This is a genomic window from Bacillus sp. FSL W8-0645, assembly GCF_038007905.1.
GTDB lineage: Bacteria > Bacillota > Bacilli > Bacillales > Bacillaceae > Bacillus > Bacillus pumilus.
The window spans coordinates 576714-634200 of the sequence record NZ_JBBOYC010000001.1 but is presented as its reverse complement, the minus strand read 5'-3'; the positions used below and the strand labels follow the sequence as shown (position 1 = coordinate 634200).

57 protein-coding genes, 4 tRNA genes, 3 rRNA genes and 1 pseudogene (1 of these 65 running past the window's edge) are annotated in these 57487 nt (G+C 42.0%); 21 read left to right on the top strand and 44 right to left on the bottom strand.

Annotated elements, in window-relative coordinates:
• Positions 1–52 precede the first annotated feature (52 nt).
• A complete protein-coding gene (locus tag NST39_RS03145) occupies positions 53–715 on the top strand; it encodes a hypothetical protein (RefSeq protein ID WP_341026993.1) in 663 nt (220 codons plus the stop codon).
• 204 nt (positions 716–919) lie between these two features.
• Here NST39_RS03145 and guaA read toward each other — a convergent pair whose 3' ends face one another.
• From guaA to NST39_RS03120, 5 genes are all read right to left on the bottom strand, one after another.
• Entirely contained in the window at positions 920–2461 is a 1542-nt protein-coding gene (gene guaA, locus NST39_RS03140; RefSeq protein ID WP_044141460.1) for a glutamine-hydrolyzing GMP synthase, read from the bottom strand.
• Positions 2462–2646: 185 nt separating this feature from the next.
• The gene (locus NST39_RS03135; protein ID WP_341026988.1) at positions 2647–4848 is read right to left on the bottom strand and encodes a transglutaminase TgpA family protein; all 2202 of its coding nucleotides are present in this window, start codon (positions 4846–4848) and stop codon (positions 2647–2649) included.
• 9 nt (positions 4849–4857) lie between these two features.
• Positions 4858–5943, bottom strand: coding sequence for a DUF58 domain-containing protein (locus tag NST39_RS03130; RefSeq protein ID WP_341026986.1), 1086 nt, complete (start codon positions 5941–5943; stop codon positions 4858–4860).
• Between the two features lie 101 nt (positions 5944–6044).
• The gene (locus NST39_RS03125) at positions 6045–7007 is read right to left on the bottom strand and encodes an AAA family ATPase (protein WP_003214081.1); all 963 of its coding nucleotides are present in this window, start codon (positions 7005–7007) and stop codon (positions 6045–6047) included.
• Between the two features lie 103 nt (positions 7008–7110).
• Positions 7111–8010 (bottom strand): cation diffusion facilitator family transporter, encoded by a 900-nt coding sequence (locus NST39_RS03120; protein ID WP_044141457.1) that lies wholly within the window; start codon positions 8008–8010, stop codon positions 7111–7113.
• A gap of 482 nt (positions 8011–8492) precedes the next feature.
• Here NST39_RS03120 and gabP point away from each other — a divergent pair, with 482 nt between their 5' ends.
• From gabP to NST39_RS03105, 3 genes are all read left to right on the top strand, one after another.
• A complete protein-coding gene (gene gabP / locus NST39_RS03115) occupies positions 8493–9881 on the top strand; it encodes a GABA permease (protein WP_044141456.1) in 1389 nt (462 codons plus the stop codon).
• 97 nt (positions 9882–9978) lie between these two features.
• Entirely contained in the window at positions 9979–11508 is a 1530-nt protein-coding gene (locus NST39_RS03110) for a multicopper oxidase family protein (protein WP_044141455.1), read from the top strand.
• A gap of 288 nt (positions 11509–11796) precedes the next feature.
• Positions 11797–12171, top strand: coding sequence for a carboxymuconolactone decarboxylase family protein (locus NST39_RS03105; protein ID WP_003214068.1), 375 nt, complete (start codon positions 11797–11799; stop codon positions 12169–12171).
• Positions 12172–12388: 217 nt separating this feature from the next.
• Here the strand turns inward: NST39_RS03105 and NST39_RS03100 are convergent, their stop codons facing one another.
• Entirely contained in the window at positions 12389–13438 is a 1050-nt protein-coding gene (locus tag NST39_RS03100) for a hypothetical protein (protein WP_341026977.1), read from the bottom strand.
• 73 nt (positions 13439–13511) lie between these two features.
• Entirely contained in the window at positions 13512–13880 is a 369-nt protein-coding gene (locus NST39_RS03095; protein WP_044141453.1) for a septal ring lytic transglycosylase RlpA family protein, read from the bottom strand.
• Positions 13881–14089: 209 nt separating this feature from the next.
• Between NST39_RS03095 and NST39_RS03090 the strand changes: the two genes are divergently transcribed.
• A complete protein-coding gene (locus NST39_RS03090) occupies positions 14090–14764 on the top strand; it encodes a hypothetical protein (RefSeq protein ID WP_341026974.1) in 675 nt (224 codons plus the stop codon).
• Between the two features lie 319 nt (positions 14765–15083).
• Positions 15084–15551: a hypothetical protein gene (locus tag NST39_RS03085; RefSeq protein ID WP_341026970.1), complete on the top strand. Its 468-nt coding sequence runs from the start codon at positions 15084–15086 to the stop codon at positions 15549–15551.
• Between the two features lie 60 nt (positions 15552–15611).
• On the opposite strand, the gene NST39_RS03080 is transcribed toward NST39_RS03085, so the two are convergent.
• The 4 genes from NST39_RS03080 to NST39_RS03065 all read right to left on the bottom strand — a co-directional run bounded on the left by NST39_RS03080 (position 15612) and on the right by NST39_RS03065 (position 20082).
• Positions 15612–16049: a hypothetical protein gene (locus NST39_RS03080; RefSeq protein WP_341026967.1), complete on the bottom strand. Its 438-nt coding sequence runs from the start codon at positions 16047–16049 to the stop codon at positions 15612–15614.
• Positions 16050–16214: 165 nt separating this feature from the next.
• The gene (locus NST39_RS03075) at positions 16215–16553 is read right to left on the bottom strand and encodes a hypothetical protein (RefSeq protein WP_341026964.1); all 339 of its coding nucleotides are present in this window, start codon (positions 16551–16553) and stop codon (positions 16215–16217) included.
• Between the two features lie 139 nt (positions 16554–16692).
• The gene (locus NST39_RS03070; RefSeq protein WP_341026961.1) at positions 16693–17979 is read right to left on the bottom strand and encodes a restriction endonuclease; all 1287 of its coding nucleotides are present in this window, start codon (positions 17977–17979) and stop codon (positions 16693–16695) included.
• Positions 17980–18054: 75 nt separating this feature from the next.
• Positions 18055–20082 carry a Z1 domain-containing protein gene (locus NST39_RS03065; protein ID WP_341026958.1) on the bottom strand — a complete coding sequence of 676 codons (2028 nt, stop codon included), beginning with the start codon at positions 20080–20082 and terminating at the stop codon, positions 18055–18057.
• 725 nt (positions 20083–20807) lie between these two features.
• Between NST39_RS03065 and NST39_RS03060 the strand changes: the two genes are divergently transcribed.
• Complete coding sequence (locus tag NST39_RS03060) at positions 20808–21041, top strand: tyrosine-type recombinase/integrase (protein ID WP_341029930.1); 234 nt, start codon at positions 20808–20810, stop codon at positions 21039–21041.
• A gap of 48 nt (positions 21042–21089) precedes the next feature.
• Here NST39_RS03060 and groL read toward each other — a convergent pair whose 3' ends face one another.
• Together groL and groES are read right to left on the bottom strand one after the other, a co-directional pair.
• Positions 21090–22724, bottom strand: a complete 1635-nt coding sequence (gene groL / locus NST39_RS03055; protein ID WP_341026956.1) for a chaperonin GroEL — start codon at positions 22722–22724, stop codon at positions 21090–21092.
• A 55-nt stretch (positions 22725–22779) separates the two neighbouring features.
• The gene (gene groES, locus NST39_RS03050; RefSeq protein ID WP_003214120.1) at positions 22780–23064 is read right to left on the bottom strand and encodes a co-chaperone GroES; all 285 of its coding nucleotides are present in this window, start codon (positions 23062–23064) and stop codon (positions 22780–22782) included.
• Between the two features lie 230 nt (positions 23065–23294).
• Between groES and NST39_RS03045 the strand changes: the two genes are divergently transcribed.
• Genes NST39_RS03045 through NST39_RS03035 form a run of 3 tightly spaced genes read left to right on the top strand, consistent with a single transcriptional unit; the run spans position 23295 to position 24903 of the window.
• Positions 23295–24029 carry a CPBP family intramembrane glutamic endopeptidase gene (locus tag NST39_RS03045; protein WP_341026954.1) on the top strand — a complete coding sequence of 245 codons (735 nt, stop codon included), beginning with the start codon at positions 23295–23297 and terminating at the stop codon, positions 24027–24029.
• A complete protein-coding gene (locus NST39_RS03040) occupies positions 24026–24220 on the top strand; it encodes a YdiK family protein (RefSeq protein WP_003213897.1) in 195 nt (64 codons plus the stop codon). Before NST39_RS03045 ends, NST39_RS03040 begins: the two co-directional genes overlap by 4 nt.
• Positions 24221–24276: 56 nt before the next feature.
• Positions 24277–24903, top strand: a complete 627-nt coding sequence (locus NST39_RS03035; protein WP_341026952.1) for an NUDIX hydrolase — start codon at positions 24277–24279, stop codon at positions 24901–24903.
• A gap of 38 nt (positions 24904–24941) precedes the next feature.
• Here NST39_RS03035 and tatC read toward each other — a convergent pair whose 3' ends face one another.
• The 4 genes from tatC to moaC are packed head-to-tail and all read right to left on the bottom strand — an operon-like array spanning position 24942 to position 27080.
• Complete coding sequence (tatC, locus tag NST39_RS03030) at positions 24942–25706, bottom strand: twin-arginine translocase subunit TatC (protein ID WP_341026950.1); 765 nt, start codon at positions 25704–25706, stop codon at positions 24942–24944.
• Positions 25707–25712: 6 nt separating this feature from the next.
• A complete protein-coding gene (locus NST39_RS03025) occupies positions 25713–25892 on the bottom strand; it encodes a twin-arginine translocase TatA/TatE family subunit (protein ID WP_012009077.1) in 180 nt (59 codons plus the stop codon).
• Between the two features lie 27 nt (positions 25893–25919).
• Positions 25920–26573, bottom strand: coding sequence for a redox-sensing transcriptional repressor Rex (locus NST39_RS03020; RefSeq protein WP_012009076.1), 654 nt, complete (start codon positions 26571–26573; stop codon positions 25920–25922).
• Between the two features lie 15 nt (positions 26574–26588).
• A complete protein-coding gene (gene moaC, locus NST39_RS03015) occupies positions 26589–27080 on the bottom strand; it encodes a cyclic pyranopterin monophosphate synthase MoaC (RefSeq protein ID WP_003214058.1) in 492 nt (163 codons plus the stop codon).
• A gap of 139 nt (positions 27081–27219) precedes the next feature.
• Between moaC and NST39_RS03010 the strand changes: the two genes are divergently transcribed.
• Positions 27220–29142 carry an ABC-F family ATP-binding cassette domain-containing protein gene (locus tag NST39_RS03010; RefSeq protein WP_106032862.1) on the top strand — a complete coding sequence of 641 codons (1923 nt, stop codon included), beginning with the start codon at positions 27220–27222 and terminating at the stop codon, positions 29140–29142.
• Between the two features lie 271 nt (positions 29143–29413).
• Here the strand turns inward: NST39_RS03010 and tsaD are convergent, their stop codons facing one another.
• The 12 genes from tsaD to NST39_RS02950 all read right to left on the bottom strand — a co-directional run bounded on the left by tsaD (position 29414) and on the right by NST39_RS02950 (position 38707).
• On the bottom strand, positions 29414–30442 hold the full coding sequence (gene tsaD, locus NST39_RS03005; protein ID WP_341026941.1) for a tRNA (adenosine(37)-N6)-threonylcarbamoyltransferase complex transferase subunit TsaD: 1029 nt from the start codon (positions 30440–30442) through the stop codon (positions 29414–29416).
• Positions 30435–30863 carry a ribosomal protein S18-alanine N-acetyltransferase gene (gene rimI, locus NST39_RS03000; RefSeq protein ID WP_003214231.1) on the bottom strand — a complete coding sequence of 143 codons (429 nt, stop codon included), beginning with the start codon at positions 30861–30863 and terminating at the stop codon, positions 30435–30437. The genes tsaD and rimI overlap by 8 nt, the downstream gene beginning before the upstream one ends.
• A gap of 25 nt (positions 30864–30888) precedes the next feature.
• Positions 30889–31578: a tRNA (adenosine(37)-N6)-threonylcarbamoyltransferase complex dimerization subunit type 1 TsaB gene (gene tsaB / locus NST39_RS02995; protein ID WP_341026938.1), complete on the bottom strand. Its 690-nt coding sequence runs from the start codon at positions 31576–31578 to the stop codon at positions 30889–30891.
• On the bottom strand, positions 31559–32035 hold the full coding sequence (gene tsaE / locus NST39_RS02990) for a tRNA (adenosine(37)-N6)-threonylcarbamoyltransferase complex ATPase subunit type 1 TsaE (protein WP_081277219.1): 477 nt from the start codon (positions 32033–32035) through the stop codon (positions 31559–31561). The genes tsaB and tsaE overlap by 20 nt, the downstream gene beginning before the upstream one ends.
• Positions 32036–32048: 13 nt before the next feature.
• The gene (thiL, locus tag NST39_RS02985; RefSeq protein ID WP_341026935.1) at positions 32049–33029 is read right to left on the bottom strand and encodes a thiamine-phosphate kinase; all 981 of its coding nucleotides are present in this window, start codon (positions 33027–33029) and stop codon (positions 32049–32051) included.
• Between the two features lie 276 nt (positions 33030–33305).
• A tRNA-Asp gene (locus NST39_RS02980) sits at positions 33306–33382 on the bottom strand.
• 48 nt (positions 33383–33430) lie between these two features.
• Positions 33431–33507 (bottom strand) — tRNA-Met (locus NST39_RS02975).
• Positions 33508–33525: 18 nt separating this feature from the next.
• Positions 33526–33641: ribosomal RNA gene (gene rrf, locus NST39_RS02970) — 5S ribosomal RNA — on the bottom strand.
• Between the two features lie 61 nt (positions 33642–33702).
• Positions 33703–36633: ribosomal RNA gene (locus tag NST39_RS02965) — 23S ribosomal RNA — on the bottom strand.
• A 182-nt stretch (positions 36634–36815) separates the two neighbouring features.
• A 16S ribosomal RNA gene (locus NST39_RS02960) occupies positions 36816–38364 on the bottom strand.
• The 16S, 23S and 5S rRNA genes sit together here with 4 tRNA genes alongside, the layout of an rRNA operon.
• Positions 38365–38545: 181 nt before the next feature.
• A tRNA-Gly gene (locus NST39_RS02955) sits at positions 38546–38619 on the bottom strand.
• Between the two features lie 11 nt (positions 38620–38630).
• A tRNA-Arg gene (locus tag NST39_RS02950) sits at positions 38631–38707 on the bottom strand.
• A gap of 369 nt (positions 38708–39076) precedes the next feature.
• Between NST39_RS02950 and gltP the strand changes: the two genes are divergently transcribed.
• Positions 39077–40327 (top strand): glutamate-aspartate/proton symporter GltP, encoded by a 1251-nt coding sequence (gltP, locus tag NST39_RS02945; protein ID WP_034620243.1) that lies wholly within the window; start codon positions 39077–39079, stop codon positions 40325–40327.
• A 36-nt stretch (positions 40328–40363) separates the two neighbouring features.
• On the opposite strand, the gene NST39_RS02940 is transcribed toward gltP, so the two are convergent.
• Entirely contained in the window at positions 40364–41383 is a 1020-nt protein-coding gene (locus NST39_RS02940) for a S66 family peptidase (RefSeq protein ID WP_341026934.1), read from the bottom strand.
• A 73-nt stretch (positions 41384–41456) separates the two neighbouring features.
• On the bottom strand, positions 41457–42332 hold the full coding sequence (locus NST39_RS02935) for a DMT family transporter (RefSeq protein ID WP_126742013.1): 876 nt from the start codon (positions 42330–42332) through the stop codon (positions 41457–41459).
• Between the two features lie 295 nt (positions 42333–42627).
• On the opposite strand from NST39_RS02935, the gene NST39_RS02930 reads away from it, so the two are divergent.
• Positions 42628–43353 (top strand): AzlC family ABC transporter permease, encoded by a 726-nt coding sequence (locus NST39_RS02930; protein WP_341026931.1) that lies wholly within the window; start codon positions 42628–42630, stop codon positions 43351–43353.
• Positions 43350–43670, top strand: coding sequence for an AzlD domain-containing protein (locus NST39_RS02925; RefSeq protein WP_111913392.1), 321 nt, complete (start codon positions 43350–43352; stop codon positions 43668–43670). The genes NST39_RS02930 and NST39_RS02925 overlap by 4 nt, the downstream gene beginning before the upstream one ends.
• A gap of 36 nt (positions 43671–43706) precedes the next feature.
• Here the strand turns inward: NST39_RS02925 and NST39_RS02920 are convergent, their stop codons facing one another.
• The 3 genes from NST39_RS02920 to NST39_RS02910 all read right to left on the bottom strand — a co-directional run bounded on the left by NST39_RS02920 (position 43707) and on the right by NST39_RS02910 (position 45855).
• On the bottom strand, positions 43707–44369 hold the full coding sequence (locus NST39_RS02920; RefSeq protein ID WP_341026930.1) for an O-methyltransferase: 663 nt from the start codon (positions 44367–44369) through the stop codon (positions 43707–43709).
• Positions 44370–44526: 157 nt separating this feature from the next.
• Entirely contained in the window at positions 44527–44712 is a 186-nt protein-coding gene (locus NST39_RS02915) for a CsbD family protein (RefSeq protein WP_065097483.1), read from the bottom strand.
• A 153-nt stretch (positions 44713–44865) separates the two neighbouring features.
• Positions 44866–45855, bottom strand: coding sequence for an aldo/keto reductase family protein (locus tag NST39_RS02910; protein WP_283924175.1), 990 nt, complete (start codon positions 45853–45855; stop codon positions 44866–44868).
• Between the two features lie 200 nt (positions 45856–46055).
• Here NST39_RS02910 and NST39_RS02905 point away from each other — a divergent pair, with 200 nt between their 5' ends.
• Both NST39_RS02905 and NST39_RS02900 read left to right on the top strand, forming a co-directional pair.
• On the top strand, positions 46056–46949 hold the full coding sequence (locus NST39_RS02905; protein WP_341026928.1) for a LysR substrate-binding domain-containing protein: 894 nt from the start codon (positions 46056–46058) through the stop codon (positions 46947–46949).
• Positions 46950–47071: 122 nt separating this feature from the next.
• On the top strand, positions 47072–47623 hold the full coding sequence (locus NST39_RS02900; protein ID WP_341026923.1) for a GNAT family N-acetyltransferase: 552 nt from the start codon (positions 47072–47074) through the stop codon (positions 47621–47623).
• 4 nt (positions 47624–47627) lie between these two features.
• On the opposite strand, the gene NST39_RS02895 is transcribed toward NST39_RS02900, so the two are convergent.
• Positions 47628–48215 carry a LysE family transporter gene (locus NST39_RS02895; RefSeq protein ID WP_282062219.1) on the bottom strand — a complete coding sequence of 196 codons (588 nt, stop codon included), beginning with the start codon at positions 48213–48215 and terminating at the stop codon, positions 47628–47630.
• 111 nt (positions 48216–48326) lie between these two features.
• On the opposite strand from NST39_RS02895, the gene NST39_RS02890 reads away from it, so the two are divergent.
• Positions 48327–48890 (top strand): helix-turn-helix domain-containing protein, encoded by a 564-nt coding sequence (locus NST39_RS02890; RefSeq protein ID WP_341026920.1) that lies wholly within the window; start codon positions 48327–48329, stop codon positions 48888–48890.
• A 33-nt stretch (positions 48891–48923) separates the two neighbouring features.
• On the opposite strand, the gene NST39_RS02885 is transcribed toward NST39_RS02890, so the two are convergent.
• The 5 genes from NST39_RS02885 to NST39_RS02865 all read right to left on the bottom strand — a co-directional run bounded on the left by NST39_RS02885 (position 48924) and on the right by NST39_RS02865 (position 52367).
• A complete protein-coding gene (locus NST39_RS02885) occupies positions 48924–49217 on the bottom strand; it encodes a hypothetical protein (protein ID WP_341026917.1) in 294 nt (97 codons plus the stop codon).
• Positions 49218–49565: 348 nt separating this feature from the next.
• Positions 49566–50618, bottom strand: a complete 1053-nt coding sequence (locus tag NST39_RS02880; RefSeq protein WP_341026915.1) for an LLM class flavin-dependent oxidoreductase — start codon at positions 50616–50618, stop codon at positions 49566–49568.
• 17 nt (positions 50619–50635) lie between these two features.
• Positions 50636–51259, bottom strand: a complete 624-nt coding sequence (locus NST39_RS02875) for a nitroreductase family protein (protein ID WP_003214133.1) — start codon at positions 51257–51259, stop codon at positions 50636–50638.
• Entirely contained in the window at positions 51243–51716 is a 474-nt protein-coding gene (locus NST39_RS02870) for a MarR family winged helix-turn-helix transcriptional regulator (protein ID WP_065097488.1), read from the bottom strand. Before NST39_RS02870 ends, NST39_RS02875 begins: the two co-directional genes overlap by 17 nt.
• A 108-nt stretch (positions 51717–51824) precedes the next feature.
• Complete coding sequence (locus tag NST39_RS02865; protein ID WP_260406875.1) at positions 51825–52367, bottom strand: dihydrofolate reductase family protein; 543 nt, start codon at positions 52365–52367, stop codon at positions 51825–51827.
• Between the two features lie 193 nt (positions 52368–52560).
• Here NST39_RS02865 and NST39_RS02860 point away from each other — a divergent pair, with 193 nt between their 5' ends.
• Positions 52561–52956 carry a VOC family protein gene (locus tag NST39_RS02860; RefSeq protein ID WP_126741622.1) on the top strand — a complete coding sequence of 132 codons (396 nt, stop codon included), beginning with the start codon at positions 52561–52563 and terminating at the stop codon, positions 52954–52956.
• On the top strand, positions 52953–53492 hold the full coding sequence (locus tag NST39_RS02855) for a GNAT family N-acetyltransferase (protein WP_113768737.1): 540 nt from the start codon (positions 52953–52955) through the stop codon (positions 53490–53492). Before NST39_RS02860 ends, NST39_RS02855 begins: the two co-directional genes overlap by 4 nt.
• On the opposite strand, the pseudogene NST39_RS02850 reads toward NST39_RS02855, so the two are convergent.
• Positions 53489–53692, bottom strand: a pseudogene (locus tag NST39_RS02850) (YesK family protein); the annotation flags it as partial. The gene NST39_RS02855 and the pseudogene NST39_RS02850 sit on opposite strands and share 4 nt — an antisense overlap.
• A 120-nt stretch (positions 53693–53812) precedes the next feature.
• On the opposite strand from NST39_RS02850, the gene NST39_RS02845 reads away from it, so the two are divergent.
• Positions 53813–54286 (top strand): GNAT family N-acetyltransferase, encoded by a 474-nt coding sequence (locus NST39_RS02845; protein ID WP_341026912.1) that lies wholly within the window; start codon positions 53813–53815, stop codon positions 54284–54286.
• On the opposite strand, the gene NST39_RS02840 is transcribed toward NST39_RS02845, so the two are convergent.
• From NST39_RS02840 to NST39_RS02830, 3 genes are all read right to left on the bottom strand, one after another.
• The gene (locus NST39_RS02840; protein ID WP_341026910.1) at positions 54281–55066 is read right to left on the bottom strand and encodes a GNAT family N-acetyltransferase; all 786 of its coding nucleotides are present in this window, start codon (positions 55064–55066) and stop codon (positions 54281–54283) included. The genes NST39_RS02845 and NST39_RS02840 overlap by 6 nt on opposite strands.
• A 176-nt stretch (positions 55067–55242) precedes the next feature.
• Entirely contained in the window at positions 55243–56442 is a 1200-nt protein-coding gene (locus NST39_RS02835; RefSeq protein ID WP_282062233.1) for an MFS transporter, read from the bottom strand.
• Positions 56443–56473: 31 nt separating this feature from the next.
• Positions 56474–57079, bottom strand: a complete 606-nt coding sequence (locus tag NST39_RS02830) for a TetR/AcrR family transcriptional regulator (RefSeq protein ID WP_106033097.1) — start codon at positions 57077–57079, stop codon at positions 56474–56476.
• Positions 57080–57284: 205 nt separating this feature from the next.
• On the opposite strand from NST39_RS02830, the gene NST39_RS02825 reads away from it, so the two are divergent.
• Positions 57285–57487: the start of a MarR family winged helix-turn-helix transcriptional regulator gene (locus NST39_RS02825; protein ID WP_065097490.1), read on the top strand. Its footprint extends 250 nt past the window's final position; the window shows 203 of its 453 coding nt (coding positions 1–203); the start codon lies at positions 57285–57287; its stop codon lies beyond the right edge, outside the window.

Below are 57487 nucleotides of genomic sequence, written 5' to 3'. Positions count from 1 at the left end.
TTCAATTCCAATGAATATGTTTTATAGATAACATCAAAAGGAGTGAATATTTTTGTACTACTATAATCCTTATAATTATGGACCTGTCTGTTGGCCAAAACAACATTGTTGTATATATCGCCATGAATTTTCTCAAGACATAAAAATAGCTAGATGTACAGGCTCTGTACCTTGTTTTCTTACAACCCCACCTAAAGGATACGTTTATGAAGGAGAGATGCACTGTGTTAAAAGCTGTGGGCACTGCCGAAGGCCAGAATATGCTCAGTTAGCTGATTACAGCACTAATCAACAACAACCCACTAATTTAGTTAATAATTCAATCCCCAAAGATTCCATTAGGGTTCAATCAATAACATTGTCAAATGGTTATTGTATGAAAATAATTTCTATTAATGTTGGTAGCACTACAGAAAAAATTTTAAAATCTGATGATTCTCATCCAATTTCTGTTATAGGTAATACTAAATTTCTCACATATATACACCCTATAAACTCACCTTTTAATTTTGAAAATTTGTTCAATAAGTCTTTTAGCGGATTGGGCAGTGGGAGATGTAGTTGTTGGAAATGGAGTGGGTTAAAATGCAAAACAACTAGGTATGATGACGATTGTTGTGATGCTCAAGCATACCTGAATCGTTGTGATGATCACTGTGATCAAACCTGCAGTGGCTGGGATGCAATTTGGTGGGATACTTCAGATATTTGCTAATAAACTTAGGTTTTTGATACGATCTTAACAAGTAAATCAAAGCAAAACAAAAAAGCCAAATCCTAATATAAAAGGAATTGGCTTTTCTCACCCCTTGGTGGGGTTTTTGGTGGGGAACCATATCATTTTATAGTGTTTTTCGTCATTACTAAACAACTTAAACCCTTATAAATCAACGCTAACACACCAAATCAATTATATAATTCATTCCCACTCAATCGTAGCAGGCGGCTTACTCGTAATATCATACACCACGCGGTTCACATGCTTCACTTCATTCACGATACGAGTTGAGATCTTCTCAAGCACGTCCCAAGGGATTCTTGCCCAGTCACTCGTCATCCCATCAATCGAAGTAACAGCACGGATACCGATTGTGTAGTCGTATGTTCTTGCGTCACCCATAACACCTACACTGCGGATGTCTGGGAGAACCGTGAAGTATTGCCAGATGTCGCGCTCAAGGCCGAAGTTGGCAATTTCTTCGCGTAGAATCGCATCCGATTCACGGACGATTTCTAGTTTTTCTTCAGAAATTTCACCTAGTACACGGATACCTAGTCCTGGACCTGGGAAAGGCTGTCTCCAGACGATGTCGTCAGGAATGCCTAGCTCTGAACCTAGGGCACGGACTTCATCCTTGAATAGCGTATTCAAAGGCTCAATCAATTCGAACTGCATGTCTTCTGGAAGACCGCCTACGTTGTGGTGAGATTTGATTGTTTGTGCCGTTGCTGTTCCGCTCTCAATGATATCTGTGTAAAGTGTTCCTTGTGCTAAGTAGTCGATTCCTTTTAGCTTGTCCGATTCATCATCGAATACATAAATGAATTCGTTACCGATGATTTTACGTTTTTGCTCAGGATCAGACACACCTTTTAGCTTGTTTAAGAAACGATCTTTCGCATCTACTTTAATGACGTTCATGTTGAATCCTTCGCTAAATGTCTTCATAACCCCTTCTGCTTCGCCTTTGCGAAGAAGACCGTGGTCAACGAAAATACATGTTAGCTGATCACCGATCGCTTTGTGGATTAACACCGCCACAACAGATGAATCAACACCGCCGCTTAGTGCGCACAATACTTGTTTGTCGCCTACTGTTTGACGGATTTTCTGCATTTCGATTTCAATGAAGTTCTCCATTGACCATTTGCCTTCACAATCACACACACCAAAAACAAAATTTTTCAATAGGTCGTTGCCGTACTCAGAGTGACGAACCTCTGGGTGGAATTGAACGCCATAGAAATTCTTCTCAGCAAAGCTCATCGCTGAGTTTGGACAATGTGCACTTGTTGCATCCACTGTAAAGCCTTCTGGCACTTCGACAACAAGGTCACCATGGCTCATCCAAACGACTTGCTCATTTGGAAGGTCTTTGAATAAAGCAGGTGTTCCATTAATGTGGATATCCGCTTTCCCATATTCACGCTGGCTTGCTGCTTCTACTTTCCCGCCTAAATAGTGAGTCATGAGCTGCATGCCGTAGCAAATGCCTAGAACCGGGATGCCTAGATCAAAAATCTTTTCGTCACAGCGGAAAGATCCTTCATCGTATACACTGTTTGGTCCACCAGAAAGGATGATTCCTTTAGGCGCTATTTCTTTAATTTCTTCAGCAGTTAAAGTGTGCGGATGAAGCTCACTGTACACACCAAATTCACGAATACGACGTGTGATCAGCTGGTTGTACTGACTGCCGAAATCGAGAACCAAAATCATTTCATTTACTAAATTTGTCATGGTGTCACCTCTATGTCCAATTTAATTTTATAAACGCACAGAAAAAATGAGAGGAGAAAACCTGCTCTCAGTGTGAAATCACGCTTTTGAAGCGCCCAGACTCACATCCGAACGCTTCAATTTCATGTATTTTAGAAGGTTTTAATATTCACCTATTCTAACAACAGGAAGGTACGCGGTCAAGACTATCTCCTGTTTATTAAATTTTCCCATAACTTTGCCGATTGCCGCCAAAGCACCCTCGCATCCTCTCGTCGATAGAGTGCCCGCTCATAGAGCTGCGTCAGATCTGACATGCGATGATCTCCTTCGTTGTCATCGATCAAAGAAGCAAATTCTCTTAGCGTCATGCCAGGTTTTTTCTCAATTCCTCTGCGCTTCAGCTGCTTTAATAGAGCAGCATACGCATAGAAGAATGCTTCCTCCTCTGGCAGACGTTTCACCTTTCTCACAATAAAGAATGGTAGCCATCTTGCTCTGAATCGATAAAGCAGCCAGCTCATCAATCCTAGGAGGACCATAGCTCCTATCGCGAAACCCAAGATTGAACCAACATGCACCATATTAGGCTTCGCTTGCGCTGTTTGTTTCTTTGGTTCTGCCGGCTGCTCTGTCTCCTGCTGTGGCTGTTCTGCCTGCTGATCTTCGCATGCATCAGAGCTAGACTGATCTTCTTTCTTTTGATCATCATCTGTCTGATCGCTAGAAACAGCTTCATTCGTAAATGTCTCTGGGTTCGTAAATCCTTTTGTCGGTTCGAAGGTCACCCAGCCTCTGTTTGGAAAATACACCTCTACCCATGAATGCGCATTGTTATTGGTTACTTCATACACATTGTTTCCATCCATCTGTGTTTCATATAATTGACCTGACGTGTACCCTTTCACCCATCTCGCCGGAATCCCGATCGAACGGAGCATCACAATCATAGAGGATGAAAAATTATCGCAGTAGCCGATCATCGTATCAAACAAAAATTGATCCACATAATCTTCATTACGACTAGGCACAGCGACATTTTGCGTTTCATATGAAAACTTCGCTGACCCTAAGTAGTCCTCAATCGCTTTAGCCTTATCGTACATATTATCCTTCGTTTCCGTTAAGCTGTTTGCCAATGTTTTCACTCGCTCTGGCAATGAGGAAGGAAGCTGCAAGTATTCACGGCCGACCTCCTGATTGACCTGCTTCTTTGTCGGCACTTTGATTCTCTGCAAATCCTCAAGGATAAATGTAGGAGACAAGAAGGTGACTTGGTAGTTCCCTAAATTTTTCGGCGCATTTTGAATGGATGGGACAATTTTCTCCGTTTTACCCATCATTTGCAGTGGAATGTTTTCCATTGGCATCAGCATGATCGTCCCAATCGGATAGACGGCATGATTAAAACGATAATTCGATTCCATATCGATTCTCGTTTCGTGCATCTCTGTTTTTACACGCTCAGTAAACCAACGATTCGGTATACTGTCCTCTTTTAGCCGAGTAGACTTCGCATCATTTGAAGCGTCCTCCCAGCCCTTTCCGGTGTAGATACTTTTTGTTTCGACACGAAAGTAGGAAGGCTCCTTTCCGCTCCATTTAAAGACCGGTGTGCGGTCCTCACTAAACGGTCCGCCAAGCGTCGAATCATCTGTACTATATCCCACCTTATTCTGTCCGGCAGAGCCATCTTGATTCGTCACCGCCTTAAAAAACGGGACAGGATCAGGCCATTTCGGATCAGACTTTGGTAAAGAAGCGCCGAGTGTCGCTGACAGAAGAACGAGCGCCAGCATGGGTAAAAACCACTTTAGGCGCGCCTTCTGCGACACCCGAATACCTTCAGCCGAACGCAGTCGGTCGAAATACAGCAACCCAAGCAAACAAAAACCAAACACCATAATGCGAACGATCGCAAAGGTTGCATCATATGGCGTAAACGTATCCAGAATGGTGACATACACAATCGTCATGAGTAAAAAGAAAAAGATACGCTGCTGATAGACCACCCAATAATGAAGCAAGTAGACAAGCAGCCATAGCAAAATATAAAACAACAATGTGCGGAAGGAGGGGTACATGTCACTCCACATGCCTGTGCTCATGAAGGTGATATTATCTTTGATATCAGCAAATAATGCAGCCGGATAGCTTGGCTCTGTTTGATAAAAGATCAAATATAAGGCGAGCAAAATCAAGCCAGTACAAATAGGAAACGTCACATACCACTTCAAACGAAAGAATGTAAACAAACATGTAAGCCCTATAAAAATGATGAAATAAGACGTATGACTCGTCTCTGTAAAATCTTGAAGCGGTCGAAGCCACTCCCAAAGCAGCAGAAATGCTACAGCATAATAGATGAACAACTCAAAACGGCTTTGCCGCTGATGCGTATGCAGCATAAATGTTTGTCACCTCACAGTTCTTTCGTGTAGCCGGTCTTCAAATAAAACGGTCGTGCGTATTCCAGATGCCTTGAGCCGGTCTACAAGCTGTTTTTCTTTTGTCGTGAATCGATCCAAGGCTCTCTTCACTAAAAGAACAGTGATGTTCTTTCTGTTTCGATTTCCAAAGAGATTCGCAGCAAGCTCTTCCTGCAGATGACCCGTAATGACATATTTTCCAGAGTATTGGTACTCACTCGCTGCGAACGCTTTATATTCGAGTACGCGAGAAGGATGATGCTGCACCCTTGTTAAAAAGTAAAGCATGTCCTGCAAATGAGATTCTCCTTGATCCACTCGAAAGACACGCTGATCACCAAGTGGGACAAGGCCTGCCGGAACCCCTTTTTTCACTGCCGATTGTAGAACAGACGCTGCAATAGACACGACGGTCTCAAATACCGCTTCGTCGGTAAAATCAGCAAACACGACAAGATCCTTTGTTTGATTCTGTTCAAATTCCTTCGTCATCAGCTGACCCCTTCTAGCCGTCGTCTTCCAGTCCACCCAGGCAAAACGGTCGCCTTGCTGATATTCCCTTACGCCTGTTGTCACATGGGTCGGTTCATTTAACCACGAGTGAACCGCTTTGCCTCCATTTTCATTCAATGACTCAGCAGACTCCACCTGAAGATCGAGCATTTTCGGATAAACAAGCAGCTTTTTTTCTAACGGAATGATGACTTCTTTCTCCACAAAACCAAACATATCACCCGTTTTGATTCGAACTGCTGACAAATGATGTTCCCCGCGCATGACATCATTCAATTGATAGGAAAAACGCCACGTTTTCCGAAACCAAGGAAACAGCATTTGCTTCATCTCAATTTGTTCCTTTAAATGAAAGGTGTCTGGTGGATCATCCTCAATCAAGACGTAAACGTATGGAAATGGATTTGTCCGCTTAATTTCAAGGTCAACGGACAGTACGTCTCCCGCCTTCAAGCGGGTTTGCTGTAAAGTCCTTTTCGCTGTCACTTTCAGCGGAACGAGCGCAAACAGCAAAGCATACAAAGTATATGGTAAAAATGCATAAAAAAGGAACCAGCTCACAAACCCTCCCTGAAACATGGCATAACAAAAGACTGCCGCAGTGAGGATGATGAGCATCATCACCCGTAACCATAATGAAAAAGCGAAACGATGACCTAATTTCATTGAGTCATCGACTTTTGAACTGGCACGCCAATTTGCTCAAGCATTTGTCGCAGCAGTGTCTCCGCCTTCTTCCCTTCATACGTCGCTTCTGAAGTCAAAATCATTCGATGCGGCAATGTATAAGACGCCAAATACTGTACATCATCAGGAATCACATAATCGCGCCGATTCAACAGTGCATACGCCTGAGCCGCTTTCATGAGGGCGATCGATCCCCTTGGACTCACACCTAGATAAACAGATGGATGCTGCCGCGTCGCTTGTGCAATTTCCACAATATATTCTTTAATGGATGCATCCACATGAATGGTCTGAACCGCTTGCTGCAACGCATGGATATGATCCTTGGTCATGACTGCTTGGAGCGTATCAATCGGGGACTGCTTTTCCTGCAAGTTGAGCACCTCCAGCTCCTCCAGCATGGTCGGATACCCCATTTGCAGCTTGAATAAAAACCGGTCCATTTGTGCTTCTGGCAGTGGATAGGTCCCTTCATATTCCACAGGATTCTGCGTAGCCATGACGAAAAAAGGATCAGCAAGCAGCATTGTTTCTCCGTCCACTGTAACACTGCCTTCCTCCATCGCTTCGAGCAATGCAGACTGTGTTTTGGGAGAGGTTCGGTTGATCTCATCAGCCAAAATAATCTGCCCCATAATGGGTCCTTGCCTAAATTCAAATTCATTTGTCTTTTTATTATAAATCGACACACCTGTCACATCTGAAGGCAAAAGGTCAGGAGTAAATTGGATTCTCTTAAACTCACAGCCAATGGATTTTGCCAAAGCACGAACCATCATCGTCTTCCCAACGCCAGGCACATCCTCTAGTAGCACATGCCCCTTCGCCAAAATCGCAACAAGGCTTAATATCGCAATGTCTTTTTTCCCAACCATGACTTTATTGATGTTATCTACGATTTTTTGTAAATCTGAATGCATCGGTTCATCAAATGCCATCCTGATCCTCCTATCACGTTTCCGTTAAATTTCATATAGTCTAACTTTACCATACAACGCGCATTTGCATAAAACATCAACACGTAGAAAAAAAGAAGCCTTCTCACGATGGAAAAGACTTCTTCTCTTCTTTTGGCTCACCTGCTGGCTCCATATGAACATGAGAGTGTAAAATATCATGTTCCTTCTTCATTCTACGTTCGATCTCATCTGCAATATCATGGCTTTCTGCAATGTTCAAGTGCGGCTCGACCTCCACTACTACATCCACATGGACCGTACTTCCGAGATACCGTGCCTTAATATCTTTCAAATCGCCCACCCCAGGTGTTGCTTCAATGGTCTCTTTATATTTGGACATATCTTTTATATGAAAACCGTCCGTTAACGAATGAGAAGCATCTCTGAAAATCTCCCACGCCGTTTTACAAATAATGAGGCCAATCACAAACGCTGCAAGCGTATCAATCCATGCCAGTTGAAATTGAGAGGCGATAATCCCTACAAATGTTCCGATACTCACATACGCATCTGATTTATTATCAGCAGCTGCTGCATGAAGAGCTTGGCTATTGATCCGTTTGGACAGATTGCGGTTGTAAATATACACACCATACATCACCACAGCACTTCCTGCTGCCGTCCAAGCTGCGATCATATCAGGCGTTTGATGCTCAGATGAGAAGAGCGACTGGCCTGCACTCAGCAGAACCTGAAGTCCAACAAGCATCATAATAAAGGACGCCACAAGAGACGCAATATTCTCTGCTCTAAAATGACCGTATGGATGATCTTCATCAGGCGGCTTTTGAGAAATACGCAACCCAATCAACACTGCAAGGGATGCAATAATATCCGTCGTATTATTCAAACCATCTGCCGAAAGAGCCTCTGAATGAAACGTATACCCAATCAGAAGTTTCACCGCAGATAAGATCACATAGGCAATGATGCTGACCCAAGCACCTGTTTCACCTTGTCTTAATTCGTTATAGCGCTCCATGTCGAACCGCGCCTCCTCACACATCACTTTTCTATTATTTATCTTACAAAGCAAAGCCCGTGTGGGTCTACAGCAACATGATTCGCTTGTGTCAGCAAAATAGGATACATAGAAATGTGTTGACCTAAGTAAACTTATTTTTATAAGGTCAATCGACCTCAAGACCTACTCCCATCAACCTTTTTCCAATTCACTCTGTGATGATCGTATGGGCAATATCACTCTTACTAGTAAATTATCAGAATAATTTTATTTTGAGACACAACTTCTCCCCATCCGATCTTATGCTATTTTTAAGAATGAACAGCGGAAAAAGAGGGAACATAATCTCTCAAATCCTTTATACTTTTTAACATCATGTTAAGAGGTTTGAAATGTCAGTTTGATAACCTGTCCAATGCTGAATGACAATTCAGTATGATAAAATTTAAAATATTCTAAAAACAAATTCTCTATGAAGAGAAATGTTTGGAGGTAAAGACATGTCCAACATGACAAACGGTCTTCAAAAAAATCTTAAAACAAGACATATTTCAATGATCTCCATTGCTGGGGTTATTGGCGCAGGGCTATTTGTTGGTAGCGGCGCTGTCATTCATTCTGCAGGACCTGGATCCATTCTTTCCTATTCTTTTGCCGGACTTCTCGTGATCTTTATTATGAGAATGCTTGGAGAAATGGCATGCGCCTATCCGACAAGCGGTTCCTTCTCACAGTATGCGAGCGATGCCATCGGTCCATGGGCCGGTTTTACAATTGGCTGGCTTTATTGGTTCTTCTGGGTGATTGTCATCGCCATCGAAGCCATTGCTGGTGCTGCCATTATTCAGTATTGGTATGGAGATGCACCTGTTTGGCTCACAAGTCTTATCCTCACTATCCTCTTAACATTAACAAATATCTTTTCTGTTAAATCTTTTGGCGAATTTGAATATTGGTTTTCATTAATTAAAGTCGTCAGCATTATTCTATTTCTACTCATTGGTTTTGCATTTATCTTTGGTTTTGGCGGTCATCATACTGTAGGTCTTGCCAATTTAACGGGGAACGGCGGTTTCCTTCCAAATGGATTCAGCTCTGTTTTACTCGGAATTGTCGTCGTCATCTTTTCCTTCATGGGAACCGAGATTGTGGCAATAGCTGCCGGAGAATCAGCAGACCCGGTCAAGTCTGTGACCACAGCTACCCGTTCTGTTGTATGGCGTATTATCATATTCTACGTCGGATCCATCGCTGTCGTTGTGACCTTGCTTCCATGGAATTCAGCGAATATTTTAACAAGCCCGTTCGTTGCGGTATTAGAATACATCGGCGTTCCATCAGCTGCTCAAGTGATGAACGTCATTGTTTTAACAGCCGTTCTTTCTTGCTTAAACTCCGGATTGTACACAACGTCCAGAATGCTTTATTCATTGGCGGAAAGAGGCGAAGCACCGAAACGCTTTATGAAAATCAGCAAGCGTGGTGTTCCTATAGCGGCTACAGTCGCAGGGACCTTCTTTTCCTATATTGCCGTCATGATGAACTACTTTTATCCTGAAACCATCTTTTTGTTCTTAGTCAATGCATCTGGTGCCATTGCCCTTCTTGTCTACTTGGTCATTGCTGTTTCACAATTAAGAATGCGCCGTAAAATCGAAAAAGAAAATCCAGAACAGCTCAAAATCAAAATGTGGCTGTTCCCATACCTCACGTATTTTACCATTTTGGTCATTTGCGCCATCTTGGTATCAATGCTGTTTATTGAATCAATGAGACCGCAGCTCATTTTGACGAGTATCATTACCTTCGGTGTGCTTGCCGCTTATTTCATCTTTAAACCGAATAAAAAAGTGCCTGCAAATGCAGCGCTTGAAAATAAACATCCGTAAAGTTCCCGCTGAAAAGCGGGTTTTTTATTTTATTCACCCATTTTGATGTCCGCACTTATACTGTATCAAATTGGATTTTAAGTGAGGATTAGACAACATGAACCTAGAAAAATTTGTTGACGAGCTGCCAATTCCAGAATTTGCGGAGCCCGTCAAAAAGAACCCAAAACAAACGTATTATGAAATCGCTATGGAGGAGGTATTTCTAAAAGTTCATAGAGACCTGCCCCCAACCAAGCTATGGACCTATAATGGCAGTTTGCCTGGTCCAACCATTCATGCGAATCGAAATGAAAAAGTCAAAGTGAAATGGATGAACAAATTGCCACTTAAGCATTTTCTACCGGTCGATCACACCATTCACGAAGGCCATCATGATGAACCAGAAGTCAAAACCGTCGTTCATTTACATGGCGGCGTCACACCAGCAAGCAGTGACGGCTATCCAGAGGCTTGGTTTTCACGAGACTTTGAAGCAACCGGCCCCTTCTTTGAACGAGAGGTATACGAATACCCAAATCATCAGCAAGCCTGCACATTGTGGTATCACGATCATGCGATGGCATTGACACGATTAAATGTGTATGCCGGCTTAGCTGGATTTTATTTGATCTCAGATGCGTTTGAAAAATCACTAGAATTACCGAAGGATGAGTATGATATTCCGTTAATGATCATGGACCGTACATTTCAGGAGGATGGTGCGCTGTTTTATCCAAGCAGACCAAACAACACGCCAGAAGACAGTGACATACCAGATCCGTCCATCGTGCCCTTCTTTTGTGGAGAAACCATTTTGGTCAATGGAAAAGTATGGCCGTATTTAGAAGTAGAACCACGAAAATACCGTTTTCGTATTTTAAATGCGTCCAATACAAGAACTTACGAGCTGCATCTAGACAACGATGCGACGATTTTGCAAATTGGATCTGATGGCGGCTTTTTACCAAGACCTGTTCACCATCAATCCTTTAGCATTGCTCCTGCTGAACGCTTTGATGTCATCATCGATTTTTCAGCTTACGAAAACAAAACGATCATCCTTAAAAATAAAGCCGGCTGCGGACAGGAAGTGAATCCTGAAACAGATGCGAACATCATGCAATTTAAAGTCACACGTCCGCTAAAAGGGAGAGCACCTAAAACTTTACGGCCGATTTTCAAACCGCTTCCACCGCTTCGTCCTAGTCGAGCTGATAAAGAGCGTACGCTCACACTTAGCGGCACACAGGATAAATACGGCCGCCCCATTTTATTGCTAGATAACCAATTTTGGAATGACCCTGTCACGGAAAATCCTCGTCTTGGTAGTGTGGAGGTTTGGTCTATCGTCAATCCAACAAGGGGTACACATCCTATTCATTTACACCTTGTTCAATTCAGAGTGATAGACAGAAGACCATTTGATACAGAGGTCTATCAATCGACAGGGGACATTGTGTATACAGGACCAAACGAAGCACCTCCTTTACATGAACAAGGCTACAAGGACACCATTCAAGCGCATGCCGGTGAAGTCATTCGGATCATCGCTCGCTTTGTTCCATACAGCGGCAGGTATGTGTGGCATTGTCATATATTAGAGCACGAGGATTATGACATGATGCGGCCGATGGATATTATTTAGTAACATGAAACCGATCTCCCGTCACATGCGTAAACACATGTATTAAGTACATCATTGGGAAGGGCTAACAGACAGCGATATATTAGCCCTTTCCTTCCTTTTCAATAAATCATTCTAAATTAAAACAATGCATGACTTGAAATGGCATTTATTTGTACATTCAACACTTAAAAAATTGACGCAGCAAACCGATAATACTACTATATACCCATTGCATCTATCAAAAGGCACATAAGCCACAATGAACGAACAAATGGAAAATTGCGATAAAAAACGGAGGAGTTCAATTTGAATGAAGAAAAAGAGACTTGCCAGATCACACAAGAAACAACGGCAGGTAACATAGAGAAGCTTTCAATTCAGAAAAACGAGAGCATTCGGTCAAATATTGAACAGCTAACAATTGAACTCGGTGAACAAAAAGAATTCAACCACTTCATTTTAGATGAAAAACAAAAGGCCATCAGTACATTATCTGCCCTTATTACAAAAGGCGATTGTGATGAAGAATTAAAGACTCATTTTGAACAAGCATTACATATCGGACTTTCTGTCATAGAGATCATGGAGATTATTAAGCACTGTACAAAAGTTGCTGGATTCCCTCACTCCATTAATGCCCTGTTTATCTTTCAAAACTTATTAGACAATAACACCAAATAAATCAGTGAAAACGAGAAGTCATCTGTCCTCTCGTTTTTTTATGTCCATTCATATTACTCTCTTTCCTTTCCTCTGTCACTTAAGCAAAATATGAAAATACCGCACGTTTCCCACCTTAAAAACTGATTTCCCTTACATAAATTCCTTAATTTGTGCAACATGTCAAACGGCAAAATAAAAAAACGTCCAGTTATATAAAAATAACTGAACGTATCCTTTATCGATTGACAGTGAAATTGTTAACAATCCCGCCATCCTTCTCCCAAATGGCTTCCACTGTTTTCTTCTTGATATTGTATTCAAATATCGTTCTTACCTTTGCTTTTCGTCCGGTGTCATCCTTTAATTCCTTTGCGTTTTTAGCAACACCTAAGAAATAGATAGAAGACCCATCCGTAGAAAATTGCGGCTGTGCGGCACTTAAAATATGCACATCCTCACTGTTCTTAACGAGTGTCGCCTGTTTTCCTGTTTCTACATCAAGCATTTTAATAGAGGCTACTTCTTTTTCGTTTCGCACCTTCACTTCTGTATAAATCAATGTCTTATGATCTGGTGAAAATGAAATATCATTGATCGTTTGCGAGATGCGTGCAATTCGCTTCCCCTTCACGCCTGTTTGAAGGGTGATCTTCATGGTCGTTGGTTCAGGGTCTCTTCCCTTTTCATTCGCTTCGTCGGTTTTCTTGTAATCTTCTTTTAAGGAATAATGCTGGATTGCCAGAAGGTTTGACGCCGGATCATATGCAAAAGAACTTACCGTGTCATCCTTGCTTTCTTCTGGATACAACACCTTCACTTTGTGTGTATTTACATCAAACATAGCGACATAAAATTGTTCCCCAGAATCCTTATTATACCTAAGATATAACTGTTTCCCGTCTCCAGACAGCCTCATACTGTCGATGGAATCTTCACTCGTAAATAGCGTTTTTTCTTCATCCGTTTTTACATTCAGTTCTCTAATACTCACTTTTTGCGTGTCTTCATCCGTATACGTGTAATATAAAAGCTGTTTCGTAGAATCATAAGCAATCGAAGGATAGGCTGTCAGTTTCTCCGTATGAAGCGCCCGGTCATGCAAGTAATACGTATTGTTTAACTGTTGATCTGTAAATGAAACGAGTAATTCGTCTTTTGCATCCTGATTTGTTTTCACTTTTACCGCATGCTTCGGCTCTTGCCCCGGCTTCATCATAAAGAAAATGATGGCCGCAATCACTGCGACTCCGATGACCGTGATGATCCACCATGTTGATTTTTTCATTGCCTTTCAGACCCTCTCTACAAGAAAAGAAGCCAGAAAATGAACTTTTCCCGCTTCTTTGCATGCCTATGTATTAATAAGTGTAATGTCCTTTTACGACACCTTTACTTGTTTTAAACCCTAGTGCTTTGAATGCTTTTGGGCTGACGTCTAATACAGCGTTTGGCATTCTACCTACATCATATTTATATACTGTAATCACTTTATGTGGTTTCGCTTTTGTTGTCACTCTTAGTTTTGTACCTTTTTTTGGTACGTCAAATCCCATTTTAGTTGCTGCATCCCAATGACCGAGTTTTTTTCCATCTGCGCCTTTTTTACCGACACCATTATACCAAGTAATATTGCCGCTTACTTTTTTTGCACTTGCTCCATGTGAGAAACTAAACGCCAAAAATAAACTAGCTACTGTTACGATTGTCGCGATAAGCTTTTTATTCATTAAAAAATCCTCCGTATTTGGTTTCTGCACTTATTATACATGAAGATGCCCCCAGTTATTTTACAGTCACATTACAATTCGAATACAAATTGACCACTATATGACCGATTTTGTTCATAAAAAATACCAAAATCAGCCAGAACAATGTAAGCAACTCCTCTCTTTCATTTTATATAATAAAAATGAATCAAATATAAGGAGGTATTTTTATGAAAAAGTCGTTCATCGTTTTAAGTGTGAGTTTAGCGTTGGTTTTGATGCTTTCAAGTCTACCTGCCTCAGCAGCTAGTCCTCGTCACGGTGCGATTGTGACACAAACGGATGAGGCCAAATGGTCAGGTATCTCGGCTGATATTGTGCTGCCGAAAACAGCTACCATTAAAAATGGCTATGCGGACTGGTACCTCGGTCTCGGCTCTGCCGTTATAGAGAGCGGTATTTCAAAAACGTCTTCTGGCTATAAGGTCTTTCTTGGCAGTGGCTCACAAGGCGGCAGTCAATACTGGAACAGTGAATATGATAAGAGCATTAAGGATGGTGCACGTGTCAACTTAAAGCTCATCAACAATGGTGATGGCACAGTGTCACTATATGTCAATGGGACATTGCGCTATAAACAGCCTGTTTACAAACCTAGCCGTCTGAAAAACCTCGATGTCGTCAAAATGGTACACGGTGTTCAGGATAATGGAGCAAACAGCTACACACAAGCAAGCTTCTCAAATGTACAGCTTCGTGCAGATACATCAGGAAGCGTCTATAAAAAATGGGATGGGTCCATCAAATCATCGCTTTTACGTAAAAATTTAGAATCAGGTGCTGCAGCTCCTAAATTCACCGTCATTTCTTCTGTTCCATTAAGTACAAGCCTTTCAGCACAATAAGAAAAAAGCGCCCTTTTTGGGTGCTTCAGATTGTTGACAAAGGGCTAAAATGATCTTTATTTTAGCCCTTTGTCTTCTTTTCAGCGTGATAGAAAACCTTTGAAGTCTAGGAAGGACGAGTACTGGAGCGGAGCGAATTTGACATTCGTGAGCACCGGAGCGCAGACCTGACAACGAATGCGAAGGTTTGTCTACACGCTGAAGCGCCCTTTTTGGGTGCTTTTTATTGTTCACAGCTTATCAACACTTCTCTTTTAATCAAAACAAGGATTCGTGGTAACATAAACATACATACTTCGAAGAAAAAAGGAGAACGAACGTGAAAAAAATTCTACTTGTTTTCATGAGCCTAGTTGCAAGTCTCTTCATGTTAGCAGCTTGCTCAAATACAACAAACGAACAAAAAACAGAAACGAAGGCACTTCCAACGATCAATGAACGCATTCAAAAAGAAACGAAAGAAGTCATGGAACAGTCTAAACTCATAAAAGACACAGCGATTACCGTTGATCAAAAGAAAAAAGTCATTTCATTAAACGTGATCGCTTCCTCTGACACCAATAGTGATTACGCTGAAGTCATCGGTTTAAACTTTGCCAAGACACTGGCCATTGGAGCTTCAACTGAAAAAGAAAACAACCTGCACAAACCGGAAAATGACAGCCTTGGTGCTCTCTATTCCTTTTACGACCTAAACATCACCGTAAAACAAGAAAACGGCAAAGTGCTGGCAAAGGGAAAGAAAAAAACAAATGAAACAAAAATCACCTGGGAAAGAGCCCAGTAAATGGACAAGGACATTCTTTATGGATTTTCTTGCGACTAAAAAATCTTGTAGAGGTCCGCTCTACAAGATTTTTTCAATGTTCATCTCAGTCAAATCATCTCTCATAGCATCGACCAGTGTTTGGATATCCGAGTGAGCCCTTGATGCTAATCGTACCAGCAAATGATCGATATACTCATACAAATGACGATCTCTCAAAATATACTCCCCATAAAACGGAATGACAAAGAAATAGAGCAAATCAGCGAATTCAAGTGTAACGTCATCTTCATCCTCATCGTCTAACGCCTCTCCAACACATTGAATCAACCAATCCAAATCTTCTTTCTTCTCAATCGGAACATACATCACCTGATGAATATAGTCCGTATCCTTCGTTTGCAAAATCCGCTCCGCTACTTCTTTTGATAGAGCACCAATATCTTTAGAAGAAATATTAAGAACCGCTAATTCATTCTCTGATGCTTCTTGATTCATTTGCAACACGTTTTGGTCCATCTCGACTCACTCCCCGTTCTCAGATACTTTTATTATAAAGAATTCATCTGATTTTTTATGGGAATAGTGGATATTTTTATGTAATTTTAAAGAAAATGTGACAGTAATCCATGGTATCTCATATCTCGCAAGACAAAAAGCACTCTGATCAAAAGAGTGTTTTTTTCATTCTCCCTCTAAGTTTTCTTTCATCTCCTCAGCCATTTCCACTTCATCCTCTGTCTCGAGCTGTTCAATAATGCGAGCATAATCCCTCTCGTGGCGATTCTGGCTTAGCTTAAAAGCAGCTTGAACTTCGTCAATGATAATCTTAAAGCCTACAATGCCTTTCATTTGCTTCTCTAACAGTTCCTCAGACAATGTATCCCATAAAACCAGCTGTTCTCTGTGGCTTTCGTACAACGCGGTTAATATGCTGGAGCTTCGCGGTACAATCCAGCGGGCAGCTCCCGTCATCCTCGCCATCGGCGGGAAGCAACTGGTTGCGATGAGATTCCCACTCATGTCCGCGGGCTTTTCCTTTCCACCATACCCAATGTCACGGACTAGGCAGAACATCTTCTGGTTTATATGTTCTCATTCAACTCTTGGTCCCATTTTTCAGCTATTTCTAGGTAGCGGGTAGCTAAGTGCCATATTTCAGCTATAAATAAAGAATTTCCTCAGGTCTCCTTGCTAGTATTTTATCCTCATACACTTTATCAATATCTTTCAAAAAATCTATTACACTGGAAAAACCCATTAGATATACCATTTTTAAGACTTCCTGAGCTAGCCGCAAGCCGTGTACTAATACAATGGGATAACTATCATCAATAACTTCTCGTTGAACAGTTTCAGAGAAATAACTTGTTGTTATATATACCCCTACCCAACCTCTTTTTAGCCGTGCGACAGTACGAGCAATGTGATTTCCACCCGTAGGTACATCAAGTTTTTCACATTTAGCCTGTCCTAATACCACAAGTTTTGTTTTGGAAAAACCCGACCCTATGTCAAGCCTTCCAACAAAATCAGATCCTCCATCTGATGAGGAAGGAGTGATCCACCCTTCCATATACGAGTCGTTTTCAGAGCCTAGTATCTTTTCGGCGATTAGAGACGCAAGCCCTTCAAATCGTGCTTTTCTACCCTCATAAAACTTATATATATCATTTAACGCCTTTGCTTCACGAGAACCAGTCACAGGCTTCTGATTGTCAGGTTTTGTTGTTAAGAGCTTAGAAACACGTCTCCTATACTTTTCAAAAGAAGGTAACCCCCCTCTAATCCAGTTTTGCCATGATTTCGGTGCATAACGAAGAGTATCCTCCAATGATAAAAATGGATCCCTTCGTGAATTTATCCAATCCCACTTAAATTCTTCCCCTTCATTTTTCATACTAAAGACCACAAAATCAAAAACATAGTTCGTAAAATATTCATCTTTTTTTACATCATATTGTGTTATTCTTTCAGCACGCTCAACTGCCCCGAAACCCTGGAACATCACATTTCCTTTTATCCTTCCCTTATAGATAACTCTCTTAAAAAAAATAATAGGAGTAGCATGTAATCTTATAGATGTATCCAGAGAGTTCTGTACATCAAATGCAGTTAATAGATACTTATTCCCTTTCGATAATTCAGGGCTTTGCCCTGTAAGTTTATTATCGCCATAATACCTTATGTGCCCATTATCCGGATCAAAAAAATCTTGCCATGGTGTATCAAAGGAGCCAATTTTATGAGGACTACTGGATATTAATATTACTGGCGTTCGCGGTCCATCTATGGCGTTTACATCTGCAACTTTATTAATGCCCGATTCCAAAAGTGGCTTTTTAGCACCAGATTTATAAGTAAAATAAAAAAAGTTTGGGAGTCCATCTATATAATTTGGAGATTCGTTGTAAGGTCTCCTATATGCAAAAACTTGATTTATTCTCATATCTAAAAAATCATCCTTTATGCGATTTAATTGAAAAATACACTCTTAAACTTGTTAAGAGTGTATTTTTTAACATTAAATATTGTTTAAGTTAAATAGAATACTATTCTCTTCTTCTGGGAACCTAAATAAAGGAATCCAAAAATCCTCCCCATCCCAGTCTTCTTTAATACCTCTATTTCTTACAAAAATAGCTAATGGTCTATTACTATCTACTTCACTTACTATACGCTGCATGCGTGGGGAGAGTACAGATCCAATTTCTTTACTCCCTCTACTTTTAGAAAGGCCGATGTTGGTATCAATATTGTATACCATGTTGATTGAATTAGAACGATTGGCCTTGTACCAGCTTAAATACTGTACAATTACTTTAGTACGCCATCCGCCGGTAACTAATACAGGTATTTTATTAAAAATATCAATTACGGTATCAAGTTCAATTTCTACTGGTTCAAAAGGTTGCGTAATATTCAATACTTTCTCATTTACATAGCTAGTTACCTCTTCAATTACTCCCTTATGAAATTCAGGGACCTTAGGAAACTTTAACTGTCCAGGCTTATAAGCACCGACGGAAGTTGGGATAACATTTGGCCTTGAGGGACTAATATTATCTCTGTTTAAATATAATGTACTTTCTATTTTATGATTTTTGATTATATCTCGTTGGACTGCATCGTGCTCGCATATTTCTTCAAATAAATCCGCTATATCCTCAGGAATAAACACTCTTGTTACAGTTAAATCTTTAGAACGGTAACCACACATTCTCGCATGCTGCATTAACGTATCGACCTGTGGTCTTGCAACAACCCTTCCGTAATAAGTAACTAGGAGACGAGGAATTGTTAAACCACGTCCTAGCTTGTTTCCTCCAATAATGAAATTGTACTTTTTATTTAATTTGATATTACTTTGAGAGTCAGGTGCTGCGTTAAGTACTATAACATCATGACTATTTATATTATCACTTAAAATCTTTAACACGTCCGGAAATACAGGTATGCCTCGATGAGTATCTTTTAAATCAGCATAAGCTGCTAAAAGATACTGCATGATAAAAGCTCTTTTCTCTGATTCCTCTGGCCTTTTTAATGCTTTATATAAATCCGCAACAAATTTTTTTGTTAATTTCCTTATCCTGGTGTGAATCATTTGATATGGACTAATATGGCAGAGAAAAGTAAATTTCTGTTCACGTCTAGGTTCAGTATTTTCAAGTAACCGGATGGATGCTCCAATTACAAAGTTAGATAAGGCACTCATTAACCCATCAGGAATGTTAGTAATATCTTCATCATCTGACTGCATACTAGCAAGCTCTTTTATTTCCTCTTTTTCTACATCCCTAATATGTTCCTCAGCATTTTCCTGAAAGAAGGTATGAATTCCTGTATAGCCTCTGCCCGCCTCAACTACCTCTATAAATTCTGGGTAGAACCCTGCATCCTCTTTGTTTTGAAGAATTATTGCTTGAGGGGTTGCTGTTACTTGTAAATAAAGCTGCGTTGAAACCATATTACGTAAGTCTAAAAGCTGCTGATTAATCGTACTTGGATCTTCATCCTCAATACGCTGATTAGTATTTAGACCTATCGCGTCTGCCTCATCGTCCGCAATTAGAGCTGAGGTATCAGTTAAATCTTGCTCCACTAAAAATGCAATTAACTTTTCAAGATCCGCGGGGTCCTTTTTACATATTAATACAATGCCATCGGTGTCCAATACAGTTTTTAAGTATTCTGGATCCTCTTCGCTTATTTCATCTATTTTTCTTACTAACATGCCTGATAATGCTAAGTCTGATCTATCAAAAGTTTGATCTTGTAGAGAGTTGTTTCTATCAGTTAATACGACAATTAGCTTATAGCCATTATCAACGGCTAAAGCAACTGTCATATTTATAATATTAGTTTTTCCACTTTGTATTAAACCATAAAGCAATCCTAAAATCTTGTCACCACTATTAATTTTGGGATATTTACCCAATATATTCACAGATGTTTGTAATACATTTGATGCTGCTGTTTTTCCAATCTCTTCACTTAACTCTGAAAGAAAATTGGATACACGCTCACCATCTTTAATTATTTCTCTCATTTTTATTTCCTCCTCTTTTAAATCAGCCATCGAACTTAAAAATAAAGCCTTACTCCTCTGCATCTTCCTTAAATCTTTTTTTAAGGTTTTGAATTTCTTGATTTAAGGTAGCTAAATTTGTTTTACCTAGTTCATCTGTATATTCGTAATTGTTTTTGTTAGCCAAGTTATCAATAAGCCTTATTTTTTACACAATCCGTTACTCGTTTCTCAGCTAATCTTTTAAAGTTGTCAGCTTTTGAGTTTATTAATTAAACCTCTTTTATACTTTTTAACCATAATAATACATATAATTTCACTAAATGTAAATGTTCAAACTAGGAGTGAAAAATAAATCCTGAGAAACTAATGTATCCTCCAATGTAATCTATCTTTGTCTAATTCTCTGAAACGTTATCTTCACAATCACGTAAAGATAAGCAAAGAACACGGTTATATACTCGATCATGAAACAATATCAATTATTTATGAAAAAGCATCTGTACTTCTTTGTTATTGATGCAGATAGATATTTTAATTTTCATTCAAAATATCTAGAATGGTACTAAGATTTTATAAGCTGTTAATGAATTTCGAATTCAACAAAATGAAATTAAAATGCTAATGAAACATGAATGGCATGATCACAATTTTGTTTTTGCTAGAGTAAAGGGGCCTTACTGGGGATATCCTCACTTTATTAAAACTATTGAAAATGGTTTAATAAAGTTCTAAAAAAGTCAGGGATACAGAAGAAACTAACTCCTCATTCTTTAAGGCACACCCATACTTCTCTTCTTGCTGAAGCTGGTGTGGATCTCCAAAGGATAATGGATAGACTTGGACATACAGAAGATCAAACAACAACTAAAATATACCTGCACATCAAAAGACAGAAAAAAAGAAGCTTCTCAAAAGTTCGGAGAACTAATGAAAAGCCTCTAATTTTTCTATGTGGCATCAAAATGGCACCAAAATGAGTGTGACTTACGGTTAAACCCTTGATTAATAAGGGTCTATATCCGTTGTTACATCATTCCACCCATTCCGCCCATGCCGCCCATATCCGGCATTCCGCCGCCTGAGCCGCCTTCTTCTGGTTTCTCAGCAACGACTGCTTCAGTTGTTAGAAGCATTGCTGCAACAGAAGCTGCGTTTTGAAGTGCAGAGCGAGTTACTTTTGTTGGGTCAACGATTCCTTTTTCGATCATGTTTACCCATTCGTTTGTTGCTGCGTTGAAGCCTACGCCAATTTCTTCGTTTTTCAAGCGCTCAACGATGACTGATCCTTCAAGACCTGCGTTGTGAGCGATTTGACGGATTGGCTCTTCAAGAGAACGTAGAACGATGTTCACACCAGTTTGAACGTCACCATCTGCTTCAATTGAAGCGACTTTTTTGTATACATTCACAAGTGCTGTACCACCACCGGATACGATACCTTCTTCAACTGCTGCACGAGTTGAGTTCAAGGCATCCTCGATGCGTAGTTTACGCTCTTTTAGTTCTGTTTCAGTTGCAGCACCAACTTTGATGACAGCGACGCCACCAGCTAGTTTTGCAAGACGTTCTTGTAATTTTTCTTTATCGAATTCAGAAGTTGTTTCTTCAACTTGCGCACGGATTTGGTTCACGCGTGCTGCGATTTGAGCAGAATCTCCTGAGCCTTCTACGATGGTTGTGTTTTCTTTTGTCACAACGACTTTAGACGCGCGGCCAAGCTGACCGATTTCAGTTGATTTCAGGTCAAGTCCTAGATCTTCTGTGATTAACTCTCCGCCAGTTAGAACAGAGATGTCTTCAAGCATTGCTTTACGACGATCACCGAATCCAGGTGCTTTTACTGCCACTGCGTTGAATGTTCCACGAAGTTTGTTCACAACAAGTGTTGCAAGTGCTTCGCCTTCTACATCTTCAGCAATGAGCAATAATGGTTTTCCTTGTTGTACAACTTGCTCAAGTACAGGAAGGATTTCTTGAATGTTTGTGATTTTTTTATCAGTGATTAAGATGTAAGGATTTTCAAGAACCGCTTCCATCTTATCAGAATCCGTCACCATGTATGGTGAAGCATATCCGCGGTCAAACTGCATTCCTTCAACCACTTCAAGCTCAGTTGTGAACCCTTTAGATTCTTCGATTGTGATCACGCCGTCGTTACCTACACGCTCCATTGCTTCAGCGATTAGGCTTCCCACTTCTTCATCTGCTGCAGAAATAGACGCAACTTGAGCAATTGATTCTTTGCCTTCGATTGGTTTAGAAATCTCGTGCAAGCCTTCAAGTGCTACTTTCACTGCTTCTTCGATCCCTTTACGAACGCCAACAGGGTTTGCACCAGCTGTTACGTTTTTAAGACCTTCACGGATCATCGCTTGAGCTAGAACTGTTGCAGTCGTTGTACCGTCACCAGCTACGTCGTTTGTTTTGCTTGCAACTTCAGCCACAAGTTTTGCACCCATGTTTTCAAATGCATCTTCTAATTCGATTTCTTTTGCGATCGTCACACCATCATTTGTGATAAGTGGAGAACCGAATTTTTTCTCAAGAACCACGTTACGTCCTTTAGGTCCTAAAGTCACTTTTACAGCATCTGCAAGTGCATCTACACCACGTAACATCGCGCGACGTGCTTCTTCACTGAACTTAATATCTTTTGCCATAATAACGAAACCTCCTCAGTCTTTTTAAAAATGTATCTCAATGTTTTTTATGTGATTAACCAATAACAGCTAAAATGTCGCTCTCACGAAGGATTAAATATTCTTTGCCTTCATATTTCACTTCAGTGCCTGCATATTTTGAGAAGATAATGCGGTCGCCTGTGTTTACTTCTAACGCAACGCGCTCACCACTTTCAAGTACACGACCTGAACCTGCTGCAACAATTTTACCTTCTTGCGGTTTTTCTTTTGCAGAATCCGGTAACACAATACCGCTAGCGGTTTTTTCCTCAGATTCAACGAGTTCAATGATTACGCGATCGCCTAATGGCTTTAACATAAGAAACAACCTCCTCAATTTTTATATGTAGTCTTTTTTTAGCACTCATCACCAGTGAGTGCTAACACATTTATTATAATAAAGAATGTCTTCTGCAATTTCAAGTAAAAACCTTTAAAAATTTTTACGCTTTCATGATCTTTTTTCAACTGAGATTCTTTCCTTTTCATCGAAAAAGAAGACTTGTGTTACAATAAATCTAGTTCTTTTAGTAAAGGGGTTTTCGTTACTTGAAAAAACAATATTGGTACATCATCTTAACGTATATATTGGTACAGGTTTCTGCGATTCCGTATGTGTTGATCATGAAATGGTTAGGTTACATTCAGACACCGATGACACAAGCAGAGCTCTCTAAATTGTCAGGAACATGGACAATCATTAGCTTCTGTGTCGGATTAATCATTATTCTGCTCATTCTTCGGACTGTGCCAAAAGCTTCACTTCGAAATGAAGCACCAGCTCCAGTCGGCGCGGCAATCGCTTGGATCATTGGCGGTTTCTTTCTTTCCCTCTTAGCACAATCAATTGCGGGGGCGATTGAACAATATGCATTTGGCATTGGCCGAGAATCCGAAAATACTCAAAACATTTTATCCATTATGGATGCAGTTCCATGGCTTGTGATCGTCATCGCCCTGATTGGACCGATATTAGAGGAAATCATTTTTCGAAAAATCATCTTTGGTGTGGTTTATGAAAAAACGAATTTTTTCATTGGAGCACTTGTCAGTTCAGTGGTTTTCGCTGCTGTACACAATGATTTTCCCCATATCTTGCTCTATACCGCAATGGGCTTTACCTTTGCCTTTTTATATGCGAAAACAAAACGAATCATTGTTCCAATCGGTGCTCATATGCTGATGAACTCACTCGTCATTCTTGTGCAGATTGAGCCAGTAAGAAAAATGATTGAAGAACAATCTCAAACAATGCAAATGATTATTGGAGGCTTTTTCTCATGAGAAACCCTGTTGTATGGGGCATCATTTATTTTGCCGTAGGTGTGGCTTTCACCTATATGGCCATTCAAAATCCAGGTGACATGTGGTCATTTTACAGCATTTTGCTGATGGTGTTTGCGGCCTATAATATTAATATCGCGCTTAAAATGTTTGCCTTCTCTGTCAAACTCAAAAAACAGCAGCAAAAATAAATCAAAAACCATTTTCCGCACTTGGAAAATGGTTTTTTTATGGAGGACAAGTTTTCATGGAACAAGAAAAACTGAACATCTTAAATGAGCAGCATGAAACAATTGGAGTTACAACCCGTTCAAATGTCCACGCCCAAGGCCTTTGGCATGAAACCTTTCATTTCTGGCTTCTCAAAAAGGAACATGACACCATGTATCTTTATTTTCAGCTAAGAAGTCCCGCAAAAAAGGATTTTCCTTCTCTTTTTGATATCACCGCAGCAGGTCACCTTCTTGCAAATGAACAGCCTTCTGACGGTGTGAGAGAGGTAGAAGAAGAGCTTGGTCTTACTGTCCCTTTTGAAGATCTAGCCTTTGCAGGTGTTATACAGGATGAAATCCATCTACCCAATTTGACTGATCGTGAATTTTGCCATGTCTATCTTTACGTCCATCCAGAAGAGCAGATGAACATTCAATTACAAAAAGAAGAAGTCGCTGGACTTTACAGAGCAAAACTAATGGATGCACAGCAGCTTTTCACAAGAAAATGTGACAACATGCAGCTGGAGGGCTTTGAAGTTGATGAAGCCGGAGAACGACGTGAAGAAAGCAGAGTAGTCTGTATACAAGATTTTGTTCCGCATGAGCCTGCCTATTATCAGCATCTATTTCAAGCAATCAATCAATTCCTGTCAAAATAGAAAAAACATCGTGACCCTTATTTGGATCACGATGTTTTTTATGAGACATCATCATTTTCTTTCTCCTCTGTCTCTGTTTGCTGCATTTTGCGATAGGTCACTCTTGAAATGACAATACTCACTTCATACAAAACGAGCATTGGCAAGGTAACCATGAGGTGAGAAACGATCTCTGGCGGTGTAATCAGTGCGGCAATGACAAGGAGGACAAAATAGGCATACTTCCGTATTTTTGATAAAAACATCGGTGTGATGATGCCAAGTCTTGTGAGAAACATCAACACAACGGGCATCTGAAACAAAAAGCCAAATGGAAGTGTTAACTGCATCAGAAATGTAAAATACTCATGAATCCCAATCACTTGCTCTACATTTAAATCATTCGACATCCGTATCATAAAATCGACGACAAACGGAAACAAAATAAAATAAGAGAAAGCCACACCACTCAAAAATAAAAGCAGTGCAATCGGAATGTAAGCAAGTGTCACCTTTCTCTCTTTTTCATATAAGCCCGGGCTCACAAACGCCCAAAGCTGATATAAAATCACGGGACACGTCAAAACCAAAGCAATGACAAATGCGAACTGCATAAACACGTACAGCGGATCTGTGAGCTTAAATGCATTCAGTGTCAGTGTGGCGGCTTCATCGGTATTTTGTAAATACACAATGACCGGCTTAGCGAGAAAAAAACCTGCCACCATAAAGGCGACAAAAAACATCGCAATGATCACTAAACGTTTTCGCAGTTCCACAATATGCTCCATAAGCGGCATATCTTTGACATTCATGAAGCTCATCCTATTCTACTGATCTTCTTTTTTCTTATTTTCTTCCTGATCATCAGCTAAACCTTTTGTGGCATTTTTGAATTCACGTAATGTATCTCCTGCTGCTCTTCCTAATTGAGGAAGCTTTTTCGGCCCAAAAATAATGAGCGCAACAATCGCAATCAGAACCAAACTTCCAGGACCAATCGGACCCATTTGCTCCACCCCCTTTACCCCTTTTCGTCAATCCTCCTGCGTAATAGAGTAATGCTTTAAGAAATACACAAGAGACTGAAGTTCAACCGCCAAATCTATATGATGAATTCGAATGTGTTCCGGCACATTCAATCGGGCCGGCGTAAAATTAAGGATCCCTTTGATGCCAAGGGCAATCAAACGATCTGTAATGGGTTGAGCTGCTACGGCAGGTACTGTCAAAATAGCAACAGGTATATCCCCTACCTCTTGAACATGCTCTTCAAGCTTATCCAAATCATAGACAGGCACGCCGCCTATCTCACTTCCTATTTTACTCTCATTGACGTCAAAAGCCATCGAAATTTTTGTATTATTGTTTTTGATGAAATTATAGTGTAAAAATGCAGTCCCTAAATTCCCGACACCGATGAGCATGACATTGGTCATTTCATCTTGGTCAAGTGTCTTTCTGAAGAAGGTCAAAAGGTAATCGACATTATAGCCATACCCCTTCTTCCCAAGTGCACCAAAGTATGAAAAATCTCGGCGAATGGTAGCAGAATCCACTTTGACTGCATCACTAAGCTCTGCTGATGACACCCTTTGTTTTCCTGATGCATGCAGATTTTTTAAAAAACGGTAATATAGCGGCAAACGTTTGGCTGTCGCTTGTGGAATTTTTGACTGATCTATATTCATATAAGGTCCTCCAACTTAAATATCAGATGCTCTGTGAAAATCACCGTTTTTCCCGCCTGTCTTTTCAATTAAATAGGTAGGACCGATGATCATGCCTTTATCAATCGCTTTGCACATGTCGTAAACGGTCAGTGCACATACTGAAGCAGAAGTGAGCGCTTCCATCTCAACACCCGTACTTCCTTTTGTTTTCACCTGTACTTGTATGTTCAGAATGTGCGCATTTCCGTCTTCCTCCCAATCAAAGGAGATATCCACGCCTTTTAGTGCAAGCGGATGACACATTGGAATGATGGTAGATGTTTGCTTTGCTGCCATGATGCCAGCAACCTGTGCAACAGACAGCACATCCCCTTTTCCAATTTCACGTTGCTCTATTTTATGAAACACTTCTTTTATCATACGAACACTTGAAGCAGCAACAGCGGTTCTCACAGTAGACGATTTGTCACTAATGTCGACCATCTTTGCTCTTCCCTGTTCGTTAAAGTGGCTAAATTGGCTCATCTTTTCAACGCTCCCTCACTCAAATGATACACTATTTTTTCCTATCTGTCTTTCATTTGAATATGGCGATTGTATGTAACATTTGCCGGTTTACTGCTGATAAGCTACACTTAACATATTATAGCAGAGGTGAAGTTACATGATGATTCTACAAGTGAATCAGCTATCCAAATCGTTTGGTGCTGATACCGTTTTAACGAATATAAAATTGGAAGTCAAAGCAAGGGATCGGATTGCCATTGTAGGTCGTAACGGCGCAGGCAAATCCACCCTTTTGAAAATCATTGCCGGTCAATTGTCTTACGAGCAAGGTGAGATCATCAAACCAAAAGACCTATCGATCGGCTATTTAGCACAGCATACCGATGTGACGTCTACACGTACGTTAAAAGACGAATTATTATCGGTTTTTGATCATTTGAAAAAGATGGAACAAGAGATGAGAACCATCGAGGAGAAAATGGCTTCCTCTACAGGTTCTGAGCTAGATTCCCTCATGAAAACCTATGACAGGCTACAGCAGGAATTTAAAGATCAAGGCGGCTATCAATACGAAGCAGACGTCCGCTCCATTCTTCATGGGCTCGGCTTTAGTCACTTTGAAGATGGGACAACCGTTCAATCCTTAAGCGGCGGCCAGAAAACCCGTCTAGCGCTTGGAAAGCTCTTATTAATGAAACCAGAACTCTTAATTCTGGACGAGCCGACCAACCATTTAGATATTGATACCTTATCATGGCTGGAGCAGTATTTGCAAAATTATACAGGCGCCATTCTGATCGTGTCCCATGACCGCTACTTCTTAGACAAAGTGGTGAACCATGTATATGAAGTCTCAAGAACTGCTATGAAAAAGTTTGCAGGCAACTATAGTAAGTATCTTGATCTGAAAGCTGAGCAGCTAGAGCGCGATATGAAGCTTTACGAAAAGCAGCAAGAAGAAATCTCAAAGCTTCAGGATTTCGTAGATCGCAACCTAGCAAGAGCCTCAACCACAAAGCGCGCTCAGAGCAGACGGAAGCAGCTGGAACGAATGGATCGTATAGATAAGCCATTAGGTGATGAAAAATCCGCAAACTTTCATTTTGATATTACGAGACAAAGCGGCAATGATGTGCTGAAGGTACATGATCTCGACATTCGTTATGATGAAAAAACACCGCTTCTATCCTCTCTTTCTTTTCAGATCAAACGCGAGGATAGCGTGGCACTCATTGGTCCTAATGGGATCGGAAAATCAACCCTTTTAAAAACGTTAACGAACGCATTAAAGCCTGTAAAAGGCGACATCACCTTTGGATCTCATGTCACAATCGGCTACTATGACCAAGAACAAGCCAAACTGACATCCTCCAAAAAAGTGCTCAATGAGCTTTGGGATGACTATCCTCATATGAATGAAAAAGAAATTCGGACATGTTTAGGGAACTTCCTCTTTTCCGGTGACGACGTCTTAAAGCCCGTTCATGCATTAAGCGGTGGAGAAAAAGCACGCCTTGCCCTGGCAAAGCTGATGCTCCAAAAAGCCAATTTCCTGATACTTGATGAGCCTACAAACCATTTGGACTTAGATAGTAAGGAAATTTTAGAAAATGCACTGATTGATTATCCAGGAACCATCTTATTTGTCTCGCATGACCGTTATTTTATCAACCGTCTGGCAACGAAAGTATTCGAGCTGTCGCCTACAGAAACAAAAGAGTATCTCGGTGATTATGACTACTACCTTGAAAAGAAAAATGAACAATTAGAGCTTGAAGCGATTCAAGAAAATGAGGCGCTGAAAAAACAAGCAGCCAAGCCAGTTGAAACGGCAAAGCTTTCGTATGCGGAAGAAAAAGAACTGAAAAAGAAAGAAAGACAAAAGCAGCGCAGAATCGAGGAAATTGAAGAACGGATTGCTGTCATTGAAGCGAAGCTTGGTGAAAATGAAGAGCTTCTATGTGATCCTGCTATTTTTCAAGATCACGAGAAGGTCCAAAACATTCAAACAGAAAATGATACGCTTCATCAAGAGCTGGAATCCCTTTTCTCAGAGTGGGAAGAGCTATCCGAATCGTAAAGAGTGCCCTAATGGGTGCTCTTTTTTCTTTTTAGTGAAGATTTCTTATCCACATTAATATCCACAATAACTTCTTTATTATTCTTTTAAAAATCGGACTTATCCACTTTATCCACAGAGATTTAATCACATATCCACATAAAAGAACGTATTTGTGCACATCCACTCATTTTAAAACAAAATTTTCTAACAATTGTGGATATATCATGTTTACTTGTGAATAAATCGCTTTCATTAAAAATGAAAAAAACCTGTGTATCCACAGGAGTTTTCATTCATATGAGACAAGCGGTAAGCCCGGCTGGCCATTCATCGCCATATCGCCTCTTATACCTTTTTCAAACGCAATGGTTCCAGCAGCAGCGATCATGGCTGCATTGTCTGTACAAAGAGATAATGGTGGAATAATGACCTTCACGTCAGGAAGCTTTGTGAATGCTGTCGTTAAGGCTTCTCTCAGTCCTTTATTGGCAGCGACTCCCCCAGCTAGGACAACCTGCTTGACGCCATAGGCCTCTGCCGCTTTTAATGTTTTCCCAACAAGCACCTCAATGACACTTGCTTGAAAACTTGCTGCCAAATTCTCTGGAGCAATTGTTTCTCCTTTTTGAGATGCATTGTGTAGTGTGTTAATAACAGCTGATTTTAATCCACTAAAGCTAAAGTGATAGGAACCTTCTTCAAGCCATGCACGTGGAAGCTTAATCGTTGGCTCTCCTTCATGTGCTAACCGATCAATATGAGGTCCGCCTGGATACGGAAGACCCATCGTCCGGGCCACTTTATCGTAAGCTTCTCCAGCCGCATCATCTAATGTTTCTCCGATAACCTCAAAAGACCCGTGCTCTTTCATTAGTACAAGCTCAGTATGTCCACCAGAGACGACAAGAGCCAAACATGGAAACTCCAATTCATCTACAAGTTGGTTTGCATAAATATGCCCCGCAATATGATGTACACCAACAAGAGGAATTTGATGAGCAAAGCTCAGTGCCTTGGCTGCATTGACACCGATTAGAAGGGCACCGACTAAGCCTGGTCCTTCTGTGACAGCAATGGCATCTAAATCCTGAAAGCTCATATTAGCCTGTGCCATTACTTCTTCTAACACGATGGTGACTTGCTCCACGTGATGCCTTGAAGCGATTTCTGGGACAACTCCGCCAAATCGTTTATGGCTTTCTATTTGCGATGCGACAACATTCGCTATAATTTCTTTCCCATTTTTCACAATAGATGCAGCTGTTTCATCACAGCTTGTCTCTATACCTAATATGAATCGATCTGTTTGTTCATTCATTTATATTCACCCACATGACCAATGCATCTTCCCCATTATCCGTATAATAATTCTTTCGAATAGAAGCTGGTCTGAAACCAAGCTTTTCATAAAGGGATTGTGCGGGTGTATTTGAAACCCGCACCTCTAAAGAAAGATGATCTGTCTTTTTTTCTTTACAAAATTCCATGACATATCGCAGCAACGCTTCCCCGTAACCCTTTCCTCTATGCTCAGGGAGAATCGCAATGTTCGTAATTTGTGCATCGTCCATGACGATCCAGACCCCGCAATACCCAACAGGCTGCTCATCTTCTTCAATGAGAAAATAATGGCTGTACTGGTTATGAAGAATCTCATAGACAAATGATTCTTTTTTCCAAGGGGCAGTAAACGAATGCACTTCAATCGTGTACACCTCTGGAATGTCGGCTACTGTCATTTTTCGAATCTCTGTTATGTTGAGATTATTTTTGTCCTTCAAGCCATTTCACTTCCGCTTCTGCCAAACGAATATAGTTAGGAACAAGCTGATGGACATCTTCAGCAGGACGATCTGCCCCTAAAAATGCAAGCACTGAAGGTCTTGGGTTATGAAAAGCTCCCTCCGCTATCACAGCCGTTTCTCCTAAAATGGAGCGAATGCTCTCTTCATGAAGATGCACATCCTGTCCAAGGAATAGGACAGGCTTTTCTGTTTGCTTCAGCTCATGAAGCCAATCCGTGAGCAAGATATTTTGGTCTGGTTTGATCTCTTTGATCTTTCCTTCTTCAAACGTATATAGCCCAGTATATACTTGTCCTCTTCTCGCATCGAATAGTGGCGAGATCCATCCATCAAAGTATTGACCATTTGCCGCAAGTGTTTCTAAACTCGAAACAGCCGATATCGGGATAGATAGCGTCCATGCGAGTGTTTTGGCAATGGTCACACCAATTCGGACACCAGTGTAGGAACCAGGTCCTTTTGCTACAACAATTTTACTTAGTTCACTTGGGGCTACACCACATTCTTTCATCAATGCCTCAACAGTCGGCATCGCTCGGACGGAATGGTTCTTTTTTAAATACGTGATGCTCTCACCAATCACTGTGGAATCTTTGACAAGGGCAATTCCTAGTGTATGGTTCGACGTATCAATTGCCAGTATGGTCAAATTCTTTCATCTCCTTACAAAGGGTCTCATAGCGTTCCCCTTTTGCACTAAACGTGAGATGACGTTCTTCTTCACGTTCTGTTCTCAGCATTTCTATTTTCAAATAGGAGGAAGGCAATTGAGGTCCAATGAGATGTGCCCACTCAACCAAACATACACCTTCACCCTCAAAATATTCTTCGAGCCCGATATCTTCTTCCGCATCTTCCATGCGGTACACGTCCATATGATAAAGTGGCAGTCTGCCATCGGTATATTCTTTAATAATCGTAAAGGTAGGGCTGTTGACGATACGGGTAATCCCTAAGCCTTCTGCAAAACCTTTTGAAAAAGTCGTTTTGCCTGCGCCTAAATCCCCTTCTAATGTCAAAACATCGCCTGGCATCACAAGTTTGGCCAAAGCAGCGGCAATTCGTTTCGTCTCATCCGCACCTTTTGTCGTCCATGTTAATTTCACAGTTGATGTCACCTCATTTCTTAAAATGATTATATCCTTTTTTCATTAACATTGTTTGCTGCTCATTGTCTTTTAATAGAACGCTTGCTGCTTGATCACCTTTGACTTGTCCAATGCGTTTGACTTGAATGTCTTTTTTCCTACATTGCATTTCAAAGCTTTCCCAATCAGCCTCTGGAATCGCACCAGTTAATACAAAGTCTTCCCCGCCAAATAACACCCATTCCAGCCAGTCTTTACGCAGCACTTGTAAATCTGGATGTACGGGGAGCATGTTTGCTTCTATCTCTATCGTCACATGACTCGCTTCGGCTATCTCATTCAGCTCACTCGCTATTCCATCACTCACATCATTCAAAGTGACCCGAGGGAAGCTTGAGCAAATGAGACCAGCAGCAATATGAGGCTGAGGCTTTTTATGACGCTCAAGAAAAAAGGCTGTGTCGACTGACTTGGGAGGGGGGGCTATTTCGTTCATTAAAAGTGATAAGCCAGCAGCTGATGAACCAAGCTGACCTGTGACAAAGACGACGTCTCCTGTCTGAGCACTGTGACGATAACAAGCTTTCCCCTTTGGTACCTCGCCAATGACCGTCACTGTAATGACAAAGTCACTGCGAGTGGCAACCGTATCTCCACCAATCAAATCCATTTGATAAGTATCAGCCAATGCTTTCATTCCCTCGTAAAGGGCTGAAACGACCGTCTCATCACCATGAGGCGGGATTGCAATTGATACAAGATAATACTTTGGGGTTCCTCCCATTGCGGCGATATCACTGACATTGACCGCTAGTGCTTTAAAGCCAATCTCAAAAGGTGTGGAAAAATCAAAGCGGAAATGAACATGCTCCACCATTGTATCAACACAAACGACCTCTTCACAATGTGAATGAGGTTGATAAACACTTGCATCATCACCGATGCCCATAACCAAAGAACGCTGATGTGTTTCTTTTGGTGTAATTCGGCGAATAAGATCAAATTCATCCATAAAAAGACAGCCCCTTCATGCAATCAATTGATTGAGTAGACACGATGTCAGACATAATTAGTATTAGTGTAAGCCAATATGAGTTTCAGTTTCAATTAAAAATGATATAAAGAAAGCCTGGTATGAAAAAACCAGGCTGGGTTGAAGTGATCTATCTTTTCTTTTTACATAACATGTAGCCAAACACAAACAATTCAATATATCTTGGATACATATGAAAAGAAAAAGACATAAAAAAAAACGAAACTATACGTTTTCGTTTACAAGTCATAAAAATGGCGGTCCGGACGGGACTCGAACCCGCGACCTCCTGCGTGACAGGCAGGCATTCTAACCAACTGAACTACCGGACCATTTTGGTTGCACTCACTGAGCACTACCCATTGGTATATAAAATAATTTGGTTGCGGGGGCAGGATTTGAACCTGCGACCTTCGGGTTATGAGCCCGACGAGCTACCGAACTGCTCCACCCCGCGACGATATAAATATAACAAGCTTGGCGGCGTCCTACTCTCACAGGGGGAGACCCCCAACTACCATCGGCGCTGAAGAGCTTAACTTCCGTGTTCGGTATGGGAACGGGTGTGACCTCTTCGCTATCGCCACCAAACCTGATGGAGAGAATGTTCTCTCAAAACTAGATAACAATGTTCAAGCTTCACATTAGAATATAGGTTAAGTCCTCGATCTATTAGTATCTGTCAGCTCCACGTGTCACCACGCTTCCACCTCAGACCTATCAACCTGATCATCTTTCAGGGATCTTACTTCCTTGCGGAATGGGAAATCTCATCTTGAGGGGGGCTTCATGCTTAGATGCTTTCAGCACTTATCCCGTCCGCACATAGCTACCCAGCGATGCCCTTGGCAGAACAACTGGTACACCAGCGGTGCGTCCATCCCGGTCCTCTCGTACTAAGGACAGCTCCTCTCAAATTTCCTGCGCCCGCGACGGATAGGGACCGAACTGTCTCACGACGTTCTGAACCCAGCTCGCGTACCGCTTTAATGGGCGAACAGCCCAACCCTTGGGACCGACTACAGCCCCAGGATGCGATGAGCCGACATCGAGGTGCCAAACCTCCCCGTCGATGTGGACTCTTGGGGGAGATAAGCCTGTTATCCCCGGGGTAGCTTTTATCCGTTGAGCGATGGCCCTTCCATGCGGAACCACCGGATCACTAAGCCCGACTTTCGTCCCTGCTCGACTTGTAGGTCTCGCAGTCAAGCTCCCTTGTGCCTTTACACTCTGCGAATGATTTCCAACCATTCTGAGGGAACCTTTGGGCGCCTCCGTTACATTTTAGGAGGCGACCGCCCCAGTCAAACTGCCCACCTGACACTGTCTCCCTGCCCGATAAGGGCAGCGGGTTAGAAGGTCAATACAGCCAGGGTAGTATCCCACCGATGCCTCCACCGAAGCTAGCGCTCCGGTTTCCAAGGCTCCTACCTATCCTGTACAAGCTGTACCAACATTCAATATCAGGCTGCAGTAAAGCTCCACGGGGTCTTTCCGTCCTGTCGCGGGTAACCTGCATCTTCACAGGTACTATAATTTCACCGAGTCTCTCGTTGAGACAGTGCCCAGATCGTTGCGCCTTTCGTGCGGGTCGGAACTTACCCGACAAGGAATTTCGCTACCTTAGGACCGTTATAGTTACGGCCGCCGTTTACTGGGGCTTCAATTCGCACCTTCGCTTACGCTAAGCGCTCCTCTTAACCTTCCAGCACCGGGCAGGCGTCAGCCCCTATACTTCGCCTTACGGCTTCGCAGAGACCTGTGTTTTTGCTAAACAGTCGCCTGGGCCTATTCACTGCGGCTTCTCGGGGCTTTAACACCCTAAGAAGCACCCCTTCTCCCGAAGTTACGGGGTCATTTTGCCGAGTTCCTTAACGAGAGTTCTCTCGATCACCTTAGGATTCTCTCCTCGCCTACCTGTGTCGGTTTGCGGTACGGGCACCTCTCACCTCGCTAGAGGCTTTTCTTGGCAGTGTGGAATCAGGAACTTCGCTACTAAATTTCGCTCGCCATCACAGCTCAGCCTTTACGGGAAACGGATTTGCCTATTTCCCAGCCTAACTGCTTGGACGCGGATATCCAATACCGCGCTTACCCTATCCTCCTGCGTCCCCCCATTGCTCAAATGGTGAGGAGGTGGTACAGGAATATCAACCTGTTGTCCATCGCCTACGCCTTTCGGCCTCGGCTTAGGTCCCGACTAACCCTGAGCGGACGAGCCTTCCTCAGGAAACCTTAGGCATTCGGTGGACGGGATTCTCACCCGTCTTTCGCTACTCATACCGGCATTCTCACTTCTAAGCGCTCCACCAGTCCTTCCGGTCTGACTTCACAGCACTTAGAACGCTCTCCTACCACTGTTCGTAAGAACAGTCCGCAGCTTCGGTGATACGTTTAGCCCCGGTACATTTTCGGCGCAGAGTCACTCGACCAGTGAGCTATTACGCACTCTTTAAATGGTGGCTGCTTCTAAGCCAACATCCTGGTTGTCTAAGCAACTCCACATCCTTTTCCACTTAACGTATACTTTGGGACCTTAGCTGGCGGTCTGGGCTGTTTCCCTTTCGACTACGGATCTTATCACTCGCAGTCTGACTCCCAAGGATAAGTCATCGGCATTCGGAGTTTGACTGAATTCGGTAACCCGGTAGGGGCCCCTAGTCCAATCAGTGCTCTACCTCCGAGACTCTTACCTTGAGGCTAGCCCTAAAGCTATTTCGGAGAGAACCAGCTATCTCCAGGTTCGATTGGCATTTCACCCCTACCCACACCTCATCCCCGCACTTTTCAACGTGCGTGGGTTCGGGCCTCCATTCAGTGTTACCTGAACTTCACCCTGGACATGGGTAGATCACCTGGTTTCGGGTCTACGACCACGTACTCATGCGCCCTATTCAGACTCGCTTTCGCTGCGGCTCCGCATCTTCTGCTTAACCTTGCACGGGATCGTAACTCGCCGGTTCATTCTACAAAAGGCACGCCATCACCCTTTAACGGGCTCTGACTACTTGTAGGCACACGGTTTCAGGATCTATTTCACTCCCCTTCCGGGGTGCTTTTCACCTTTCCCTCACGGTACTGGTTCACTATCGGTCACTAGGGAGTATTTAGCCTTGGGAGATGGTCCTCCCGGATTCCGACGGAATTTCACGTGTTCCGCCGTACTCAGGATCCACTCTGGAGAGAACAACATTTCAGTTACAGGGCTGTTACCTTCTTTGGCGGGCCTTTCCAGACCTCTTCGCTTATATCGTTCCTTTGTAACTCCGTATAGAGTGTCCTACAACCCCAAGAGGCAAGCCTCTTGGTTTGGGCTGTTCCCGTTTCGCTCGCCGCTACTCAGGGAATCGCATTTGCTTTCTCTTCCTCCGGGTACTTAGATGTTTCAGTTCCCCGGGTATGCCTTCTCATACTCTATGTATTCAAGTATGGATACTACTCCATTACGAGCAGTGGGTTTCCCCATTCGGAAATCTCCGGATCAAAGCTTGCTTACAGCTCCCCGAAGCATATCGGTGTTCGTCCCGTCCTTCATCGGCTCCTAGTGCCAAGGCATCCACCGTGCGCCCTTTCTAACTTAACCATTTCTTACTTTAGAAAGAATCACTATGTGTGATGAACTTTGCATTGCATTCAATGTGAATGTATTACTTATTGTTATCTAGTTTTCAAAGAACAATCCTGTCTCGCTAGAGACATGTCTTGAAGGAATGATCCTTCAAAACTAAACAAGACGAAAACGCACGCTGCTCCATATATCCTTAGAAAGGAGGTGATCCAGCCGCACCTTCCGATACGGCTACCTTGTTACGACTTCACCCCAATCATCTGCCCCACCTTCGGCGGCTGGCTCCATAAAGGTTACCTCACCGACTTCGGGTGTTGCAAACTCTCGTGGTGTGACGGGCGGTGTGTACAAGGCCCGGGAACGTATTCACCGCGGCATGCTGATCCGCGATTACTAGCGATTCCAGCTTCACGCAGTCGAGTTGCAGACTGCGATCCGAACTGAGAACAGATTTATGGGATTGGCTAAACCTTGCGGTCTCGCAGCCCTTTGTTCTGTCCATTGTAGCACGTGTGTAGCCCAGGTCATAAGGGGCATGATGATTTGACGTCATCCCCACCTTCCTCCGGTTTGTCACCGGCAGTCACCTTAGAGTGCCCAACTAAATGCTGGCAACTAAGATCAAGGGTTGCGCTCGTTGCGGGACTTAACCCAACATCTCACGACACGAGCTGACGACAACCATGCACCACCTGTCACTCTGTCCCCGAAGGGAAAGCCCTATCTCTAGGGTTGTCAGAGGATGTCAAGACCTGGTAAGGTTCTTCGCGTTGCTTCGAATTAAACCACATGCTCCACCGCTTGTGCGGGCCCCCGTCAATTCCTTTGAGTTTCAGTCTTGCGACCGTACTCCCCAGGCGGAGTGCTTAATGCGTTAGCTGCAGCACTAAGGGGCGGAAACCCCCTAACACTTAGCACTCATCGTTTACGGCGTGGACTACCAGGGTATCTAATCCTGTTCGCTCCCCACGCTTTCGCTCCTCAGCGTCAGTTACAGACCAGAGAGTCGCCTTCGCCACTGGTGTTCCTCCACATCTCTACGCATTTCACCGCTACACGTGGAATTCCACTCTCCTCTTCTGCACTCAAGTTTCCCAGTTTCCAATGACCCTCCCCGGTTGAGCCGGGGGCTTTCACATCAGACTTAAGAAACCGCCTGCGAGCCCTTTACGCCCAATAATTCCGGACAACGCTTGCCACCTACGTATTACCGCGGCTGCTGGCACGTAGTTAGCCGTGGCTTTCTGGTTAGGTACCGTCAAGGTGCGAGCAGTTACTCTCGCACTTGTTCTTCCCTAACAACAGAGCTTTACGATCCGAAAACCTTCATCACTCACGCGGCGTTGCTCCGTCAGACTTTCGTCCATTGCGGAAGATTCCCTACTGCTGCCTCCCGTAGGAGTCTGGGCCGTGTCTCAGTCCCAGTGTGGCCGATCACCCTCTCAGGTCGGCTACGCATCGTCGCCTTGGTGAGCCATTACCCCACCAACTAGCTAATGCGCCGCGGGTCCATCTGTAAGTGACAGCCGAAACCGTCTTTCATCCTTGAACCATGCGGTTCAAGGAACTATCCGGTATTAGCTCCGGTTTCCCGGAGTTATCCCAGTCTTACAGGCAGGTTACCCACGTGTTACTCACCCGTCCGCCGCTAACATCCGGGAGCAAGCTCCCTTCTGTTCGCTCGACTTGCATGTATTAGGCACGCCGCCAGCGTTCGTCCTGAGCCAGGATCAAACTCTCCGAGGTATGCAGGATGCATATCACACATGCGTTGCTACACGATGTAGCGAACTTAGCATGTGATCATTTCCTGCCTCGTCAGCGTTTGACTGACTACCTATGATATAACATAGGATTTTTTTATAAATACTCGAATTAACAGGTACGTTTTGTCTTGTTTAGTTTTCAAAGATCATATTTCAAAAAATGGAGCGGGTGATGAGAATCGAACTCACGACATCAGCTTGGAAGGCTGAGGTTTTACCACTAAACTACACCCGCGTGGTTTGTATTGGCGCGCCCGAGAGGAGTCGAACCCCTAACCTTTTGATCCGTAGTCAAACGCTCTATCCAATTGAGCTACGGGCGCTTAATCAGGCGACTTAATTATCTTAACATATCGTTTTTATCAAGTCAACATCTTTTTGAGATTTGTTTATCGCATATGTTTGAATATCTTTGTTTCAAATACGTCATCAGCGACGAATAAAAATATACCATGGATCACATAAAAGGGTCAATACATTTTTCTAAAAAAGTTTCATATTTTTTAAGAAGTGGTTTTTTCTTAGTTAAATAGAGTTGCAATAGCCCTATTTTCTTCCCTTTCTTCATAATCCCAATGATTCTTAAATAAAATCTTTCTAAATCCAAAGGAGGACAAAACATGGTCACATAGAATTTTTATTTATTGGAAAATTCTTAAAATTTTTCAAGCATTTAAAGGGGGTAGGAGATGATGAAAAAGTTCGTCGCTTTTCAAATCATGATCGCTTTGGTGATAGGAGCTCTTATCGGCCATTTCTTTCCTGACTTCGGGATGGCTCTCAGGCCAATTGGAGATGGATTCATCAGGTTGATTAAAATGATCGTTGTTCCTATCGTTTTCTCTACCATTGTTATTGGTGCAGCTGGCAGTGGTGGTATGAAGAAAATGGGCAGCCTAGGATTAAAGACGATCATTTGGTTTGAGGTCATCACAACCATCGTTCTAGGAATTGGTCTATTGCTGGCTAATGTTCTAAAGCCTGGCGTTGGTCTTGATTTCTCTAAGTTAGCTAAGAAAGATATTGGTGAATTAGATGGCTATACGCAGAAAGTCGTCGACTTTAAACAAATGGTACTCGATATCATTCCAACGAATATCGTCGATGTCATGGCTCAAAATGATTTACTTGCTGTCATTTTCTTCGCCATATTATTTGGTGTAGCGGCAAGCGGTATCGGTAAGGCATCCGCTCCTGTTCTCAACTTCTTTGAATCAGTGGCACAAATTATGTTTAAGCTAACGCAGATGGTCATGGTGACAGCACCTATTGGAGTGCTTGCATTAATGGCTGCTTCTGTTGGTCAATATGGCATTGTGTTATTAATCCCGATGATGAAGCTTGTTGGGACTGTATTTTTAGGTTTATTCATTATTCTCTTTGCTTTGTTCCCTCTGGTCGCACTGATCTTCCGTTTTAACTACTTCGAAGTTTTAAAAATGATTTGGGATTTGTTCTTGGTTGCCTTCTCTACTACAAGTACAGAAACCGTCCTTCCTCAGCTTATGTCACGAATGGAGAAATACGGCTGTCCGAAAAGAATTGTCTCCTTTGTCATCCCATCTGGTCTTTCTCTCAATTGTGATGGGTCCAGTTTATATTTATCGGTTTCCTGTGTGTTTCTTGCACAAGCGTTTGGTGTCGACATGAGTTTGTCACAGCAGCTTTTGATGATGCTTGTTCTTGTGTTAACGAGTAAAGGGATTGCAGCGGTGCCATCCGGTTCACTCGTCGTACTTTTGGCAACCGCCCATGCAGTAGGTCTTCCAGCAGAAGGTGTCGCCATTATCGCCGGTGTCGATCGAATTATGGATATGGCACGAACAGGTGTGAATGTTCCAGGTCATGCCGTTGCATGTATTGTCGTATCGAAATGGGAAAAAGTATTCCGCGAGTCTGCTTGGGAAGTTCCAAAAGCAGGTGAGGAAACCAAAGGAATGTAGTGTTATATAAAGGAAAGGGCTTCCCCTTTCCTTTTCTTATGATAAAAATGATTGCTTTAGGACTGCTTTGCCTTGAGGTTGCAGCTGCACTTCTGCATATGCGCCATTAATTAGCGTCATTTGCGGCGGGACATGCCCACAATCTATATCGTAAAAAATGGGGATTTGTAATTCCTTTTGTAATTCTTCATATACATCATGATACTGATACCCTTCCACAGGCACATCTACTGCACTTCGCCCGAACATGATACCTGAACAGTGGTCAAACCACCCGGCTAGTTTTAATTGAACAAGCGATCTCTTCATGCTTGCAGCATTTAATGCGCAGTTTTCGAAGTACCAGAGAATCGGTTCACCTTTTATGAATGTTTCCTGAAAAGCTTTGACGTCTCCAAAAGGAGTCCCCGCTAAATGGCGTATGATATCAATGCAGCCCCCCATCAGTCTCCCCTTCATCTCCATCTCCTGTGGATGAACCGTGCGCCATCTTGTAGGCTCTGTTAAATAAAAGACATGTTGACTCGGGGTGTCATGCTGCCATTCCTTTTGATACTTATATGAAGAAAACTGAGCAATGTCCATCTCCTCTTCTGTGGAAAGCACTTTTTCCCACATAGCAGTCGTTTGATCAGACTCTTCCCCTCGTAAATCCACTAAGTTTGGGCCATGTGCTGTAGCAATGCCTGTTTTTAATGTAAATGCCAGCAAGAGTGCACTCGTATCTGAGTAACCAAGAATCCACTTTTTGTGCATCGATGAGAAATCAAGGTGCTCTAGCACTTCCATTAGAAGCTGCCCTCCCCATGGCGGGATGATGTGATCAATCTCATCACATGTCATCATGTACTGAAGCTCCTTTGCTCGTTCTACGGCAGGGGCAGATTTCGCCTTTTCCTGCTTCCAGACCGTCTCTCCACATATGACATCATAACCTCTTTTTTTCATTCGTTCGCATGAGAGCTGAAACATGTCATGCAAAGATGGCTGTACACCTGAGGATGGTGCTGTGACGCCAATTGTTTGTCCTTTTTGTAATTGTGGAAATTGTATCATCCTATTTCCCTCCATCCTCTCTCAATCTCTCATTTATAAAGAAGATGCCCCCTATTACAAGGGACATCTTCTTTTATTCCTTTTGACGCAGCACAGTATAGACACCTGCAAAGATACATAGAATGCCAATGAATGAGCGTAATCCCATTTCTTCTCCCAAAAGCAGCCAGCCAAGAACGGCACCTACGATCGGTTGAAAGAAAAAGAACAAACCACCGCTTGAGGCATCCATTAATTGAAGCCCTCTATTCCATAAAAAGAATGCTAGAGCTGTTGAGATGATGCCTAGATAAAGAATACCGCCCCAAATCTCCGGCCTTGCCATCTGTTCCACTTCTAGGTGAGGTAAACGAAATAATACAGGCGGTGTTAAAACAATGAATGCAATGATGATCGCATATGTGGTTGTCACCACCTGAGGGTACTTTCCTGGAACACGTTTGAGTAAAACAGACATCAGCGCCCATGTTAAAGCAGCGAAGACCAATGAAAGACCACCAACAAATTCATCTGTCTGTACTGCAACTGGTCCAATCATGAGCCATACACCTGCTGTAGCAAGCAGGATGGATACGCACTTTCGAACAGTCATGGCTTCTTTTAATAGAAAGAAAGCAAACAGCACCATAAACGCAGGAGTTGCAGATGTAATAACAGCCCCCATTTGTGCAGAGGTATACATCGTCCCAATTTCTTGGGTCACGATTGAAAGGAAATTTCCGATCAGCCCAATCAACACCATAAGTGGGATATCTTTTTTATCTAAGCGAAAGGAATAGCCCAAGCGCCAAATGGTGAACACCAAAACGACTCCTGCTACAGCATATCTCATCCAGACGAGCTCAAGTGGCGGAACAACCGCTACTGTTACTTTGACAACAACGTACATGCCGCCCCAAATACTTGCTGCGATTGCTAGGTAAAGGGCACCTATATATTTTTCATTCATCATTTCCACTCCGTTATTGGATATTTTGAGTACCATATCCACAAACGGAGATCACTCTCCGTTATGGACGGAGGGCATTTGGAACATCATGTTCAAACAAAGGTTTCCACAGCATTTGTCGTCACTCCAATTTTTTTATTTTCTGATACTTTATAACAAATTCTGGTTGACTTCAATCCTTTTGTCACCTTTTTTCTTCATATAATAGAAGATAAGCGGCTATTGACATGCTGAATTCGTTTTCATATAGTAAGTAAAACGATAGGTGGTCATGCTGGAAAAGGAGTAGAGGTCGTTGGATATTGAAGCTAGAAAACATATTCCCAGCACGGAACATGAACCATTTCTCGAGGGAATAAAAGATTGTGTGCCAACCCTACTTGGTTATATGAGTATCGGGTTTGCCTTTGGAATTGTTGGAATTAGCGCACAGTTGAGCTTATGGGACATTGCGCTTCTATCAATCTTTATTTACGCAGGTGCTTCACAGTTTATTATCTGCGCACTGCTTGTCACGGGAAGTCCCCTTTCCGCTATTATTCTCACTACATTTATTGTGAATCTGCGTCATTTATTACTCAGCCTGACGCTGGCTCCTCATTTTACACGCTACTCTTTGAAACAAAATATTGGATTCGGTCTATTGCTGACTGATGAATCCTTTGGCGTAGCCATGAATAAATTAGCTCAGCATGGAAAGCTGAATAACCGGTGGATGCATGGGCTGAACATAACGGCTTATTTGTGCTGGATTGCTGCCTGTGTACTTGGCGGCATTTTTGGACACTGGATCTCAAATCCTGAAGCACTTGGTCTTGATTTTGCCCTTTCCGCTATGTTTGCTGCACTGCTGGTTCTTTCTTTGCAAACGGTGCCTAAAAGTAAATTAACCCATCGCCTGTCACTTGTTTTGTATATGGTCGTTACAATGTTTGTTCTGCTTCATTTTGTTCCCTCACACGTGGCTGTTCTGTTAGCCACCATGATTGTCGCAACCATTGGGGTGGTGACAGATAAATGATCAGCAGTTTTATGATGTGGCTCATTCTCGGCTGTATGATTGTCACTGTTATTCCAAGGGTCGTTCCCTTTATATTTGTACGAAGTATCGAGTTGCCTGAAGTGGTGCTTAAGTGGTTATCGTTTATTCCCATTTGTATCTTTACGGCTTTGATTGCAGAGCATTTGTTCATTCATAATACAACAGGCGTCACCATTCACTGGATGTACCTTGCTGTCTTGGTTCCGACTGTCGTGATCGCTGTTTGGACAAAGAGTTTGTCACTTACTGTTCTTGTAGGCGTCATGCTGATGGGGACTGCCAGATGGTTTTTTTAAAAGAAAAAGCTTAACCGCATGTGGTTAAGCTTTGTTTCATTTTACGATTCCGTATACAAATCCATCGTAACCCTTTTCACCAACAGTTTGAATGGCTGTAGCCTCTATTCTTGACTCTTGTTTGAGTAAATTGAAAAATTCACGAGTTCCCTGCACTCGCTCATCCCCATCAGAGTCATGAACAACTGCTCCATTTCTGACGACATTGTCTGCAATAATAACTGTTCCCTTTTTCGAGAAATGTAACGCCCACTTTAGATATTTCGGGTTGTTCGGTTTATCTGCATCAATGAAAATCAAATCGAATGGAAGCACATCCCTCTCTTTTAACTGAGCTAGCGTATTCAATGCCTTTCCTTGCAAAATGCTCACCCGTTCCGATAAGCCCGCTCTGCTAATGTTTTGCTGCGCAATCTGTACATGGTGGCTGACAGCCTCTAATGTGATGAGTTCTCCATCCTCTTCAAGAGCACGCGCCAACCAAATGGTACTGTATCCACCGAGTGTCCCGATCTCTAAAATGCGCTTTGCATTCTTGGTTTTTGCTAATAAATAAAGCATTTTCCCTTGAGCTGGTGACACATCAATTTCTGGCAGGCCTGCTTGCTTATTATGAGTAAGAGCTTGCTCCATAACATCATCTTTAGGGATTAACTTGTCTGTGATATACTCGTCAACTTTCTCCCACACTTGCTTCATCTCAACCATCTCCCTTGATCATGTCTTCTGTCTCGAGTCTACATGATGATAGCGAGCGCGTATAATCAATTCTTTTCACACATCTATTCATTTTATTGATGAAAGACATGTCATGATGGTGACATGAAGCAGTGCCATGTTTTCGGATTTATCGGATTTACTGGTTCAGGTGATTTTTCAAATCCCCTTTTTTATCTTGAAGCTTTCCTTTGGCTTGATCCTTCTCCCCTTCTGCTTTCAGGTTTTGATGATCTGTTGCTTCGCCAAGCTTCTCTTTCAATTGACCTTTGGCTTGATTTGTTTTTCCTTTCGCTTTATCCATATGTCCTTTTTCTTCACTCATTTGTTCCACCTCCACGTTTGATACTATTCATTTAGCCTTTTTCACAGATACAAAACATCTGAGTGTGCGATCCAAGAAACTACAGCAACAAGAAAATCCAGCCAAGGTCGGCTGGATTAAAAAATAATGATCTATAAGATAGACTTAAAAGCTTTAACCTGTTTTACTCTGATCGTACTCAACCAGATCACCTAGAATTTCGTCAATCTGATTCATCATCTCAGTTTCAATTTTCACCTCAGATGCTAAAGCATTCTCCCTCACCTGTTCTGGACTAGAAGCACCGATAATTGCTGCAGAAACGTTCTGGTTTTGCAGTACCCATGCTATCGCAAGCTGAGCAAGAGTAAGATCAACCTCTTGTGCGACAGGCTTAAGCTTTTGGATCGCCTCTAAGGTGTTATTATTCATCCAGCGTTGAGCAAGGTTTTTAAAAAAAGGTTTTCCAGCAGATGAGTTAGCACGCGAATTAGTCGGAAGTGATTTTCCTGGAAGATACTTTCCAGTAAGGATCCCCTGGGCCAAAGGCGACCATACTACCTGGCCAAGTCCTTCACGCTGGCAGGTCGGTATTACATCACTTTCAATGATTCTCCATAACATGGAGTATTGAGGTTGGCTGGCGATAAGGGGGACATTTAGCTCTCGTGCAAGCGCTGCCCCTCGAGTAATTTGTTCTGCTGTCCACTCACTTACACCAATATAGTTCACTTTCCCCTGTCTTACTAGATCTGCGAAAGCTAACATCGTTTCTTCCAGAGGTGTAGTTGGATCAAACCTGTGTGCATAGTAAATATCAATATAATCCGTTTGTAAACGTCGCAAAGAGGCATGACAGTTTTCCAAAATATGCTTGCGCGATAATCCTCTATCGTTTTTCCCAGTACCGGTTGGATGACATACTTTTGTACATAGTTCAATGCTCTCCCGCCGGATCCCTTTTAAAGACCTGCCTAGTATCTCTTCAGCCTTGGTGTCTGAATAAACATCAGCAGTATCAAACGTCGTAATACCAACATCAAGAGCAGCTTTCACACAATCATGGGCAGTTTCTTCATTTATCTTACCACCATGATTAATCCAGTTTCCGTATGCAAGTTTACTAATTGTTAATCCACTATTTCCAAGTTTACTATATTCCATAATAATGCCCTCCTTTTGAAAGAATACTTTCATTATAAAAAGAGGTCGTTAATATGTATAATATATATATTCAGATAAATATATATATATTTTATATAATTAAAAATATTTCCATAAAAAAAGCGCAAAACTGTTTAATCACAATCCTTCGTAATCAATTACACAATAAGCAAGGGTGAAATTTATAGGGGGCATAAAAAATGGATCTGAGACAAATACGTTATTTTATCATGGTTGCTGAAGAACTAAATTTTAGCCGGGCAGCTGAACGTCTTAAAATGGCACAGCCTCCATTAAGTCAAGAAATCCGCAAATTAGAAGAAGAGTTAGGTGTTACGCTTTTTCATAGAACGAGAAGACAGGTTGAACTTTCAGATTCGGGGAGAGTATTTTTAGAAGAAGCCCGCCGTACGCTTCTTCAAGTAGATAGAACGATTAAAGCAACACAGCTTGCAGATGACGGAAGAATAGGTCATTTAACGATCGGTTTCGTTGATTCTACTGATATTGTGATTGATATTATTAAAAGGTTTCGAGATAGTTTCCCTAACATCCATCTTGTCTTATGTGAAATGGCTACAGAACAGCAGTTAAAAGCACTATATAAGAAAGAAATTCAAATAGGATTTATTCGTTCTAACCAAAATAATAAGATACTTACCTCAGAAATTTGTTGTGAGGAATCATTAAGCTTGGTTTTGCCAGAAAATCATCCTTTAGCTTCATTTCCCAAAGTTCCAATTCATTTATTAGCCAATGAACCATTTATCATGTTTCCACGTCATCTAGGTGCATCATTTTATGATTTAATTATCAGCTACTTTTGGGAAAATAGCATAAGTTTAAACGTAGTTCAGGAAGCTATTCAAATGCATACGATTGTGAATTTAGTTGCTGCAGGAATGGGAATCTCTGTGGTTCCATCCTCAGTAGAAAGCGTAAAACGCTCAGGGGTTGTTTATAGAAAAATCCAAGAAACTACACCAAAAGTAAATTTATATGTTTCATGGAGACAAGATGAAACATCAACCGTCGCTGACCACTTTTTAACAGTTGTGAGAGAAGCCTATTTAAGTTCTCAGTCTAAATCATGAAAATCCAGCCAGGGTCAGCTCGATTAAAAAATAATGATCTATAAGACAGACTTAAAAGCTTTCACCTGCTATGTACACGTTTCAGGTATGATAGACATAATGGAAAGAAGGGTTGGTGTTCTATGATTATATCTGAAAACATATTCACCGTTCGTGATTTGACCTATCGTATTCGGTCTGCTGCAATTGGCGATGCCAAGCAGTTATCAGCTCTCAGACTGAAAATTGATGGTGAAACAGAATATTTAGACCGTGAGCCAGGCGAAGCCTTTCTTCATGAAAAAGATTTTCAGGTGTTGATTCAAGATGACACCCAACAAAGCAGGCATTTATTTTTGGTCGCTGATATTGAAGGAGAAATTGTTGGTTTCTCCAGATGTGAGGGACATTCACTCAAGCGCTCTGCTCACAAAGTGACTTTTGGCGTCGCCATACAAAAGGATGCTTGGGGCTATCACATTGGCAAAGAGCTTTTAGCCGCTTCTATTGACTGGGCTGATCAGCAAGGCATCCAGAAGATGTCACTTCAAGTGCTGGAAACGAACCAAAAAGCCATTCGGTTATATGAGCACCATGGCTTTCTGATTGAAGGGGTATTAAAAAATGATAAACGTCTGGCAGATGGACTTTATTACAATACTGTTGTGATGGGCAGGCAGCGGCCAAACTTCTGACTACTTACATCACATAGCCCCATACCATTGAAACCGCACTGTATATTAGAAGCAGCCCCATGACATACTGGAACGGTCTTTCGTAAGCAGTCAAAAAGCGCTTATACAAAGAACCAAATAAGCTCCAGCTAAATGTACCGAGAAATCCAATAAGTGCGAGAATCAGCGTCCATATGACATACTGCATATTCGATTGTCCATATGGCAAAACAAATGTTGAAATCACAGTCAATCCATACAAGATCGCTTTTGGGTTGATAAATTGCAGCATCATACCAGGGATAAAATGATTGTAGCGATCAAGTGTTTCGTCATCCCCGCCTTTACTTTTCATGATTTTGACCGCTAAATAAATCATGTATGCAGCTCCGATGAACGCCATGACCCAGCCTATTTTCGGCATCACTTGATAGAGAATGATATTAAAGAAGCAACTCAAACACAAAATAACGAGAAATCCGATACCCACACCTAAACAAAATCGAAATGTTTGCTTGACCCCATATTTATTCGTAAAAACCATGGCCATGATGTTGTTTGGCCCTGGGGTAAAGCTGCTCACAAAAGCATAGATCAACATAGAAAGAATCATAGTTGCCGCCTCCCTTGTACGTTATTAAGACTTTAATTACTTTATTGCGTATGTTACGTTTTATTGTAACGTTCGGTCTTTATAAAGTAAATAGAGAAAGGAGTTTTTTTCATGGAAGATGTACAATCGATTATTTCTAAAAATGTGAGGCTTCTTAGAGACCAAAAGAAATTAAGCCTCGAAAAGATGGCAGAATTAACAGGTGTCAGCAAAACCATGATTGGACAAATTGAAAGAGGAGAATCAACCCCTACCATCACGACTTTATGGAAAATCGCCAACGGATTAAAGGTATCTTTTAGTGAGCTCATTCACGCACCACAGCCTGAAATCAAAGTAGTACGCAATAAAGATGCACAGATTTTAACGGAAGATGATGGGCGATATCGCGTATATACGACTTTTCCTTTTGATGACCGGGGGAAATTTGAAGTGTACCGAGTAGAAATTGATCCTGGCGGGTCGCTGCATGCAAATGAACACATTGGCGGGACAGAGGAATTGATCACTGTTTTTGAGGGGACGCTTAATGTATCCATTGGTGATGAGCAATACAACTTAAAAGCCGGCGACTCCATTCGTTTTAAAGCGGACCGTACGCATGCATATAAACAAACCGGAGAACAAATGGTCCGGTTGCAAATGATTCTTTATTATCCTCATGAAAAAAGCTGACAGGCTTGTCCACCTGTCAGCTTTGCATTTTATTTAATTAAATCCTGGATCGCGTACCACTGTTCCAGTAAATGTAACACTATATTTTCCTAATCCTAATTCTTTAATAGAGGTTTGTTTTAAAATACCGACCCAGCCATCCTCTGCATATACAATACTTTCTGGGATGTTTGATGTCGTATATGTTCTTGTTACTGAAACAGTTCGACTGGCCTGAGCCGTTATTTCATTGTTTGTTTGCTCCTTTGCTTCCACTGGAGTAGTTGTGACCCCAGCACCCGTTAAGACAATTGCTCCAACCAAAACAGAAGACATGACCTTTTTCATAAAAAAACCCCTCCCTTTTTTTGTAGAACATAATAACCATACCATAATTCAGTACTTATATAAGATATTTTTTCATTTTTTTGAAAATTATGATATGATTGTCTTATGTTGGATAGAGAGTGTTTTATACTTCTGTGCTTTTATCCTCATCTCATTCCGTCAAACAATTGTGAACGGAGGTGATTTCATGAAAAAATGGCTCATCTGTTTTCAACTTGTTTTCCTCTTCACCTTGACGACCACACCACTTGCTTCTGCTGCTTCATGCCCTACAGTGAAACCTTGTGTCATTGATCCTTAAGCATCAAAAAGGTCGATCAAGCCTATTCACTTGATCGACCTTTTTCGTTATGCTTGCTCTGCTTCCCAGCGGGCAACCTCTTCTCTTACTTTAGGAGCGACTTCTTTTCCAAATAGCTCAATGGCTTTTAATACTTGATCATGCGGCATTGAACCAACCGGTACATGAAGCATAAAACGCGTGATTCCCACATTTTTTCTAAGGTGAATCACTTTCTCTGCCACGGTATCTGGATCTCCTACATACAGCGCGCCTTCTAACGTTCTCGCTGCATCAAATGTAGAACGAGTATATGGTCCCCAGCCTCGCTCTCTTGCTAATGTGTTCATCACATGCTGTGTGGAAGGGAAGAATTGGTCTGCTGCCAGTTCTGTTTCTTCCGCAACAAACCCATGCGAATGTGACGCCACGGTTAATTTCTCTGGGTCATGTCCAGCGTGCACTGCCGCTTGCTTGTACAGCTGAACGAGCGGTGCGAATTGTCTAGGACTTCCGCCAATGATGGCAAGTACTAAAGGCAGTCCCAATAATCCAGCACGTACGACAGATTCACGGTTTCCTCCACTGCCGATCCAGATTGGAAGCGGATCTTGAACAGGTCTTGGATATACGCCGACATCTTGAATAGCTGGGCGATGCTTTCCGCTCCATGTAACACGCTCAGACTGCTGTAATTTGAGCAACAAATCGAGCTTTTCTTCAAATAATTCTTCATAGTCATCAAGGTCATAGCCAAAGAGCGGGAATGATTCAATAAATGAACCACGACCTGCCATAATTTCTGCACGCCCGTTTGATAATCCATCTAGCGTTGCAAAATCCTGAAAGACACGAACAGGATCTGCTGATGAAAGGACTGTCACTGCACTTGTCAGGCGGATATTCTTTGTCTGTGTTGCTGCAGCCGCTAAGACAACAGCGGGATTCGATGCAGCGAAATCTTGTCGATGATGCTCACCTACGCCAAATACATCGAGACTGACTTGATCTGCTAAAATAATTTCTTCTACTACTTCTCGAATACGCTGTGCGTGACTGACTGTTTTTCCTGTTTGAAAATCAGGTGTTGTTTCTACAAATGTACTAATTCCTAGTTCCATGAGTGGAACCCCCTATCTTATAAATATGTCACAAATTCAGAGACAGGCTTTCGGTAGCCTCTCGGTTGTCTGCTCTCTACTTTTTCTTTTCCTAGTGTGATCATTAACACAGGAACCAAATCCGAATCGATGTTGAGCACCTTTTTCATTGCTTCAGGGTCAAAGCCGATCATTGGGCACGTGTCCCAGCCCTTGTTTTTGGCGGCGAGCATAAATAGCATCGCAGATAATGAAGCATTGCGGATTGCCTCTTCTTTCTGAAAATCCGCTCCTCTCTGTTCATAAAAGCTCATCGTCTCTCTGACCATTTCTTCGTATTGCTGCGTGTTTAAAATGCCAAGCATTTTCAGACCTTCATAAATGTTCGCCGCTTGCTGATAAGCCTTTGGGTCTCCCAGTACAATGATCGCTGCTGAGGCGGAATGCACTTTATATTGTCCAAATGCGGCTTCTCTTACTTGTTCTTTGAGACCTTCTGTTTGGACGACGACATATTGTGTGTGCTGTAAGTTAAAAGCAGATGGTGCCATTTTGACCTCTTCAAAAATGCTGTTAAGCTCTTCTCTTGAAATCGAGATATTTGGCAAAAAATTTGATGCGGATCGTCTTTCACGTACCAATGTATCAAAGCTGAGTGTCATCTTGTTTCCCCTTTTCGTGAAGTTGTTCTGCACCTAAACCAATTTTTTTTAGTAATTCAATGAGCTGTTCTTTTTCTTCTTTTTCAATAAAGGATAGGTTTTGTGAAATGACATCTGTGTGTTTAGGAAAAATGTCGTCAAACAATTGCTTTCCTTTTTCCGTCAGTAATACATGAAATACACGTTTATCAGAGGGCGCACATTGCCTTTTCACGAGCTCTTGTTTTTCTAGTTTGTTCACGACATATGTCATGCTTCCACTTGGGATTGACAGGATGTCGCTGATCTTTTGGACGGGATGTGGCCCCTTACTATAGAGCAATTCAAGGATCTGAAAGTTTTCAAATCCGATATCATATCGTTCAATGTCTGTTTGAATATTTGTAAAAAGAGCTTGATAGGCTTTCATCCACACGCGGAATAGCCTTAAGTCTAATTCATGTTCATGCTGCACCATGGCAACTACTCCCTTTTTAAGAAATCCTAAAACTAGGATAAATTTATCCTAACACTAGGATATATGATTGTCAACGAGTTTGTTTCATAAAAAAAAGACCACCTCAGGTCAGTGATCCTCTTCTTTTAAGACAAAATGCAATTCAGCTATCTGCTTGTATTGTTTGACTTCTTTTAATGAAAACTTGGATTCTATATCCGCTGGGGAAAACAGAGGAATGCCTCTTCCAATCATGACAGGAGCGATTTGAAGGTAAAGCTCATCAACCAATCCTGCTTTGATGAAAAACTGAAGCAGTTCCCCGCCGCCTACAATCCAGATATGCTGACCTTCTTCATGTTTTAATTTTTTCACAAATGATAAGATATCTTCGCGAATGATGTGAGTTCCTTTCAGACTGTCTTGTAAAGTACGTGACATGATATAACATGTCTTTCCTTCATAAGGAAACTCATCTGGTGACAGCTGTAGAACCTGCTCATATGTATTTCGCCCCATGATCAGCGTATCAACTGACGCATAAAAGTCATCATAGTTCGTATCTTCTTCGCCCTCTGTTCCTATTAACCAATCGAGCCTGTGATCCTCTCTCGCTAAATAGCCATCGATACTCATTGCCCCATAAAAAAGCAGCTTCCTTTTCTGACTCAATTCCATCACTCCCTTATCTTAAATGAGAACATATATTCTATTTCGATTGTATCAGAAAGGAAAGACAAAGTATACATGGATTTTTCATCATCCGTTTTCATGTCTTCAACACCGTGATTCAATAAGGTATCCTCTTCAGGTAATGATATAATAAAATCAGTTCAATCAATGATCATACTTGGAGGAGAGACTGATGATACGACGACTTGATCATATCGTGTTGACTGTACAACATATGGAGGACACCATTCGCTTTTATACAAACGTATTAGGAATGAAGGAAGAAACCTTTGGAGAAGGCCGTAAAGCGCTTCGTTTTGGTTTACAGAAGATCAATCTTCATGAAGCTGGTCATGAAGATGAGCGAGCAGCGGCTCACCCACTTCCAGGCTCTAGTGATTTGTGCTTTATCACCGATTTAGATATGGACAGTTTGCTACTGCACCTTCGCAAGCAAGTGGTTCCTATTGAAGAGGGGCCTGTCAGGCGCACAGGTACATTAGGTCCGGTTGAATCTGTTTATATCCGTGATCCTGATCTGAATTTAATTGAAATATCTCGATATATAGAGGAGGGTGATCCGTCATAACCCGCTTATTTTTGAGACCGATTGAAGAACAGGATTATCCGGGGATTCAAAAAGGATGCCAGCATGCAGAAACACTTTACATGACTGGCACACGCAAAACGTTCACACTAGAAGAAATTCGTTCAGCCTACACCCGATTTTTACAAGATGACAGCAGACGAGATTTCGCCATTTGTCTGTTAGACACGAAAGAAATGATTGGGGATGCAGCGATAGTGGATATTGATTTAATCAATCATACGGCAAGCTTCCGCATTGCGCTTCATGGACCAGAACATTTCCAAAAAGGCTATGGCACTGAAGCTGTCCGAATGGTTCAAGCATTCGCCTTTGAGACGTTAGAACTCAATCGCCTTGAGCTCGAAGTCTTTTCCCACAATCCGAGAGCCTTCAGAAGCTATGAGAAAGCCGGATTTCAGTATGAAGGAAAAAGGCGTCAAGCGCTTTATTTCAATGGTACCTACTCAGATGTGATCATCATGGGCATCCTTCGTGAAGAATACAATCAGATGAACAGTGGAGATGCCCCTGCTTAAGAAGGGACATCTTTTTTAAAAAATTGAATCGCTGTGACGATGATCAAACAAATCATGGAAGAGAGAACGATAGAGACGCTTGATATACTAAGCGCCATGCCTTCCCATCTGCCAATGAAGAAACTGGCTATCAATAAAACCAATCCAAATAGAATAAAGCATATAGGGAGGATCAGACCCGCATGACGGTTTCTGCCTTTTTTCCCTGCCCATCATGAGAGACATAATACAACAATTGTAAAAATAGCGGTTTGCAGCCAAAACATGTTGTTTCAACTCACTTTCTCTTTTTTTATTTTATGACGATGGAGGTACTTCCAATGAACATGAGACCCATTGAGCAAAAAGACAACCCGTATATCGCAGCGATTATCCGCCAGTCACTAGAATCGGCGAATCTGGCGATTGAAGGAACCGCCTACACTGATCCCCACCTTGACCAGCTGTTCGAATACTATCAATCATTGACTCATGCAGCCTATTGGATTGCTGAAGAGAATGGCGATATTGTGGGCGGCGTTGGCATTGCTCCATTTACTAACGGAATATGTGAATTACAAAAGCTTTATCTGAGTCCAAAGGCACAAGGAAAAGGTGCTGGCAAAAAACTGATGGATACGGCGCTGCAATATGCCTCTACATACTATGAAGCATGTTATTTAGAAACCCGCCAGGAATTAACTGCGGCTACAGGCCTTTATCAGCGATATGGCTTTTCTCTTCTTTCAGAGCCGATTGAAGGCTCTGAGCATTCTGCAATGGATGCTTGGTATCTCAAAACCTTCTCATCATGAGCTGTAAAACAATCGATAGGTTTTTGCCCGCTGAAAGCCTAGCTTTTCTGCCAGTTTGATCGAAGTTAGGTGATGGACATCGCAATCCCAATGCGGTGTCCTCTTATTTTCAAGACAACTCTTGATCATCTGCTGACCCGCCAGCTGCGCTAAACCTTTCCCCCGGCAGGTTTTCTCTGTCCAAATATCTATCTCCACACGATCTTCACTTGAAAAAATGGAGACACATTCACTCACCACGTTCTCACCATCTAAGATAGCAACTCCGATTCCTTTTGATAGGAAGCGCGCCGCTCTCCCCCAATAGGCTTCGTAATAGCTAGGAGGAAAAGCCCTGCTTGCCTTGATCACCTGTTCATTTGTCCGCTCTACTCTGTAGCCTGAATGAGTCGCAAGAACATAAAATTTTGCTTGCGAAAAAACGTACGCATGTCTTTCCATCTCATTCAGATGTGACCCAAGACATTTTTTCATCATCACATCTGTTGATTGATTCGCTGAAAATACGGTAAACCGGCCATTTTGTCTTCTCTGCCTTTCGTAAACATCCACAATGAACGCCGAGCAGTGTGACAACTCCTCCTCTCTCTTCCCTGCAACATAATAAATGCCGCATGCTGTTTCGAGAAAATAAATACGAGGGTGCACTGCATCATCTACATAAAGATCCCCTTGTATAAAACCTTCCATGACCGCATCTACAAACACTGGATATGCCGGATCGATCTGGCGAATTCCTTCTTTTATCGATGCTGTCCTTTGCTTTTCCAAAAGATGCATGGCGCCCCCTTTTCCAAACATGTTCTTTTTTTCCATTATATATATAAAAATGCGCGCATGCAGTGACTCTTTGCAACAAGAATTGTTATGCATCAAAATCAAAAAATGGCACAGGCATTGAATCGTCTGAAGCCACAGTCATAAAAAAAGAGACCTCACTCAAGGTCTCTTTTCTGTTATTCTGCCGCAGGCTCTTCTGCCCTCCCCTTCCAAATAAGGGTTAAGCCTAATCCGAGAAATAAGACAACACCTGCGAATAGAAATGGGAAATGTATATTTTGATCGAATAAAATACCGCCAAGGGCTGGGCCGAAAATCGTACCTAGGCTTGTGTAGGTAGAGTTCATCCCTGCGACAAATCCTTGTTGATTGCCAGCGATTTTTGATAAGAAGGTCGTTAATGCTGGACGCAATAAATCAAACGCTAAGAAAATCACACATGTGACAATGAGGACTACCATAAAGCCTGAGACGACAGTTGAAACAAAAGCGAGCACCGCTCCAACAATCAAGCATAGCTGAATGACTCTTTTTTCCCCAAGGGTATTTACGAGTTTCCCAAACACCAGCACTTGGATGATGACCGCCACAATCGAGCTGACCGTAATAATCACCGCAATATCTTTTGGACCAAATCCAAACTTATGATTTGTAAACAGGCTGAAGACCGTTTCATACGCAGACAGTCCAAACGCGAGGACAAACACAATGATAAAAGCGATGAGATAGCTTGGATGGATTGATTTTTTCAAATCCTTAAAGAAGGTGGATTCCTTCACTTGATCCATCTGCTTCGCTCGCTCTTCTTTTGTTAATGGCTCCTTTAGTAAAAGCATAGACGAAATGACAGCTATAAAGGCAATCCCTGCTGCAAAGAAGAATGGCAGGCGTACGCCGTATTCTGCGATAAAGCCACCAATTCCCGGACCAATAATAAAGCCGGTACTAATGGCCGCTGACACATATCCCATTGCCTTTGATCTTTCTTGAACGGTCGTGATATCAGCGACATAAGCAGTGACAGCAGGCATGATAAATGCCGCACTAATACCGCCTAGCAGCCTTGCAAAATACAGCACATACACGTGTGTCCCAAGACCGAAGACAAGTTCTGATAACGCAAATAGAAATAGTCCTGACACAATCATAATCTTTCTTCCATAACGGTCTACCCATCTCCCTGCAATAGGTGATGCAATGAGCTGAGCCACAGCAAACGCCGCCACAAGGTATCCCATCGTACTCCCTGTTAGATGCATCACATTCATGAATAGCGGCATGACAGGAATAATAAGACCAATGCCTAAAAACGCAATAAATATGTTACTTAATAAAATAACGAGTACAGCTTTTTGCTCACGAATCGGTTTTTGCATGATGTTTGTTTCCCCTTTATTGATTCAATTGTTACTCATGATGGTTGATTCCGTGAATAATCAATGAGATCGCTTGTTTTTGTAATTCTTTTTTCTCTTCGATTGGATCATTTTTATACAACACGTCTAATCCGTAAAAAACGGATAATAATATTTTCACCGTTGACTCGACATGCTGGATCGACCAGCTGCCATCTTTGTTACCTTTAAGTATGATGTCTCTCATCACATCATCAAAGTCGACATCAATCTTGTTCAGCCGTTCCATGACCTCGTCTGATGTAAAGGCACTTGCACAAAATTCCTCACTTGCTCTCATTAATGGGTAGTTAATGCCCATTTGACTGAGCAGCTCTGCAAATCCTGCGAGCTGATCAATGGCCTGGTGCATCGTTTGTTTTTCCTGATGCCACGTCTCCATCATCAGGAGGTGATCCTCTTCCATGATATGAAGGAACAAAAACTCTTTTCCTTTAAAATGGTGATAAAGATTGCCTTTACTCACTTCAGCCGCCTCTAGAATATCTCGCACAGATGTTTCTGAATATCCCTTTTTTGCAAATAAATCACGTGAAGCGGTGACGATTTTTCGCTTCGTCTTCTCGCTCTTTTCAGCCCCGCTTTGTGTACTTGTCATCTTTCACAATCCCTTCTATCTTGTTTTTCTTCATCAGGACAAGTCAAAACCGACCAGTTGGTTTATTTTTTTATTATAAATGGATCTTTTTCAAAATACAATGAAAAAGTCATCGAAACAATCACTTATGCCATCTCCTCATTTAAATTCTCTTAATATTTAACTTCACTTAACTATAAATATTGCCTATAATGGAATAGAGGTGATGTCATTGGATGCAGAAATCATTCATTACAGTAAAAAAATCATTGAATACTCGAATGCACTAGGCTCCATCTATGTAGAAGAGTATCAACGATTTTTAAAACATGAATATGCAGATTTATCAGCCAAACAAGAGCTGACACTTGAATTATTACGGACAAAAACAAGAACAATCAACGAACTAGCTGATTACTTTTCAATTTC

Excerpts from the sequence above, each read along its gene's own strand:
- guaA (WP_044141460.1), bottom strand. The coding sequence starts at position 2,461 with ATGACAAATTTAGTAAATGAAATGATTTTGGTTCTCGATTTCGGCAGT.
- NST39_RS03135 (WP_341026988.1), bottom strand. The coding sequence starts at position 4,848 with ATGCTGCATACGCATCAGCGGCAAAGCCGTTTTGAGTTGTTCATCTAT.
- NST39_RS03125 (WP_003214081.1), bottom strand. The coding sequence starts at position 7,007 with ATGGCATTTGATGAACCGATGCATTCAGATTTACAAAAAATCGTAGAT.
- NST39_RS03120 (WP_044141457.1), bottom strand. The coding sequence starts at position 8,010 with ATGGAGCGCTATAACGAATTAAGACAAGGTGAAACAGGTGCTTGGGTC.
- gabP (WP_044141456.1), top strand. The coding sequence starts at position 8,493 with ATGTCCAACATGACAAACGGTCTTCAAAAAAATCTTAAAACAAGACAT.
- NST39_RS03110 (WP_044141455.1), top strand. The coding sequence starts at position 9,979 with ATGAACCTAGAAAAATTTGTTGACGAGCTGCCAATTCCAGAATTTGCG.
- NST39_RS03100 (WP_341026977.1), bottom strand. The coding sequence starts at position 13,438 with ATGAAAAAATCAACATGGTGGATCATCACGGTCATCGGAGTCGCAGTG.
- NST39_RS03095 (WP_044141453.1), bottom strand. The coding sequence starts at position 13,880 with ATGAATAAAAAGCTTATCGCGACAATCGTAACAGTAGCTAGTTTATTT.
- NST39_RS03090 (WP_341026974.1), top strand. The coding sequence starts at position 14,090 with ATGAAAAAGTCGTTCATCGTTTTAAGTGTGAGTTTAGCGTTGGTTTTG.
- NST39_RS03080 (WP_341026967.1), bottom strand. The coding sequence starts at position 16,049 with ATGGACCAAAACGTGTTGCAAATGAATCAAGAAGCATCAGAGAATGAA.
- NST39_RS03075 (WP_341026964.1), bottom strand. The coding sequence starts at position 16,553 with ATGAGTGGGAATCTCATCGCAACCAGTTGCTTCCCGCCGATGGCGAGG.
- NST39_RS03070 (WP_341026961.1), bottom strand. The coding sequence starts at position 17,979 with ATGAGAATAAATCAAGTTTTTGCATATAGGAGACCTTACAACGAATCT.
- NST39_RS03065 (WP_341026958.1), bottom strand. The coding sequence starts at position 20,082 with ATGAGAGAAATAATTAAAGATGGTGAGCGTGTATCCAATTTTCTTTCA.
- groL (WP_341026956.1), bottom strand. The coding sequence starts at position 22,724 with ATGGCAAAAGATATTAAGTTCAGTGAAGAAGCACGTCGCGCGATGTTA.
- groES (WP_003214120.1), bottom strand. The coding sequence starts at position 23,064 with ATGTTAAAGCCATTAGGCGATCGCGTAATCATTGAACTCGTTGAATCT.
- NST39_RS03040 (WP_003213897.1), top strand. The coding sequence starts at position 24,026 with ATGAGAAACCCTGTTGTATGGGGCATCATTTATTTTGCCGTAGGTGTG.
- NST39_RS03035 (WP_341026952.1), top strand. The coding sequence starts at position 24,277 with ATGGAACAAGAAAAACTGAACATCTTAAATGAGCAGCATGAAACAATT.
- tatC (WP_341026950.1), bottom strand. The coding sequence starts at position 25,706 with ATGAGCTTCATGAATGTCAAAGATATGCCGCTTATGGAGCATATTGTG.
- NST39_RS03025 (WP_012009077.1), bottom strand. The coding sequence starts at position 25,892 with ATGGGTCCGATTGGTCCTGGAAGTTTGGTTCTGATTGCGATTGTTGCG.
- NST39_RS03020 (WP_012009076.1), bottom strand. The coding sequence starts at position 26,573 with ATGAATATAGATCAGTCAAAAATTCCACAAGCGACAGCCAAACGTTTG.
- moaC (WP_003214058.1), bottom strand. The coding sequence starts at position 27,080 with ATGAGCCAATTTAGCCACTTTAACGAACAGGGAAGAGCAAAGATGGTC.
- NST39_RS03010 (WP_106032862.1), top strand. The coding sequence starts at position 27,220 with ATGATGATTCTACAAGTGAATCAGCTATCCAAATCGTTTGGTGCTGAT.
- tsaD (WP_341026941.1), bottom strand. The coding sequence starts at position 30,442 with ATGAATGAACAAACAGATCGATTCATATTAGGTATAGAGACAAGCTGT.
- rimI (WP_003214231.1), bottom strand. The coding sequence starts at position 30,863 with ATGACAGTAGCCGACATTCCAGAGGTGTACACGATTGAAGTGCATTCG.
- thiL (WP_341026935.1), bottom strand. The coding sequence starts at position 33,029 with ATGGATGAATTTGATCTTATTCGCCGAATTACACCAAAAGAAACACAT.
- gltP (WP_034620243.1), top strand. The coding sequence starts at position 39,077 with ATGAAAAAGTTCGTCGCTTTTCAAATCATGATCGCTTTGGTGATAGGA.
- NST39_RS02940 (WP_341026934.1), bottom strand. The coding sequence starts at position 41,383 with ATGATACAATTTCCACAATTACAAAAAGGACAAACAATTGGCGTCACA.
- NST39_RS02935 (WP_126742013.1), bottom strand. The coding sequence starts at position 42,332 with ATGAATGAAAAATATATAGGTGCCCTTTACCTAGCAATCGCAGCAAGT.
- NST39_RS02925 (WP_111913392.1), top strand. The coding sequence starts at position 43,350 with ATGATCAGCAGTTTTATGATGTGGCTCATTCTCGGCTGTATGATTGTC.
- NST39_RS02920 (WP_341026930.1), bottom strand. The coding sequence starts at position 44,369 with ATGAAGCAAGTGTGGGAGAAAGTTGACGAGTATATCACAGACAAGTTA.
- NST39_RS02915 (WP_065097483.1), bottom strand. The coding sequence starts at position 44,712 with ATGAGTGAAGAAAAAGGACATATGGATAAAGCGAAAGGAAAAACAAAT.
- NST39_RS02910 (WP_283924175.1), bottom strand. The coding sequence starts at position 45,855 with ATGGAATATAGTAAACTTGGAAATAGTGGATTAACAATTAGTAAACTT.
- NST39_RS02905 (WP_341026928.1), top strand. The coding sequence starts at position 46,056 with ATGGATCTGAGACAAATACGTTATTTTATCATGGTTGCTGAAGAACTA.
- NST39_RS02900 (WP_341026923.1), top strand. The coding sequence starts at position 47,072 with ATGATTATATCTGAAAACATATTCACCGTTCGTGATTTGACCTATCGT.
- NST39_RS02895 (WP_282062219.1), bottom strand. The coding sequence starts at position 48,215 with ATGATTCTTTCTATGTTGATCTATGCTTTTGTGAGCAGCTTTACCCCA.
- NST39_RS02890 (WP_341026920.1), top strand. The coding sequence starts at position 48,327 with ATGGAAGATGTACAATCGATTATTTCTAAAAATGTGAGGCTTCTTAGA.
- NST39_RS02885 (WP_341026917.1), bottom strand. The coding sequence starts at position 49,217 with ATGAAAAAGGTCATGTCTTCTGTTTTGGTTGGAGCAATTGTCTTAACG.
- NST39_RS02880 (WP_341026915.1), bottom strand. The coding sequence starts at position 50,618 with ATGGAACTAGGAATTAGTACATTTGTAGAAACAACACCTGATTTTCAA.
- NST39_RS02875 (WP_003214133.1), bottom strand. The coding sequence starts at position 51,259 with ATGACACTCAGCTTTGATACATTGGTACGTGAAAGACGATCCGCATCA.
- NST39_RS02870 (WP_065097488.1), bottom strand. The coding sequence starts at position 51,716 with ATGGTGCAGCATGAACATGAATTAGACTTAAGGCTATTCCGCGTGTGG.
- NST39_RS02860 (WP_126741622.1), top strand. The coding sequence starts at position 52,561 with ATGATACGACGACTTGATCATATCGTGTTGACTGTACAACATATGGAG.
- NST39_RS02845 (WP_341026912.1), top strand. The coding sequence starts at position 53,813 with ATGAACATGAGACCCATTGAGCAAAAAGACAACCCGTATATCGCAGCG.
- NST39_RS02840 (WP_341026910.1), bottom strand. The coding sequence starts at position 55,066 with ATGCATCTTTTGGAAAAGCAAAGGACAGCATCGATAAAAGAAGGAATT.
- NST39_RS02835 (WP_282062233.1), bottom strand. The coding sequence starts at position 56,442 with ATGCAAAAACCGATTCGTGAGCAAAAAGCTGTACTCGTTATTTTATTA.
- NST39_RS02830 (WP_106033097.1), bottom strand. The coding sequence starts at position 57,079 with ATGACAAGTACACAAAGCGGGGCTGAAAAGAGCGAGAAGACGAAGCGA.